52 protein-coding genes and 2 pseudogenes (2 of these 54 only partly in view) are annotated in these 55,356 nt (G+C 70.2%); 30 read left to right on the forward strand and 24 right to left on the reverse strand.

The window, feature by feature from the left end; translation table 11 throughout:
• The 3 genes from AB0M70_RS10770 to AB0M70_RS10780 form a co-directional block, all read left to right on the forward strand.
• On the forward strand, positions 1–1,104 hold the 3' end of the coding sequence (locus AB0M70_RS10770; protein WP_365818585.1) for a glycoside hydrolase family 3 C-terminal domain-containing protein. The gene continues 1,329 nt to the left of window position 1, outside the view; only the last 1,104 of its 2,433 coding nucleotides appear in the window; its start codon lies beyond the left edge, outside the window; the stop codon is at positions 1,102–1,104.
• 78 nt (positions 1,105–1,182) lie between these two features.
• Positions 1,183–2,223, forward strand: a complete 1,041-nt coding sequence (locus AB0M70_RS10775) for a LacI family DNA-binding transcriptional regulator (RefSeq protein WP_365818587.1) — start codon at positions 1,183–1,185, stop codon at positions 2,221–2,223.
• A gap of 89 nt (positions 2,224–2,312) precedes the next feature.
• A complete protein-coding gene (locus tag AB0M70_RS10780; RefSeq protein ID WP_363205793.1) occupies positions 2,313–2,501 on the forward strand; it encodes an antitoxin in 189 nt (62 codons plus the stop codon).
• A gap of 109 nt (positions 2,502–2,610) precedes the next feature.
• Here the strand turns inward: AB0M70_RS10780 and AB0M70_RS10785 are convergent, their stop codons facing one another.
• Positions 2,611–3,354 carry a metallophosphoesterase gene (locus AB0M70_RS10785; protein ID WP_365818589.1) on the reverse strand — a complete coding sequence of 248 codons (744 nt, stop codon included), beginning with the start codon at positions 3,352–3,354 and terminating at the stop codon, positions 2,611–2,613.
• Between the two features lie 90 nt (positions 3,355–3,444).
• Here AB0M70_RS10785 and AB0M70_RS10790 point away from each other — a divergent pair, with 90 nt between their 5' ends.
• A complete protein-coding gene (locus tag AB0M70_RS10790; RefSeq protein ID WP_365818591.1) occupies positions 3,445–4,086 on the forward strand; it encodes a CGNR zinc finger domain-containing protein in 642 nt (213 codons plus the stop codon).
• Here the strand turns inward: AB0M70_RS10790 and thpR are convergent.
• From thpR to AB0M70_RS10805, 3 genes are all read right to left on the reverse strand, one after another.
• Positions 4,038–4,646, reverse strand: coding sequence for an RNA 2',3'-cyclic phosphodiesterase (gene thpR, locus AB0M70_RS10795; protein WP_365818593.1), 609 nt, complete (start codon positions 4,644–4,646; stop codon positions 4,038–4,040). The genes AB0M70_RS10790 and thpR overlap by 49 nt on opposite strands.
• Before the next feature lie 55 nt (positions 4,647–4,701).
• Positions 4,702–6,855, reverse strand: coding sequence for a hypothetical protein (locus tag AB0M70_RS10800; protein ID WP_365818595.1), 2,154 nt, complete (start codon positions 6,853–6,855; stop codon positions 4,702–4,704).
• Positions 6,856–7,001: 146 nt separating this feature from the next.
• Positions 7,002–7,988 (reverse strand): hypothetical protein, encoded by a 987-nt coding sequence (locus AB0M70_RS10805; protein ID WP_365818597.1) that lies wholly within the window; start codon positions 7,986–7,988, stop codon positions 7,002–7,004.
• A gap of 340 nt (positions 7,989–8,328) precedes the next feature.
• Here AB0M70_RS10805 and AB0M70_RS10810 point away from each other — a divergent pair, with 340 nt between their 5' ends.
• Positions 8,329–9,885, forward strand: a complete 1,557-nt coding sequence (locus tag AB0M70_RS10810) for a hypothetical protein (protein WP_365818599.1) — start codon at positions 8,329–8,331, stop codon at positions 9,883–9,885.
• 19 nt (positions 9,886–9,904) lie between these two features.
• Here AB0M70_RS10810 and AB0M70_RS10815 read toward each other — a convergent pair whose 3' ends face one another.
• On the reverse strand, positions 9,905–11,074 hold the full coding sequence (locus AB0M70_RS10815; protein ID WP_365818601.1) for an acyltransferase: 1,170 nt from the start codon (positions 11,072–11,074) through the stop codon (positions 9,905–9,907).
• Between the two features lie 236 nt (positions 11,075–11,310).
• On the opposite strand from AB0M70_RS10815, the gene AB0M70_RS10820 reads away from it, so the two are divergent.
• Positions 11,311–12,576, forward strand: a complete 1,266-nt coding sequence (locus AB0M70_RS10820; RefSeq protein WP_365818803.1) for a glycosyltransferase family 4 protein — start codon at positions 11,311–11,313, stop codon at positions 12,574–12,576.
• Between the two features lie 10 nt (positions 12,577–12,586).
• On the opposite strand, the gene AB0M70_RS10825 is transcribed toward AB0M70_RS10820, so the two are convergent.
• The gene (locus AB0M70_RS10825) at positions 12,587–13,822 is read right to left on the reverse strand and encodes an MFS transporter (protein ID WP_365818603.1); all 1,236 of its coding nucleotides are present in this window, start codon (positions 13,820–13,822) and stop codon (positions 12,587–12,589) included.
• Between the two features lie 126 nt (positions 13,823–13,948).
• Between AB0M70_RS10825 and AB0M70_RS10830 the strand changes: the two genes are divergently transcribed.
• Entirely contained in the window at positions 13,949–14,401 is a 453-nt protein-coding gene (locus tag AB0M70_RS10830) for a helix-turn-helix domain-containing protein (protein WP_365818605.1), read from the forward strand.
• Between the two features lie 22 nt (positions 14,402–14,423).
• Here AB0M70_RS10830 and AB0M70_RS10835 read toward each other — a convergent pair whose 3' ends face one another.
• Complete coding sequence (locus AB0M70_RS10835) at positions 14,424–15,077, reverse strand: Type 1 glutamine amidotransferase-like domain-containing protein (protein ID WP_365818607.1); 654 nt, start codon at positions 15,075–15,077, stop codon at positions 14,424–14,426.
• Positions 15,078–15,202: 125 nt separating this feature from the next.
• Here AB0M70_RS10835 and AB0M70_RS10840 point away from each other — a divergent pair, with 125 nt between their 5' ends.
• Together AB0M70_RS10840 and AB0M70_RS10845 are read left to right on the forward strand one after the other, a co-directional pair.
• Positions 15,203–15,754, forward strand: coding sequence for a SigE family RNA polymerase sigma factor (locus AB0M70_RS10840; protein ID WP_365818609.1), 552 nt, complete (start codon positions 15,203–15,205; stop codon positions 15,752–15,754).
• Entirely contained in the window at positions 15,751–17,127 is a 1,377-nt protein-coding gene (locus AB0M70_RS10845) for a PQQ-binding-like beta-propeller repeat protein (protein ID WP_365818611.1), read from the forward strand. The genes AB0M70_RS10840 and AB0M70_RS10845 overlap by 4 nt, the downstream gene beginning before the upstream one ends.
• Positions 17,128–17,228: 101 nt before the next feature.
• Here the strand turns inward: AB0M70_RS10845 and AB0M70_RS10850 are convergent, their stop codons facing one another.
• The 3 genes and pseudogenes from AB0M70_RS10850 to AB0M70_RS10860 form a co-directional block, all read right to left on the reverse strand.
• Entirely contained in the window at positions 17,229–18,287 is a 1,059-nt protein-coding gene (locus AB0M70_RS10850; protein ID WP_365818613.1) for a vWA domain-containing protein, read from the reverse strand.
• Between the two features lie 160 nt (positions 18,288–18,447).
• A pseudogene (locus tag AB0M70_RS10855) lies at positions 18,448–18,957 on the reverse strand (GAF domain-containing protein); the annotation flags it as partial.
• A 48-nt stretch (positions 18,958–19,005) separates the two neighbouring features.
• A pseudogene (locus AB0M70_RS10860) lies at positions 19,006–19,392 on the reverse strand (STAS domain-containing protein); the annotation flags it as partial.
• A 221-nt stretch (positions 19,393–19,613) separates the two neighbouring features.
• Here AB0M70_RS10860 and AB0M70_RS10865 point away from each other — a divergent pair.
• On the forward strand, positions 19,614–20,147 hold the full coding sequence (locus AB0M70_RS10865) for a carboxymuconolactone decarboxylase family protein (protein WP_365818615.1): 534 nt from the start codon (positions 19,614–19,616) through the stop codon (positions 20,145–20,147).
• 20 nt (positions 20,148–20,167) lie between these two features.
• On the opposite strand, the gene proP is transcribed toward AB0M70_RS10865, so the two are convergent.
• Positions 20,168–21,709 carry a glycine betaine/L-proline transporter ProP gene (gene proP, locus AB0M70_RS10870; RefSeq protein ID WP_365818617.1) on the reverse strand — a complete coding sequence of 514 codons (1,542 nt, stop codon included), beginning with the start codon at positions 21,707–21,709 and terminating at the stop codon, positions 20,168–20,170.
• Between the two features lie 163 nt (positions 21,710–21,872).
• On the reverse strand, positions 21,873–23,702 hold the full coding sequence (locus AB0M70_RS10875; RefSeq protein WP_365818619.1) for an NAD(P)/FAD-dependent oxidoreductase: 1,830 nt from the start codon (positions 23,700–23,702) through the stop codon (positions 21,873–21,875).
• 177 nt (positions 23,703–23,879) lie between these two features.
• Between AB0M70_RS10875 and AB0M70_RS10880 the strand changes: the two genes are divergently transcribed.
• Positions 23,880–24,947 (forward strand): SDR family oxidoreductase, encoded by a 1,068-nt coding sequence (locus AB0M70_RS10880; protein ID WP_365818621.1) that lies wholly within the window; start codon positions 23,880–23,882, stop codon positions 24,945–24,947.
• Between the two features lie 92 nt (positions 24,948–25,039).
• On the forward strand, positions 25,040–26,095 hold the full coding sequence (locus tag AB0M70_RS10885) for an SMP-30/gluconolactonase/LRE family protein (RefSeq protein ID WP_365818623.1): 1,056 nt from the start codon (positions 25,040–25,042) through the stop codon (positions 26,093–26,095).
• A gap of 3 nt (positions 26,096–26,098) precedes the next feature.
• Here the strand turns inward: AB0M70_RS10885 and AB0M70_RS10890 are convergent, their stop codons facing one another.
• Positions 26,099–26,635 carry a helix-turn-helix domain-containing protein gene (locus tag AB0M70_RS10890; protein WP_365818805.1) on the reverse strand — a complete coding sequence of 179 codons (537 nt, stop codon included), beginning with the start codon at positions 26,633–26,635 and terminating at the stop codon, positions 26,099–26,101.
• Between the two features lie 173 nt (positions 26,636–26,808).
• On the reverse strand, positions 26,809–27,348 hold the full coding sequence (locus tag AB0M70_RS10895) for an ABATE domain-containing protein (protein ID WP_365818625.1): 540 nt from the start codon (positions 27,346–27,348) through the stop codon (positions 26,809–26,811).
• Between the two features lie 118 nt (positions 27,349–27,466).
• Here AB0M70_RS10895 and AB0M70_RS10900 point away from each other — a divergent pair, with 118 nt between their 5' ends.
• The 6 genes from AB0M70_RS10900 (at position 27,467) to AB0M70_RS10925 (ending at position 33,009) form a co-directional block, all read left to right on the forward strand.
• Complete coding sequence (locus tag AB0M70_RS10900; protein WP_365818627.1) at positions 27,467–28,162, forward strand: haloacid dehalogenase type II; 696 nt, start codon at positions 27,467–27,469, stop codon at positions 28,160–28,162.
• Between the two features lie 280 nt (positions 28,163–28,442).
• Positions 28,443–29,555 (forward strand): ABC transporter substrate-binding protein, encoded by a 1,113-nt coding sequence (locus AB0M70_RS10905; protein ID WP_365818629.1) that lies wholly within the window; start codon positions 28,443–28,445, stop codon positions 29,553–29,555.
• Between the two features lie 75 nt (positions 29,556–29,630).
• A complete protein-coding gene (locus AB0M70_RS10910) occupies positions 29,631–30,497 on the forward strand; it encodes a GNAT family N-acetyltransferase (protein ID WP_365818631.1) in 867 nt (288 codons plus the stop codon).
• A gap of 510 nt (positions 30,498–31,007) precedes the next feature.
• Positions 31,008–31,250, forward strand: coding sequence for a hypothetical protein (locus tag AB0M70_RS10915; protein WP_365818633.1), 243 nt, complete (start codon positions 31,008–31,010; stop codon positions 31,248–31,250).
• Complete coding sequence (locus tag AB0M70_RS10920; RefSeq protein ID WP_365818635.1) at positions 31,247–32,410, forward strand: histidine kinase; 1,164 nt, start codon at positions 31,247–31,249, stop codon at positions 32,408–32,410. The genes AB0M70_RS10915 and AB0M70_RS10920 overlap by 4 nt, the downstream gene beginning before the upstream one ends.
• On the forward strand, positions 32,407–33,009 hold the full coding sequence (locus AB0M70_RS10925) for a response regulator transcription factor (protein ID WP_365818637.1): 603 nt from the start codon (positions 32,407–32,409) through the stop codon (positions 33,007–33,009). Before AB0M70_RS10920 ends, AB0M70_RS10925 begins: the two co-directional genes overlap by 4 nt.
• 54 nt (positions 33,010–33,063) lie before the next feature.
• Here the strand turns inward: AB0M70_RS10925 and AB0M70_RS10930 are convergent, their stop codons facing one another.
• Entirely contained in the window at positions 33,064–34,752 is a 1,689-nt protein-coding gene (locus AB0M70_RS10930; RefSeq protein WP_365818639.1) for an ABC-F family ATP-binding cassette domain-containing protein, read from the reverse strand.
• Positions 34,753–35,066: 314 nt separating this feature from the next.
• Here AB0M70_RS10930 and AB0M70_RS10935 point away from each other — a divergent pair, with 314 nt between their 5' ends.
• From AB0M70_RS10935 to AB0M70_RS10945, 3 genes are all read left to right on the forward strand, one after another.
• A complete protein-coding gene (locus AB0M70_RS10935; protein ID WP_365818641.1) occupies positions 35,067–36,314 on the forward strand; it encodes a glycosyltransferase in 1,248 nt (415 codons plus the stop codon).
• Between the two features lie 77 nt (positions 36,315–36,391).
• Complete coding sequence (locus AB0M70_RS10940; protein WP_365818643.1) at positions 36,392–36,787, forward strand: hypothetical protein; 396 nt, start codon at positions 36,392–36,394, stop codon at positions 36,785–36,787.
• 30 nt (positions 36,788–36,817) lie between these two features.
• Positions 36,818–36,964 (forward strand): hypothetical protein, encoded by a 147-nt coding sequence (locus tag AB0M70_RS10945; protein ID WP_365818645.1) that lies wholly within the window; start codon positions 36,818–36,820, stop codon positions 36,962–36,964.
• On the opposite strand, the gene AB0M70_RS10950 is transcribed toward AB0M70_RS10945, so the two are convergent.
• On the reverse strand, positions 36,943–37,632 hold the full coding sequence (locus AB0M70_RS10950; RefSeq protein ID WP_365818647.1) for a DUF899 family protein: 690 nt from the start codon (positions 37,630–37,632) through the stop codon (positions 36,943–36,945). The genes AB0M70_RS10945 and AB0M70_RS10950 overlap by 22 nt on opposite strands.
• A 183-nt stretch (positions 37,633–37,815) precedes the next feature.
• On the opposite strand from AB0M70_RS10950, the gene AB0M70_RS10955 reads away from it, so the two are divergent.
• Genes AB0M70_RS10955 through AB0M70_RS10965 form a run of 3 tightly spaced genes read left to right on the forward strand, consistent with a single transcriptional unit; the run spans position 37,816 to position 40,867 of the window.
• Positions 37,816–39,069, forward strand: a complete 1,254-nt coding sequence (locus tag AB0M70_RS10955) for a sugar ABC transporter substrate-binding protein (protein WP_365818649.1) — start codon at positions 37,816–37,818, stop codon at positions 39,067–39,069.
• A 44-nt stretch (positions 39,070–39,113) separates the two neighbouring features.
• Complete coding sequence (locus AB0M70_RS10960; protein WP_365818807.1) at positions 39,114–40,019, forward strand: sugar ABC transporter permease; 906 nt, start codon at positions 39,114–39,116, stop codon at positions 40,017–40,019.
• Positions 40,016–40,867 carry a carbohydrate ABC transporter permease gene (locus AB0M70_RS10965; protein ID WP_365818651.1) on the forward strand — a complete coding sequence of 284 codons (852 nt, stop codon included), beginning with the start codon at positions 40,016–40,018 and terminating at the stop codon, positions 40,865–40,867. Before AB0M70_RS10960 ends, AB0M70_RS10965 begins: the two co-directional genes overlap by 4 nt.
• 68 nt (positions 40,868–40,935) lie before the next feature.
• Here AB0M70_RS10965 and AB0M70_RS10970 read toward each other — a convergent pair whose 3' ends face one another.
• The 3 genes from AB0M70_RS10970 to arsM form a co-directional block, all read right to left on the reverse strand.
• Positions 40,936–43,887 carry a family 16 glycoside hydrolase gene (locus AB0M70_RS10970; RefSeq protein ID WP_365818809.1) on the reverse strand — a complete coding sequence of 984 codons (2,952 nt, stop codon included), beginning with the start codon at positions 43,885–43,887 and terminating at the stop codon, positions 40,936–40,938.
• 216 nt (positions 43,888–44,103) lie between these two features.
• Positions 44,104–45,987 (reverse strand): ATP-binding cassette domain-containing protein, encoded by a 1,884-nt coding sequence (locus AB0M70_RS10975; RefSeq protein WP_365818811.1) that lies wholly within the window; start codon positions 45,985–45,987, stop codon positions 44,104–44,106.
• A 230-nt stretch (positions 45,988–46,217) separates the two neighbouring features.
• On the reverse strand, positions 46,218–47,030 hold the full coding sequence (arsM, locus tag AB0M70_RS10980; protein WP_365818653.1) for an arsenite methyltransferase: 813 nt from the start codon (positions 47,028–47,030) through the stop codon (positions 46,218–46,220).
• Positions 47,031–47,132: 102 nt separating this feature from the next.
• Between arsM and AB0M70_RS10985 the strand changes: the two genes are divergently transcribed.
• Positions 47,133–47,507 carry a metalloregulator ArsR/SmtB family transcription factor gene (locus tag AB0M70_RS10985; RefSeq protein ID WP_365818655.1) on the forward strand — a complete coding sequence of 125 codons (375 nt, stop codon included), beginning with the start codon at positions 47,133–47,135 and terminating at the stop codon, positions 47,505–47,507.
• Here the strand turns inward: AB0M70_RS10985 and AB0M70_RS10990 are convergent.
• Together AB0M70_RS10990 and AB0M70_RS10995 are read right to left on the reverse strand one after the other, a co-directional pair.
• Positions 47,498–47,695, reverse strand: coding sequence for a hypothetical protein (locus AB0M70_RS10990; protein WP_365818657.1), 198 nt, complete (start codon positions 47,693–47,695; stop codon positions 47,498–47,500). The genes AB0M70_RS10985 and AB0M70_RS10990 overlap by 10 nt on opposite strands.
• A gap of 39 nt (positions 47,696–47,734) precedes the next feature.
• Entirely contained in the window at positions 47,735–48,976 is a 1,242-nt protein-coding gene (locus AB0M70_RS10995; protein ID WP_365818659.1) for a cytochrome P450, read from the reverse strand.
• A gap of 443 nt (positions 48,977–49,419) precedes the next feature.
• Between AB0M70_RS10995 and AB0M70_RS11000 the strand changes: the two genes are divergently transcribed.
• The 3 genes from AB0M70_RS11000 to AB0M70_RS11010 all read left to right on the forward strand — a co-directional run bounded on the left by AB0M70_RS11000 (position 49,420) and on the right by AB0M70_RS11010 (position 50,635).
• Positions 49,420–49,647: a DUF5133 domain-containing protein gene (locus tag AB0M70_RS11000; protein ID WP_365818661.1), complete on the forward strand. Its 228-nt coding sequence runs from the start codon at positions 49,420–49,422 to the stop codon at positions 49,645–49,647.
• A 118-nt stretch (positions 49,648–49,765) separates the two neighbouring features.
• A complete protein-coding gene (locus tag AB0M70_RS11005) occupies positions 49,766–50,092 on the forward strand; it encodes a plasmid stabilization protein (RefSeq protein WP_365818663.1) in 327 nt (108 codons plus the stop codon).
• Positions 50,093–50,221: 129 nt separating this feature from the next.
• Positions 50,222–50,635, forward strand: a complete 414-nt coding sequence (locus AB0M70_RS11010) for an SsgA family sporulation/cell division regulator (protein WP_365818665.1) — start codon at positions 50,222–50,224, stop codon at positions 50,633–50,635.
• A gap of 24 nt (positions 50,636–50,659) precedes the next feature.
• On the opposite strand, the gene AB0M70_RS11015 is transcribed toward AB0M70_RS11010, so the two are convergent.
• The gene (locus AB0M70_RS11015) at positions 50,660–50,887 is read right to left on the reverse strand and encodes a DUF5133 domain-containing protein (RefSeq protein WP_365818667.1); all 228 of its coding nucleotides are present in this window, start codon (positions 50,885–50,887) and stop codon (positions 50,660–50,662) included.
• A gap of 505 nt (positions 50,888–51,392) precedes the next feature.
• On the opposite strand from AB0M70_RS11015, the gene AB0M70_RS11020 reads away from it, so the two are divergent.
• Positions 51,393–52,256, forward strand: coding sequence for an SDR family oxidoreductase (locus AB0M70_RS11020; protein WP_365818669.1), 864 nt, complete (start codon positions 51,393–51,395; stop codon positions 52,254–52,256).
• Between the two features lie 34 nt (positions 52,257–52,290).
• On the opposite strand, the gene AB0M70_RS11025 is transcribed toward AB0M70_RS11020, so the two are convergent.
• Positions 52,291–53,868 (reverse strand): NAD(P)/FAD-dependent oxidoreductase, encoded by a 1,578-nt coding sequence (locus AB0M70_RS11025; RefSeq protein ID WP_365818671.1) that lies wholly within the window; start codon positions 53,866–53,868, stop codon positions 52,291–52,293.
• Between the two features lie 96 nt (positions 53,869–53,964).
• Positions 53,965–54,420 (reverse strand): SRPBCC family protein, encoded by a 456-nt coding sequence (locus tag AB0M70_RS11030; protein WP_365818673.1) that lies wholly within the window; start codon positions 54,418–54,420, stop codon positions 53,965–53,967.
• Between the two features lie 151 nt (positions 54,421–54,571).
• Between AB0M70_RS11030 and AB0M70_RS11035 the strand changes: the two genes are divergently transcribed.
• Positions 54,572–55,356 carry the 5' portion of an APC family permease gene (locus AB0M70_RS11035; RefSeq protein ID WP_365818675.1) on the forward strand. The gene runs 541 nt beyond the window's last position, so the window shows 785 of its 1,326 coding nt (coding positions 1–785); its start codon is at positions 54,572–54,574; its stop codon lies beyond the right edge, outside the window.

The raw sequence follows: 55,356 nt of genomic DNA on the forward strand, positions 1-55,356 counted from the left end.
CGCACGGGCGAAGAAGGCAAGTGGACGTTCGGCGTGGGCGGCTACGGCCGGATGAGTCTGGTGGTGGACGGACAGGACCTGGTGGAAGGGGAGTTCACTCGGGACACCGAGGACCCCGCGGTCATTCATCTCGACCCGCCACGCCGGCACGCCTCGGTATGGCTCCCCGCGGGCCATCGCGCGCACGTCGTGGCCCGCAGGGAACTGGCTCCGGACACCGGTCGCGCCCTCGTCGTGACGGCCACGGAGCCCGAACCGGACCCCGAGCAGGCGCTGGCCGAGGCGGTGGAGGCCGCGCGGGCCGCGGACGTCGCCGTGGTCGTCGTCGGCACCACCGAGGGCAGCGAAGCAGAGGGGCACGACCGCACCTCGCTCACCCTTCCCGGACGTCAGGACGAACTGGTCGCGGCGGTCGCCGCCGCGAATCCACGCACCGTGGTCGTGGTCAACTCGGGCGGACCCGTGGAACTGCCCTGGCGGGAGCAGGCCGGGGCGGTGCTCCTGTCGTGGTTCCCCGGACAGGAAGCGGGGGCCGGGCTCGCCGACGTCCTCTTCGGGCGGGCCGAGCCGGGCGGACGCCTGCCCACCACATGGGGAGCCACGCTGGCGGACGCGCCGGTCCGCGAGACCCGGCCACGGGACGGCACGCTCGCCTACACGGAAGGCCTGCACATCGGCTACCGGGCCTGGCTGCGGTCGGGCCGCGCACCTGCCTACTGGTTCGGGCACGGCCTGGGCTACACGACGTGGAGCTACGAGCTCCTTCGGGCTGTGCGCAGGCAAGAGCGACAGGGCGCAGGAGCAGCCCTGGACGTCGAGGTGCGGGTGCGGAACACCGGCCCGCGCCCGGGACGCGAGGTGGTGCAGGTCTACCTCGCGCGGCCGGACTCCGCCGTGGAGCGCCCCGTGCGCTGGCTCGCGGGCTTCACGGCGGTTCGGGCGGAGCCGGGGGAGACGGTGACGGCGTCGGTGGAGGTACCGGCGAGGATGCTGCGCCATTGGGAAGCTGAAGAGCACCGGTGGCGGACCGAGGCGGGTGTCTGGCAGGTCCTCGCGGGCCGCAGCGCCGGAGATCTGCCCCTGACGGCGACGGTGCGCGGGTAGAGCTGCCGCCGTCTGCGGGCGTGCGCGGCGCGGGAGAGCGCTCTATGACGCCCGATCGCGGGGCGTTAGTGTTCCCGGATGGACAGACAGATGCCGACGCTGGAGGACGTGGCGCGCGAAGCGGGGGTCTCCCGCGCCACCGTCTCCCGGGTGGTCAACGGCGTGCGCAATGTCGCCCCCGCCATCCAGGACGTGGTCCGGGCGGCGATCGAGCGTACGGGCTACGCGCCCAACCGGGCCGCGCGCTCCCTGGTGACCCAGCGCGCGGGCACCATCGCCCTGGTCGTCTCGGGCGCCGGAGACCACACCGACACGGCGCAGAACGCGTTCGCCGCGCGCGTGTTCGCCGACCCCTTCTTCGGCCGCGCCGTCAGCGGGGTGGTGGGGTTCCTGCGGCCTCGTGCCATGCACCCGGTGCTGATGTTCGCGGAGACGGAGGACTCCCGGCAGCAGGTGCTGACCTATCTGCGCCACGGCAACGCGGACGGCGCCCTGGTCGTCTCGACGCATGCCCAGGACCCGCTGCCGGAGCTGCTCGCCGAGGCCGGGCTGCCCGCGGTGTTCTTCGCGCGCCCCTCGCTGCGGGCCCGCGTCACGTTCGTCGACTTCGCGCACCGGGACGGGGCGAGGCTGGCCGCCGAGCATCTGCTGGGTCGCGGCTGCCGACGGGTGGCGACGGTCTCGGGCCCGCTGGACATCCCCGCGGGCCGCGAACGGCTCGCCGGGTTCCAGGACGGCATGGAGCGGGGCGGGCAGCCCTACGTTCCCGTCGCCGAGGGCGGTTTCACCCTGGAGAGCGGGGCGGCGGCGATGCGTCGGCTGCTGGCCGAGCACCCGGACACCGACGGGGTGTTCGCGGCGAACGACCTGATGGCTCAGGGCGTGTGCCAGGTCCTGCGGGAGCAGGGCAGACGGGCACCCCAGGACGTGGCGGTGGTCGGCTTCGACGACTCCAGCGTGGCGGTCACCTGCACGCCCCCGCTGACCACCGTGCGCCAGCCGGTCGAGGAGATGGGCGCGGAGATGGCGCGGCTGCTGCAGGAACAGATCGAGGGCGTACGGACCGACCCCACCTCGGTGATCTTCGAGCCGGAGCTCGTGGTGCGGGAGTCCGCCTAGCGGGGGCGGGGCCCTGGGAGCCACCGGATGCGGATCATGCCGCGCGGTGTGAGCCTGGTTGTGGGGGCGACACAGAGAGGCGGCTGCCCATGTCAGTCATGGACAAGCTCAAGCAGATGCTCAAGGGGCACGAGGACCAGGCCGGGAAGGGCGTCGACAAGGCGGGTGATTTCGTCGACGACAAGACCCAGGGCAAGTACTCGAGCCAGGTCGACACGGCGCAGGAGAAGTTCAGGGACCAGCTCGGCAGGGACCAGGACCAGCCCCCGCAGTCATAGACGCCACGCGATTGTCAGTGCCCGCCGATAGCCTGGGCTCTTCCATCCGCGCTGTGGCTGCAGCGCTGCCGCCCCGCCCCCGTGATGCGGGGGGCGGGGCACTCGGCTGTCACGGCAGCACGCGGTAGTGGGTGGTCAGGCGGCGGTCGTCGTCGAGGATGTGAAAGGCCAGGCCAGGGGGCTGTTCGCGGTCCGCGGGCTTGTCGCCTTCCCAGGGCAGGCGCAGCGTCCAGGTGATGGCGGGCCCGACGATCAGCGGACGCGCGGCGAAGGTGCTCGCGGCGGCGGTGTGGGCGTGGCCGGTGAGGACGGCGGCCACGTGGGGGTGGGCTTCGAGCAGTGCGGCCAGTTGCCCGGGTTGGCGCAGGCAGTGGGCGTCGGGGAGGGGGTGGTGGAGCGTGACCGGCGGCTGGTGGAAGGCGAGCAGCGCCGGGGTGCCGTGGGGGAGTGCGGCGAGGGTGGCGTCGATCCAGGCGAGTGTCTCCGCGTCGAGGAGCCCCTCGTCGCGGCCGGGAATGGTGGAGTCGCACATCAGGACGGCTGTTCCGGCGATGTGGTGGACCTGGTTGATGGGGCCGTCGTCGGGCGCCAGGCCGAGCAGCGCCTTGCGGTAGGCGGGGCGCGCGTCGTGATTGCCGGGACAGGTGAGGACGGGGAAGGGGGCGGCCAGGATCTGGGCCGCTTCCTCGTACTCGGCCTCGTCGCCGTGGTCGGCGATGTCGCCGGTGACCAGGAGGGCGTCGACGGGGTGGGGCAGGGCGCGCAGGTAGTCCATGACGTGCGTGGCGCGCCGGGTGGCCCGTTCGCTGCCGTCCAGGTGCAGGTCGCTGATGTGGGCAAGCAACGCCGTCATCGCTCGGTCTCCTCCATGTCTAACGGAAAATTTAGATTAAGCGTTAGGGATAGTAGAGTGCTCTTGGCGATGCGATCAAGGGAGCGACCTGTGGAACGTTGGCTGGCGCTGGAGTTGGCGAGCACGATCCGCCATGACGGGGACGGCGGAGTCGCCGACGACTTGGCCACGGTCGGCGGCATCACTCGCTGGACGCATGCGCAGGAGGACCTCTTGCCCGCTCATGTGCGGGCCGGGGACCTGGCGGCGGACGAGGACCTCAGGCGGGCGGTCACCGAACTGCGGCGTGCCGTACGGGCGTTGTACGCGCGGGCGGTGAGCCCCGCGCCGCCCAGCCCGGCCGACGCCCGCCACCTGATGCCCGCAGACGAGGCGCTGGCCCACCTGAACGCGGTCGCCGCCGGACAGCTGGTCGCCCCCCAGCTGGAATGGCCGCACGAAGGAGCCCCCGCCGTAAGGCTGCTGACAGAGCGGCAGGACCCGCAGGCGGATCTTCTGGCGGCCCTGGCCCGCGCCGCCGTCGACTTTTTGAGCGGCCCGCAGCGCGAGCAGCTGCGGGCCTGTACGGCACCTCGGTGTGTGCGCTATTTCGTCAAGAGCCACGGCCGGCAGGAATACTGCAAGACATCCTGCGGAAACCGGGCCCGCGCCGCCCGGCACTACCAGCGCCATCGCGCCGCGGATCAGGCGCGCGGGCCCTCGTCGAAGCTCCAGGCGCCGACATCGCGGTAGTGGATGGGCCCCGGGCCGCGGCCGAAGTTGCTGGCGACCAGGTGCAGGCGTTCGGTCTGCCACGGGCTGCCGGTGAAATCGGCGAGCCCGGCAGCGGCTTCCGCCGCGCACGACGGCGTGTCCCGACGGGCACGGGCCAGGGTCAGATGAGGGCGGAAGGGCCGGCCCACATGAGCGGCACCGCAGTCGTCCGCGACGGCACGCACCTCCTCGGCGAGCAGGTGCAGCTCTTCGAGATCTCCGTCGATCCCGCTCCACAGCACCCGCTCGTCGAAGTGCCCGCCACCGCGCAGCGCCAGGTTCAGGGGCTTGCGGCTCGCGGCGAGGCGCGCGAGAGGCGTGCGCAGGAGCGGCACCACGGAGACGGGGACCTCGCCGAGGAACGCCAACGTGATGTGCCAGTCCTCGACGCGGTTCCACCGCATGCGCGGATGCGCCTGGTAGGCGGGGCCGAGGGCCTGTTCCAGTTCCTGCTTCGCGTCGTCGGGCGGGGCGAGAGCGATGAACACACGAAGGGTCGCGGGCGGGTTCTGTTCGGTCACAGAACCTTCGTACCGCATCCAGGCGATCGGGCGACCGGCGCCCCCCGCCCGCGACCCGTGTCTGCGCGGCTGGTCAGGCGCCGGGCTCCCCGCTGATGCTCCGCCGTGTCTCGTCCGCCTGGCGGCGCACCGTGTCGACGACGTGTGGCCTGAACTTCGATTCGGCGTAGCTGACCAGATGGTCGAGCACACCGTTCGCCTGCTCGGGGTTGCCCTCCTTGGCGTGGGCCCGGGCCAGGCGGCGCATCACCATGTTCAGGGTGATGTTGTCGACGCCGTTGCCGTGCAGGGACGCCTCGACGACGGGTGACAGAAGGCCGACGGCCTGCTCCGGGGCGGCGGGGCGCACCTTCAGGGCGCTCTTGTCCGGCGTCAGGTACTTGAAGTCCCTTTCTGCGTTGAGCCCTTCGACCATGCGGGCGTAGACGGCCAGCGGGTGCTTGTCGTAGTGCTGCACGACCTCCTGCAGGGCGTCGTTGCCGGCCTGGAGCGACGGCGCGTCGGATCCGCGCAGAGCGAGGAGCGTGCCCTGTTCCTCGCCCAGCATCAGCTCGCCGACCTGCTCGTCGGTCTCGTTGTAGGGGCTGCGGACCGTGGTGCGCAGCACCGGCGAGACGATGCGGGAACCGTCGGAGGCGACGTAGGCGGCACGCAGCAGGTAGGTGCCCGGCTGCTCGAAGTAGTGCCCGTCCTGGCCGTAGCCCACGTAGGCGCTCGCGTAGAGGGGCGCGCCGTCCACGGTGAGGTGGGCCGTGGCGTCCGCTTCGACGCACCGGCGCATCAGCGGCCGGTAGAGCAGCGTGCGGCCGGACGGCTGCCGGATCGCGATGTTGACCAAGTCGTAGTCCGGGTGCAGGAACTCATGTGTGTCCCGCCCGCGCAGGTCGGTGGTGTCCAGCTTGAGCTCCACGACGACCGGTTCACCGAACCCGAAGTGCTTCTTGCCGCGCAGTTCGAGCCGTAGCCCGGAGTCGTCCACCACGGGCTGGTCGAACAGGTCCGGGTCGATGTCGGCGGCGCCCCTGCCGAAGGCGTTGGCCCCCATGATCACGTCACGGTAGAAGCCGTGCCGCAGATGCGTGATCTCGTTGGCGGTGAACTGGAAGGGGAACGCCCGCCAGTACGCCTCCGTGCCGGTCGGAGCGCCGTTGCCGGGATTGAAGTTCTGGGGGTAGTTCATCCACGACAGGTCCCCGAAGCCGTTGTTGGGGCCGAGCGGCGCCGGGGGTGTGGCCAGGCCCTTCTGCCACGAGTGCAGCAGGTTGAAGGCATGACCGAGCTCGTGCACGTACGTACGCAACTGAGCGCGCACGGACTCGGGATCGGTGCCCTTGATGATGTCGTAGAAGACGGCGCAGCCCTGCCGCTGGAAGGTGTCGGCCGCGTCGAACATGATGCCGCGCACCCCCGCGTTGCCCTCGTAACGGCTGGCGACCAGCAGCCACACGCGCCACTGCGGAATGTTCCGCCACAGGCTGAAGTTGGTCTGCATCGCGGCGTGCAGCTCGGCGTTGTTCCAGCCGGCCGCGCTGTCGCCGAGGATGTTGGCCGCGCTGGAGACCAGCACGTCGATGCCCGCCTCGGCGTAGGCCCGCGGCACGGTCAGCTTCCGTGCCGGGCTGCCGGGCGGCCCCGGCAGGGAGCCGGTGTCGTAGGACACGAAGGGCACCTTGCCGGCGACGGAGTCCTGCTCCCACTGGACGGTACGGAAGTACGGCGACCTGAACGCGCAGGTGTAGGTCGCGCCCACCTGCCCGGACGTCCTGAGGAACTGCACGGTGGCGGGGGCCTGCTGCTGGCCGACCCGCCGGCGCGCGATGGTCACCCGTACGACCGGGAAACTGGTCGTCCCGGTGAAACGGCCCTGGCCGGTGATCACCACGCGGGTGGCCGTCCAGGTGACGGCCGGAGCGTGCACGACAAAGGAGCCCGCGTAACTGGTGGTGCTGCCACCGGAGGTGAAGAAGTCCCCGCTGACCTTGCGCAGCGTACGAGGGCCGTCGACGTCGACCCGCAACTCCAGGACGCGGGTGCCGACGCTGCGATAGCTGCCCCGGACGAGGAGGTACGCGGGTGTGGCGGCCTCGGGGGCGGCCTCGGGGGCGGCATCACCCGCGATGTCCTGCGACAGTTCGTCGACCGCCATGTCGGAGAGGTCGACGTCGTACAGTTCGGGCGTCACGGATTCCGTTGTCTCGGCTGTGGGATCGCCAAAGGGTGTGGACATGGCGCTCACTCCTCCGACCTCTCGGGTGAGCTTTTGACGGACGGTTGATGACGGCCCGGCCAATGCGGCCGGACCGTTCACGGGGGAGGACTTCAGCCCTCCGCAGACGCCCCGCTGCGTTCCCGCTGCATTCCCCGCGAGCAGGGTCAGCGAATGACGAGCGCATTGTGCGTCTGGAACAGACCGCACCATTCGTTGTAGGGGCGTCGGTCGCACGTGTACGGATTGGTGATCAGGCGACCGGAGTTGTCGGTGTTGCGGGCCGCGGTCCCGCCCGGCTTGTGGGCCCAGAGGCCGCCCGGGTGCAGGCGGTACCAGTGGTAGTCCCGGATGTTGCCGGGGAAGGTGCCGGTGACGAGCGCCACCACATAGCGCAGCGATCCCGGCGGCTGGCAGTTGCCCCAGAGCCGCAGGCCGTCGCGCTGCGCCCCGGTGGAGACCTCGCCGCAGCGCACCGTGCGCGGAATGGTGTAGCCGTGCGCCCGGCCGGGCTGGGCGAAGGTGTTGGTGCGCCGGTTGACCGCGAAGTTGTAGCAGTTGTTGTAGGGCTGGGTGTCGGGCCGGTTCCAGAAGGCCGGGTTGAAGGGGGTCACGTCGTACGCGCAGGCCAGCGCGGCCCGGTGCACGAGGGTCTGTAACTGCTTCTCGACCTCTGCGGCGTCCGCCTCGGAGATGCCGCCCGACTCGGTGGGCTCGATGGTGGTCGCACCGCCCGCACCTTCCCGCGCCGTGCGCCGGATCTCCGCGCGGACCGACTCGCGGAAGTCCTCGGGGTAGCTCTCCTCGAGCACCTCGGTGTCACCTTCGCCCTCGGCCGGAGTCCGCTCGGCGCTCTCGCCGACCGGCATGGTCTCCAGCAGACGCTCGGCGACATCGGCTCCGGTGTACGGATCGCGGTCCCCGCCCCCCGCGATCTTGAACACCGGGGGCAGGCCCCCGGTGTCCAGGTCGTCGGTGATCTCCACCCGGATTCCACGGAACCCGAGTCCGGAGAATCCGTCGGAGACGTCGGCCACCGCCTCTTGATGGTGAGCCATGAGCTGGATCAGCTCGAGCACCTGTTCCTGGTCCTGGATCTCCCACGACGGATTGGCGCGCCCCGAGAAAATGTCCACAGTGATGCGCAGACCCATGATGTCCCCCCTTCGTTCCGCGCTCGACCGCACGGAACGCCCAGCCGCCCCTGTCAGAGATGCGCCGGGACGGCCCGTGAAATAGCGGCCACGACGGGAGAAGGGCGCTGGGACATGGATGTCGTAGGGGACTTGTACTGCGGCCGTTTCGACCAGTCAATGGCGGGGGTCCGCGCTCCGCATGCCCGGCCGGGGATCTTGTGCCGGCCCGGTGTGACCTCGCACCGGGTTCCGCGTATTTCTCGTCAGGGGCGGTGCCGCCCGGGCCCGGCTCTGCTACGCAGGAAGAGGCCTCGCGCGGGGGCGCAGCCGGTGCGCCGCGGTGTGCCAAGGGGGAATCATGGCCGACTCCGTACGCCATCGGGAACCGCGGGTCCCCGTGTTCGACCCCAAGCTGGCGGTCGACGTCAGTGAGCAGTGGACGGGCACACCGCGGCACCGTCTGGTCGCCCTGGGGGATTCGCTGACGCAGGGTTTCCAGAGCGCGGCGGTCTTCAACACCTCCCTGTCGTATCCCGCGATCGTCGCCTACGAGATGGGTTGCTTCCCCGACTTCCGCTTCCCTCAGTACGGGGGCTTCGGTGGGCTGCCGTTCAACCTCGAGCTCTTCCTGCGTGACCTGGAGGCCCGCTTCGGACGGAACGTGGACTGGTGGGAGGCGCCGCTCGCGCTGTTCCGGGCGCGCAGCGTGATGGACCGGGTCGAGGACTACTGGGAGCGGGGGCCTGGCCGGACCGTGCCTTCCACCTCGGCGGTCATGCACAACCTCGCCGTGTTCGGGTGGGACCTGCGCGACGCCCTGTCCAAGTCGGCGGACGAGTGCCGCAAGCGCATCGGCACCCCGAAGGACGACCTCGTGAGCCAGATCGTGCAGAACGCCGGCGAGCGCGCCGCCCTGCGCGTGCTGCCCACCCAGCCCCGGACGGCGGGCGCCCTGACCCAGCTGCGTGCGGCGGCCGAACTGGGCAAGGACACCGACGGCACAGGGGCGAGGCACGGCATCGAGACCCTGGTGGTCTTCCTGGGCGCGAACAACGCCCTGCGGGCGGTGACCGACCTGCGGGTGAAGTGGAGCGAGGACGCCGGCTTCGACGACCTGGACGACAAGCGGCGCTTCACGGTCTGGCAGCCGAAACACTTCAGGTCGGAACTGCGCAAGGTGGCGGCGGAAGTCTTCGACATCAAGGCGCGTCATGTCATCTGGTGCACGGTTCCGCACGTCACGATCGCGCCGATGGCGCGCGGCGTGGCGGGCAAGACCCAGCCCGGCTCGCGCTACTTCCCCTACTACACCCGCCCGTGGATCAAGGACCGCGACTTCGACGCGGGCAAGGACCCCAGCATCACCGGGGACGAGGCGCATCAGGTCGACGACGCGATCGACGGCTACAACGACGCGATCACCGAGACGGTCCGGGCCGCCCGGAAGAAGGGCAGGGACTGGTATCTCCTGGAGACCTGTGGCCTGCTGGACCGTCTCGCGTCGCGCCGGTATGCCGAGGACCCGCAGGCCCGTCCGCCGTGGTGGCAGCCTTATCCGCTGCCGTCGGCCCTGCAGGCGCTGTCGCCGCCGCCGAACTCCCACTTCCTTGCCGTCGAGGGTGAACGGCGTACGGACGGCGGCCTGTTCTCGCTCGACGGCGTGCACCCGACGACGGTCGGGTACGGGATTCTCGCCCAGGAGGTGATCAATGTGATGCGGCTTGCGGGGGTCCCGTTCTACCGGCCCGTCGGGGGCGCGAGCCGCCCGGACCCGGTGCTCGTCGACTTCGACCGGCTGATCCGCCACGACACTCTGGTCAACTGCCCGCCGGCGAACCTGGGTTCGGCGCTGGGCGTCATGGGCTGGGCCGATGAGGCCCTGGATCTGTTCCGGCGGGTGTTCTCCCCGTTCTGATGTCCGGTCGCCGCGGGTGCTATCGGGGTGAGACGACGGCTGCCTTGGGTGCGGGGGAGGCGGCGGTGGGCTGGGGCGGGTCCTCGCTGAGGTAGGCGCGACGCCAGCGGAGGAAGGGCCGCTCGATGCCGTTGTAGGTGACCACGGCGGCGGCCAGGGTGAGGGGCAGGACCGCCGCCGTCGCGGTGAGGAACGCGTCCACTACGGGGCGTCCCGTCAGCTCGAACCACCAGCGCCGCGAGATGATCGCGGTGACGACCATGTAGTGGAGCAGGTAGACGGAGAAGCTCATCTCACCGACCTTGGCGATCCCCCGCGACACGGCCCCGGTCGAGGAGATGGTGGCCACATAGGTCAGCACCACCAGCGCCCACAGAACGCCTTCGACGTCGACCCAGAGCAGCCGTGTGGCGTGCCGTTCGTGGAAGGCGTGGCTCTGGTTGAATGCCCAGATGGCGCCTGTGACCAGCGCCGTCGCGATGCCGACCTTCACCATCCCCTGGAAGCGTTCCCGGTGGTGCACGAAGAACCAGGCGGCGACCATGCCGAGGAGGAACTGGTCGATCCTGCCGGCGAGGCTGTAGTAGAGCATCGAGTTCACGCTGATGCCGCCGGTGGCCGAGGCCCACACCAGGGCGCGGATCACGGCGACGGCGGCCAGGAGCTTGAGCAGAGCCGCGGGACCGCGCTTGGTGAGGAGTCTGCTGAACAGCGGGAACAGCAGATAGAACTGCAACTCGACCGCGATGGCCCACCACATGCTCGACACGGCTCCCAGGCTGAGGGAGCCGGGCAGATTGCCCAGACCGACCAGGGACTGGACCACGGCGAGCAGACTCGCACCCTGCTTGTGTGCACCGATGCCCAGCACGATCAGCGCGATGTAGAGCGGGAAGATGCGCAGCACCCGATTGCCCAGGAACCTGCCGTAGTGGACGTCCTTGCCGAGGGTGCCGATGGTGAAGATGAATCCGGAGAGAACCATGAAGAGGGCCACCCCGGAGTGGCCTTCGATGACCAGAGTCGCCAGAGGGTTCTGCGAATAGAGCCAGCCGTGCGCGTCCCCGTTCGGCGTCTCCCGGAGAAGCGGAGAGATCATGTGCGTGCCGTGGCAGAGGAGCACCAGCACGGCAGCATAGGCACGCAAGTGGTCCACGGACACGAGGTACTGCCGGTTGCTGCTGCGCATGAAAGGACGACATCAGCCCCCGAGCGGCCGATTCGGTACATGCGCACGAGTCCCTCCATATTGCCCGATAATTTCACTCATCCGAGGGGGTGAAGGCGCTCTGCGCGCCTTTTCGCGTCTCGCAACCTTCGCTCGGCCCTGTCGTTGGCATGACGAGTGGCCCCGTCTGTGCAATTTCCGTTGTGCCGGGGCCTTGGCGACTCCTCATGGAGTGCGGCTACGGGAGCCACGGCACCTTGCACATCTCATTCCTCATCCACAATTCCTTCGGTTTCGGCGGCACGATCCGCACCACCATCAATCTCGCCAACGCGCTCGTGGAACAGCATGACGTGGAGATCGTCTCGGTCTACCGGCACAGGGACGCACCCGTGTTCCCCGTCCACCCCCGCATTGCGCTCCGGCACCTGGTGGACCTGAGGAAGGGGACACCGGGGTATGAGGGCGACCTGCCCGAGGCCGGTGAATCCGCTGCCGTCTTTCCCCGCAGCGAGACGCAGTATCCGTACTACAGCGCACTGACCGATCAGCGGATCGCCCAGCACTTGGGCGCTCTGACGAGCGACGTCGTCGTGGGCACGCGGCCGGGCCTGAACGCGCACATCTGTCTGCAGGCCAAGCGGGGTCCGCTGCGGGTGGGCCAGGAGCACCTGACCTTCAGCAACCACCCGCGGGCACTGCGCATGACCTTGCGTCGGCTGTATCCACGCCTGGACATGCTGACGACCACCACGCTGGCGGACGCGGACATCTACCGGACGAGGATGACGCTGCCGGGCGTGCGCGTCGAAGCATTTCCCAATCCCGTCCCGGCGCCTACAGGAACCCCGCCGAGCAGCAGGGACAAAGCAGTTGTCGCTGCCGGAAGGCTCGTACCGCCCAAACGGTACGACCTCCTCATCCGGGCATTCGACAGGGTCCGCGCCGAACGCCCCGACTGGGTTCTGCGCATCTTCGGACCAGGAATCGCGGGAGGCCACGGAACACAACTCCAGCGCCTCATCGAGAAATTGGACCTGGAAAAGCACGCTTCGCTCATGGGCGCGGTCTCGCCCCTCGATCCCGAGTGGCTCAAGGCGGGTCTCGCCGCAAGCGCCTCGGACCACGAATCGTTCGGCATGACCATCGTCGAGGCCATGCGGTGCGGTGTGCCCGTCGTCTCGACCGACTGTCCCCTGGGGCCGAGAGAAATCATCTCCGATGGAATCGACGGACGTCTCGTGCCCGTGGGTGATGAGAAGGCGCTTGCGCGCAACCTCCTCGAACTCATCAATGACGATGACCTCCGGCAGCGTATGGCCGATGCGGCTCAAGCCTCTTCGGCGCGATACGAACCTGCGCTCATCGCCGACCGCTTCGCCGACACCTGCGCACGACTGACGGGGCGGGGCTCCACGAGCGGGGGGTTCAAGGCTGTCGCGCACCAGACCCGAGGCTCGGTGATCGGCGCGGCCTACGGTCTCAAGGACGCGGTGAAGCAGAGGCTGCAGAGGTCCCACTGAGCCACATCCGTCAGCCGTCCGCGGGCTCGTGTCGCGTCAACGCCCACAGCGCGAGCCCGAGGCAGCTGAACGCGGCACCCAGCGCGCATACGGCGCCCCAGCCGGCCACCGTGTAGAGAGAGGTCGCGGCGATGGCGCCGGTGGCGCTGCCGATCGAGTAGAAGACCATGTACCCGCCGATCAACCGGCTGCCCGCGTCGGGACGCAGCGCGTAGATCAGGGTCTGGTTGGTGACGTGCACCGCCTGCACGGCGAGGTCGAGCAGGATCACCCCGACGACCAGGGCCCAGAGCGAGTCGCGGGTGAACGCCAGGGGCACCCACGAGACGGCGAGCAGCGCCAGGGCGATGCCGGTGGTCCGCCGGGAGAGTCCGCGGTCGTTCAGGCGCCCGGCCGCGGTCGCGGCCAGGGCGCCGACGACGCCGATGAGGCCCAGTGCCCCGATCGCGCTGTGGGACAGGGAGTACGGGGCCTCGCTGAGGGGGAGCGCGACGCTGCTCCACAGCGTGCTGAAGGCGGCGAAGATCAGCAGGCCGAACAGGGCCCGGAGCCGCAGCAGTCGTTCCCGTGCGAACAGGGTGAGGGTCGAGCGCAGGAGCTGTCCGTAACGCAGGGTGGTGGTCGACGGTGCGTCGCCGTGGTGGGGAAGTGCGCGGTACAGGATCAGGGCGAGGAGTGCGGTGAGCGACGCCGATGCGAGGTAGACGGAGCGCCAGCCCGCGAGGTCGGCCATGAGTCCGGACGCGGTGCGGGCGAGCAGGATGCCGATGACGACGCCGCTGGTGACCAGTCCGACCACGCGTCCGCGCTCGGCGGGCGGGGCCAGTGATGCGGCGAAGGCGACCGACGTCTGGGTGACGACCGCGAGGAGGCCCGTCGCGGCCATGCCCGCGAGCAGGATCGCCGCTGTGTGGGCGGTGGACACCACGAGCAACGCCACGACGAGGAAGAGGAGTTGGGCCACGATGAGTCGCCGACGGTCGGCCATGTCGCCCAGCGGCACGAGGAAGAACAGCCCCAGGCCGTAGCCGACATGCGTGAGGGTGACGACGCTGCCGACGAGGGCCGGGCTCATGGCGAGATCGTCGCCCATGGTCACCAGGAGCGGCTGGGAGAAGTAGACGTTGGCCACCGAGGCCCCGCAGGCCACGGCGAAGAGGAGGACGACCCCTCGGGTCAGGACGAACGCGGAACCGCCTTCCCCGCTTCGGGACCTGGGCCTGGTGCTGGACCTGAGGCCGGACATGGGCGCCCCCTTCGCTTGCTGGTTGCATCTTGCTACCACTATTGGCGTCGGTGAAGGTAACGCTTTTTGGTAGCATGTTGCAACCGACGTCCGTGTCGGCGAGAGGCAGTGAGAGGCGAGGACGCCATGGTGACCAGGACGCGTTTCGACGACAGTGACTGCCCGGTCGCCCGGTCGGTGGACGCGATCGGCGACTGGTGGTCCCTGCTGATCGTGCGGGACGCCTTCGACGGAAGCCGTCGTTTCGGGGAGTTCCAGCGCAGCCTCGGGGTGGCCAAGAACATCCTCACCGCGCGGCTGCGGAGCCTGGTCGCGGGCGGGGTCCTGGAGTCCGTTCCCGCCTCGGACGGCAGCGCCTATCGCGAGTACGTGCTGACGCCGAAGGGCGAGGCACTCTTCCCCGTCATCGTGGCGCTGCGGCAGTGGGGCGAGCAGAACTTCTTCGACCCCGGCGAACCCCACTCACAGTTGGTCGACCGTCGGCAGGGGCGCGGCCTTCGCCCGCTGGAGGTCCTGTCCGCGGACGGGCGGCGGCTGAACCCCGAGGACACCGTCGTTCACAAGGTCTCCGACCAGTGAGTGACGGCTGCCGGGAAGCGCGTCAGACCAGGCGTACGTCTGCGCCGTCGATGACCAAGGCCTGGCCGTCGCGCAGCGTCCGATGAGCGACCCCGGCCGCCCGGTAGCTGGCCGCCACGACGCCACAGGCCTCTGTCTCGGGATGGCCCGGCGAGTCGACGTGGGGCACGACCGCGTGGTCAAGAACCCCGAGACCGTCCCAGACCGTCGGGTCGCCGTACGTCTCGGGCACCGCGTTCGGGTCGTCGCAGGCATCGAGTCCGCGCAGGCTGGGGGCGAGGACGCAGGCGCCGGCGCTGTAGCCGGCGTAGACCAAGGTGTCGCGTTGCAGGAGGGCGGTCACCGCGGCGTCCGCACCGCTGCGGGCCAGCGCGTAACGCAGCATGAACGAGTTGCCGCCGCGTACCCAGAGCGCTGGAAAGCGGCTCAGTGCGGCCTCGGCTTCGGCCGCGGGGCGGTCGAAGAAATCCCGCAGGTCCAGTTCGCTCGGCCGTAGTCCCCACGAGGCCAGCGCGGCGAACTCCCGCTCCACGCCGGCCTTGCGCGCGTCCTCGGGCTGCTCGTCCACGGCGTTCGCGATCACCGCGATCTCAGGTCGTGCCCCTGCTCCGCCCAGGAGTCCAAGGAGCTGCTCAGGGTGGTCGCCCAGGCGGAACGACGAAAGGTACATGCGCATGCCCGGACCCTAATCGGCGCCCACCCGGGCCGCACCAAGATTTATCGCCCACATAATCTCGTCCGCCGAGGGATAGCGGGGGGCGGGCCATCGCGTCGTGATGGTTGCGAAGAAGGGGAGGGTCGATGGAGGCCTCAAGTCACGACGAGTTCCGGGAGTTCGTAGCGATGCGCTCCACCGCGCTGCTGCGGCTCGCGGTGCTGCTCACCGGTGGGGACCGGCATGCGGCGGAGGATCTGCTGCAGATTGCGCTGATGAAGGCCTACGGACGCTGGGCGAACATCGAGCAGCCCGAGGCGTATGTCCGCCAAGTCCTGTACCGCCAGCAGGTCAGCCGCTGGCGGCTGCGCAGACATCGCGCCGAGACGACGGTGCCCGTACTGCCCGAGCCCAGCGGTGAGGCCGGCCCCGAGTCGGACACCGAGCTGCGGATCGCGCTGTGGGCGGCGCTGCGTCGGCTGACCAAGCGGCAGCGGGCCGTGGTCGTGCTGCGCTACTTCGAGGATCTGCCGGAGGGCGAGGTCGCGGCGCTCCTGAGGTGCCCGGTCGGCACGGTGCGCAGTACCGCGCACCGCTCACTCGCCAAACTCCGCGCGCTCGTCCCGGAGCTCGGGCCCGAAAGGCCCCTGGAACAGGCGCAGTCGCTCAGCTACACGCCGAAGGAGATGCAGGGATGACGACGGAGCGGGTGGAGGAGAAGGTCCGGGAGACGCTGCACGCGGTCGCCCTGGATCAGGTGCGCGCGCCCGGGGACCTGGTCGAGAGGGTGGAGCGGCGGCGCAGCCGGCGCCGCGTCTCGCAGGTCGCGGGGGCGGCGGTGGCGGTCGCCGCGATCACCATGGGGGCGTTGTTCGGCTTCGGCGGCGCGGGTGCGACCGACGACGACCGTCCCGCACGGCCCGCGGTGTCACCGGAGGGCTGGAAGCCGTGGCAGAAGGATGTGGCGGGTTCCGGCGAGCGGGGCTGCCTGGTGGACGGGTCGGCGCTGTACTGCGCCGGGTCCAAGTACGACGCCGCCAAGTTCGACGCGAACACCGGCGAGCGGCAGTGGGCGGTCAAGGTCAACCGCGAAGGCGACGGGATGGACCATCCGTTCGCCGTGCGCGACGGCGTGGTCTACGCCTACCGCAACCACACCACGAAGAACGAGCCGGGCGGCGACTACGCCGGTGGCACCGACCTGATGGCGGTGGACGCCGACGACGGCGACGTGCTGTGGACGGTCGAGATGCCGCAGGACGACCGCACCGATCAGGCCGCGATGCTCATCGACGGCGCGGTCCTCGTCAACACGCCGAACCTGCGTACGGTGTCGGCCCTTGATCCGCGGACCGGCAAGGAGAAGTGGCGCCACACCTGGGACAAGGGTGTCGCGTGCCAACGTGCGGTGCTGGGCGGCGTACCCCACCTGGCGTGCATGCCGGACGTCGAGAAGCCGGACAGCAGCGACATCCTGCGACTCGATCCCGCCACCGGAGACGCCAAGAAGATCGCCACGCTCCCCGGCGGGAAGCAACTCATCGGTACCTCGGGGGACCGCATGGTGCTGACCGAGGCGATCGACCGGACAAGCGGCTTGGACTTCCCCGCCCGCCGGGATCTGCGGCTGACCACCATCAGCGACTCCGGCGAGCAGACCTCGCACTCTTTTCGGGTCGACGGGCACCTGGCCGCCTTGGATGTCCTCGGCGACCGCCTGATCACCGTGAACTGGAAGGCCGAGGCCTCGGCCTATTCGCTGACCACGGGAAAGACTCTGTGGACGGGGCCGGTCGGCATCAAGCTGCCCGACAAGGACACCGTGCGTGAGGTCGCGCTTCCCGTGGTGTCGATGGCACAGGGGGTCGTGTACTTCCTCGGCGAGGGCGGGGGCCTGTCCGGCCTCGATCTGAGCACGGGCGAGCAGGTCTGGCGTGGAGACGTGGACTTCGGCGAGCCGAAGCAGGGCCCCGGCTACTGGAGGTCGCCGCAACTCCTGCTCTACAAGGACGTGTTGGTCGCGCGCATGGGAGGCGAGATCGTCTCGCTGCTGCCGGAGGTCGGTCACTGACCTCGCGGGGGGTCGGTCACTGACCTCGCAGGGGTCGGGCCGGGGTGGCTCTTCTTGCCCCGGCCCGGCCCTATTTGCTGTCAGACAGCGGATTTCAGGTGTCAGAGCATGATGAGCAGACGCGTCTTCGGCTTGAGTTTCCTGTTCACCGAGCGGCTCTGTACGTAGACCTCCAGCTTGGGATTGTTCCCCGCCTTCACCGAGACCGTCCCCTGAATGCCGGACCCGAAGAGAAGGCTGCGCGCCGCGTCTCCCGTATAGGCGCGATCGGTGTCCTTCTCGACCACGATGACTTCCTTGTTCGGCTGGACCTGAGCGCGGGCTCCCAACTGGTAGTAACAAGAACCGCGTTCGTAGGAGACGCCCGGATGCGAGTCGACGAAGGGGCGTATCTCGACTTCCTTGTCGACCTTCAGGAGCCGGTATTTGTCGGCCGGAATGGGTTCGAGATTCGCCCGTACTTCGTCGACCGATATGTCCTGGCCGACGGCGAACAGATTCTTCGTGCCGCGTACACCCTGCTCGCGGGCCCGGAGGAAGCTGGTGGCGGCGGCGCGCACGGTGCCGATGGCCTCCTCGACGCCCTCCTGGGAGTCCGCGTCCCAGATGGCTATGTTCCCGGCCGGGAAGCCGTAGTTCTGCGCTGTCCGCTTGGCCAGCGAGTTCGGCACGAGGATGGCGGACGTCCAGTGGCCCGGCAGTCCGCCCATCTTGGCCGCGATCCTGTCGAGCCAGGGGCCGAGTATCTTCATGTCGCCGTCGTGCCGCCTGTCGCCGCCGGAGGCGTTCTCCTCGCCGTCCGTCACCACGATCTGGAGGAAGCTGTGCTCGCCGTATTCCTCCCAGATGTGTCCCAGGTCGTCCAGGGACTTCAGTGAGGCCTCAATAAGTGCGGTGGCCCCGTTGTTGACTTGGTAGAGCCCCCGCATGGACGGGAGATGCTTCACATCCATGTCCCAGACGAGATTCTCGACCCTGTGGTCGAAGGAGTAGAGACTGATTCGGGTCTCGTGGCCGAGGCTGTCCGATTCGGCCTTCAAACCCGCCACGAACTCGTCCACCACACGAATGAGTTGACTCTCATGAGGACGCATGGAACCCGAACAGTCCACTACCAGCGCGACGTGATTCACCTTGTGCTGAATCCTGTTGGCGGACATGTTTCTGCTCCTTCTCCGAGGGCTGCTTCCCGAGTGATTCCACTCTATGGGGAGGCACTGACAACGCCCCTTGAGGAACCGTCAGCGGCCGTCGTCACCAAGGGAGAAGTGGCGTGGGGCGGACGCGAGTGCGGCCGCCCAGGTCTCGCGGTCGGCGCGCGCCGAGCGACGCGTGCTTGTGCGCGATCCGGCGCAGCATCAGGCCGGGCCGGTCGTCCGGGTGCTCGGCCAGGTTAGGAGCCGCTCAGCACAGGAGGTGGGCGGCGCGGGCGAGTCCGTCCAGGGCGCGGTGCTGTTCGTCCGACCACCGCCTCGCCTGCTCGTGGTGGGTGGAGACCACCCCGATCAGAGTGCCGTCCCCGGAAGTGATCGGAACTGAGACACAGGCGCCGACGGATGCCTCCTCCAGCACCTCCAGGGCCGGGGTGCCGATGAAGAACGGGCAGGCGGCCACCTCGTCGACGATGACCGGTCTGCGGTCCTGCGCGGCAAGGCCGCACGCGGTCTCCCGGTCCGCCACCGTCTCGAAGTAGGTCAAGAACGGGTGGTCGAAGCCCCGTTGGGCCACGATGCGCAGCAGTCCGCTCTCCGCCTCGTACAGCTGGGCGTTGCCCATCGGCGCGCCGGTGATCTCGAACGCCGCCGACAGCGCCGCCGACACCACGGACACCCGTAGGTTCCGCTCGCCCTCCGACAGGGGCGCCGTCGCCAGTTCTCGTACGATCCGCAGCCCTTCCGCGTCTCCGCTCAGCTGCAGCGGACGCAGCACCGCGCTGTGGGCGCGCTCCACCACCAGGCTGCCGCCCGCCGCGTTGGCCCGCAGCCGGGCGTCGAGGAGCATGGCCACTCCGTCCGTCCCGCAGAACGTCACCCGGCTCAGGTCCAGCAGCAACCGGCCGCCAGGTTGCTCCATGCGCCGCAGTTCGCGATCCAGAACCGGTACGGACGCCACGTCCAGCTCGCCGGCCACGCGGAGGGTGATCTGGCCCTCTGCCCTGGCGACGCCGACCCGCAGGGCCCGCGACGGCGGGGACCACTCCGTCCGCACCCCGTCCTCGAACCCGCTCTGTGTGCCCATGCCCGCGAAGCCGTTCCCCGTGCCCATGTCCGCCCACGTTAGGGCCGGATTCACCCACGCCGGGCGCACTTCACCAGGCCGATCTTCTATGGTGCCGATCCGGCCAGAAACGTGCAGTCTCGCCAATCCCGCACAGCACGGTTGTCACGTCAGGATGAAGCCGGATGCCTCGTCGGTCCCCTACGCTCCGGCATGCGCGCGAGCTCGACGCCAGATGCGGCGCGTCGCCCCTCTCGAACGGAGCCGACATGGAGTATCCGGACCTCTCCGCACTTCCCGACGAACTGCAGGAGGTCGTGACCTCGTACGGATCGCTCAACGTCTTCCGGATGCTGATGCACGCACAGTCCCTCGCACCTGGCGTGCTGACGCTCGGTGACGCGGTCCTGCAGCGCAACTCGCTGCCCGACACCTTGCGCGAACTCGCCATCGTGCGGGTCGGCCGGGTCTACGGAGCGGCCTACGAGGTGCACCACCACGAGAACATCTCTCGTCTGGTCGGCCTGGGCGAGGAGGCGATCACCGCCGCCGAGACCGGCTCACCCGGGAAGCTCTCCGGCCCCGAAGCCGCTGTCCTGACCGCCACGGACCGGCTGCTCGCCCACCACACCCTCGACGAAGCCACACGAGAGGAACTCCTTGCGTTCCTGACGGTCAACCAGCTCGCGGACCTCGTCATCACCGTGGGCTTCTACCAACTCATGTGCGGCTTCCTCAACACCTTCGAGGTGACGACCGAGGGCGAGCCCACCGCGCCCTACGGTGAGGCGCCCCCACGGTAGGAAGAGCGGAGAGCCCCAGGTCAGTCCCCGCGCTTGCGGCCCTTCGAGTCGTTCCGGCCCCCGCGGGGGTGCCACAGCCGCAGCCATACGTCCCGTGCGTGGCGCCCTGCCTCCGTGCGGCTGCGCGCGACCATCTCGCGGGCCTCGTCGTGTGTCTCGACCATGGGTCCTGAGCCACGCAGCGGCCGTCCCGCGGTCTCGTGCAGGAAGAACGTCGCGACCAGGCCGATCGCCCCGGCCACCATCAAGTAGAAGGCGGGTACGAGCGTGTTGCCCGTCTTCTCGACCAGGAAGGAGGCGAGCAGCGGGGTGGTGCCGCCGAAGAGGGAGACGGAGATGTTGTAGGCGATCGACAGGGCTCCGTACCGCAGGCGCGTGGGGAACAGGGCGGGCAGGGTCGCCGCTGCCGTGCCGGCGAAGCAGACCAGGAGCAGGCCGAGGATGGCGCAGCCGAACGCGGGCAGGAGGATGCCGCCCTCCCGGATCAACAGGAAGGCCGGAATGGCGAGCGCGATCAGGGCGATGCTGCCGCCCATGAACATCGGGCGTCTGCCCCACCGGTCGGAGCTGCGTCCCACGGTGGTGATGGCGAGAGCCACGAGCAGCATGGTCCCGAGCACCAGCAACTGGGCCGTCGTGTCGCTCTCGCCCAGCGTCACGGTCATGAACGTGGGCAGATACGACGTCACCATGTAGTTCGTGACGTTGTAGAGCAGCACAAGGCCCATGCAGATCAGCACCGCCTGCCAGTGGCGGGTGAAGATCTCCTTGAGGCGTCCCTTGCCGGACTGGCGTGCCTGCTCGACGGGGTCGTCCTCGCCCTGCTCGGCGCCTTTCTCGCGCTCGGCCGCGGCGCCGGCCGCCTCCTGCTGGAAGGCGGGCGTCTCCTCCAGCTTCAGCCGCATGTAGAGGCCGATGAGGCCGAGCGGCCCCGCGATGAAGAAGGGGATGCGCCAGCCCCAGCTCTCCAGACCGTCCGTCCCGAGGGTCAGCGTGAGGACGGTGACCAGACCCGAGCCCAGGGAGTAGCCCACGAAGGTGCCGAAGTCGAGCCAGCTGCCGAGGAAGCCGCGGCGCTGATCGGGCGCGTACTCGGCGATGTAGGTGGTGGCACCGGCGTACTCGCCGCCCGTGGAGAAGCCCTGCACCAGACGGCACAGGAGCAGCAGGAGCGGGGCGGCGAATCCGATCGAGGCGTACGAGGGCAGCAGGCCGACCGCGAAGGTGCTCGCCGCCATCATGATCATGGTTGCCGCGAGCACCTTCTGCCGGCCGATACGGTCGCCCAGCGGCCCGAAGACAAGACCGCCCAACGGGCGAACGAGAAAAGCCGCGGCGAAGGTGGCGAACGTGGCGACCACTTGCGCCCCGGGAGAGCTGGAAGGAAAGAAGACTTTGCCGATCGTGCCCGCCAAATAGGCGTAGACGCCGAAGTCGAACCACTCCATGGTGTTGCCCAGCGCGGCCGCCGTCACCGCGCGCCGCACCTTCGGGCGATCCGAGACCATCACGTCATCGGCGCTGAGCGTCTTCTTCCTGCGGCGCAGCAGCGTGCGCGCCATGCGGTCGGTCTCCGACCGTGAGCTACGCGTCGATTCCGTGTCCGGTCCCCGGGGCCGCCGGGGCTTTCGGTGCGGCAGGCCTTTCGCCATGAAGCTTTTCTCCTCTTGCCTGAGAAAAAGCCGTGTCGCCGCAAAATTAGGCTGATCAAGAGGGACCGGCAAATTATCGGACCGAGACGGACTCCCTGGCCCACTCCTTGGCCCGGAGAGCCTCGCCCATGTTCTCCTCGCGCCAGCGGCGCAGCAGATCGTGGAAGGCGACGGCACCGTGCGGGTAGGCCGTGGGGCCGTTCGGGCGTCCGCGGCCCTCGCCGTTGTAGTAGCCGGGGGTGCACTCGGCGTGGAACCACGCGTGGTCCGGGGCGCCCTGCGCGCAGACGTCGACCCAGGCGTCCTCGACCTCGGGGGCGGGCTCGATGACCGCGCCCTTCTCCTGCGCGGCGGCCACCAGGGCGGCGGCGTGCAGGGCCTGCTCGTCCAGGATGTGCGTGTAGTTCACGCTGCTCGCGTTCTGCAGCGAGCCCATCCGGATCAAGTTCGGGAAGCCGTTGCTGGTGAAACCGTGCAACGTGCGCGGACCCCGCTGCTTCCACGTGTCCATGAGCCGTACGCCGTCGCGGCCGGTCACCGGCAGCTTTCCCGAGGTGATGCCGGAGACGCCCACGGAGAACCCGGTGGCGAACACCAGGCACTCGACCTCGTACTCCACGCCGCCCACCATCACCCCACGCTCGGTCATGCGCTCGATGCCGTGGGAGTCGGCCGTGTCCACCAGGGTGACGTTGGCGCGGTTGAACGCGGGCAGGTACGTGTCGGAGAACGTGGGGCGCTTGCACGCGTAGCGGTACCAGGGCGTGAGGGCCGCGGCGGTGGCGGCGTCGGTGACCTCGGCGGCCACGCGTGCCCGGATCTGGTTCATCGTGGCGTGGTCGGCGGCCTCGTAGGCGGCTTCGAAGTCCGGCTCACCGTGGCGGCGGAAGCTGGGCAGGAGCTTTTCGAGCAGGCCGGCGGACGCCGTCCAGCGGTCGGCGACCAGGTCCTGTGCGGCCTCCTCGCCGGAGCAGATCCGCAGGAAGTTCTCACGGCGCTCGCCGGCCCAGCCGGGCCGGTCCGCGCCGACCTCCCGCGGCGTCATGCGCTGCTGGCCGCGTACGTCGACGGCGGAGGGGGTGCGCTGGAAGACGTACAGGTGTCCGGCGTCCTCGGCCAGCATCGGGATGACCTGGACGCCCGTGGCGCCGGTGCCGACGACGCCGACCCTCTTGCCCGTAAGGCCGTCCATGCCGCCTTCGGGGCTGCCGCCGGTGTAGCCGTAGTCCCAGCGTGAGGTGTGGAAGGTGTGGCCCCGGTAGTCCTCGATGCCGGGGATGCCCGGCAGTTTGGGCTCCGAGAGCGTGCCGGTGGAGGTGATGACGTAGGTGGCCCGGAAAGCGTCGCCCCGGTCGGTGCCGACCACCCACTGCTCGGCCGCCTGATCCCACGTCAGGTCGGTGGCGGCGGTGGAGAACAGGGCGTGCTCGTACAGGTCGAACTGCTCGGCGACACGCACCGCGTGACGGCGGATCTCCTCGCCCGGTGCGTACTTCCACTCGGGCACGTATCCGGTCTCGTCAAGGAGCGGCAGGTACACGTGGGACTCGATGTCGCAGTGGATGCCGGGGTAGCGGTTCCAGTACCAGGTGCCGCCGAAGTCGCCGCCCTTCTCGATGACACGCACCGTCGCCACGCCCTGACGGCGCAGACGTGCGCCCGCCAGGATGCCGCCGAACCCGCCACCGACGATCGCGACGTCCACCGTGTCGTGCAGCGGCTCGCGCTCCGTGACCTCGTCGGTGTACGGGTCGGCGGCGAAGTAGCCGAACTCCGCCTCCGTGGAACGGTATTGGGCCGTTCCTTCCGGGCGTACGCGACGCTCCCGCTCGACGCGGTAGCGCTCGCGCAGGGCGACGATCTCCTGCTGGGTGGGCTGCTGGGGGGCGTGAGGCAGGGGCATTCTGCGGGTTCCTCTCGTGGGGGGGAGGTGCGCGGGCGCCGTGCGGGCGTGATCTGTGCCCTCGCCGGGGCGCCCCGAGCGGTCACAGGTACCGTAACCCAGGAACCGGACAGTGTTGTCCGGTTGGGGTCGATCCCGCCACGGCCGGCCCGTGCGCCACGACATGAAAGGCCTGCGATGCCCAAGCCCACCCCCGCCTCACCGCTCCGCGACTGGCTGGCGGAACCCACCGCCGGACAGATCCTGCGTGGGTTCCTGGCCTCCCAGGGGCAGAGCGAAGAAGCCCTCGCGCCCGCTCTCGCCCTGCCGTTGGAGCAGCTCGTGCGGATGTCCGCGGGGAAGTTCCCCGCGGAGCTCGTGGACACGCTGGTCACCGCCGCCGAGACCGGACAAATTCCCGACGGCGTGCCGACCGCGCCGGCGGCCGACGCCCCCGCGGTCGCGGTCGCGGAGCCTGCCACCGGCGTCGAGATCGGCGCCCCCGAGCCGTGGACCGAGCAGGTCACGCCCGGACGCTTCGCAGGCCAGCACGTCGTCGTCACCGGAGCCGCCTCCGGCATCGGCCGTGCCGTCGCCTCCCGCATCGTGCGCGAGGGCGGCCGCGTGGTCGCCGTCGACATCTCCGCCGACGGCCTCGCGGCCCTGGCCGCCGACCTGGGCGAGGCGCTCGTGCCCGTCACCGCGGACATCACCGGACCCGCGTCCGCCGAGACGGTCCTGGCCGCCGCGGCCGGCCGCGTGCACGCCCTGGCGAACGTCGCGGGCGTGATGGACGACGACGCCGCCGTGCACGAAGTCGACGACACCACCTGGGAACGCGTGATGCGCATCAACGTCGAGGGCCCGATGCGCCTGATGCGCGCCGTCGTGCCCGGCATGCTCGCCGCGGGCGGCGGCCGGATCGTCAACGTCGTCTCCGAGGCGGCTTTGCGCGGCTCGGCGGCCGGCGCCGCGTACACGACCTCGAAGCACGCGCTGGTCGGCCTGACGGTGTCGTCGGCCTACCAGTACGCGGGAACGGGCGTGCAGGTCAACGCCGTTGCCCCCGGCGCGGTGGCCACCGGCATCACGATGCCTGCCGTCGCCCCGTTCGGCTCGGCCCGTACGGCGAAGATGCGCGTCGCCATCCCGCGCCTGGCCATGGCCGACGAGCTGGCTGCCTCGATCACGTTCCTGCTCAGCAGGGACGCGGTGAACATCAACGGCGCCATCCTGCCCTCCGACGGCGGCTGGTCGGCCGCCTGACCACCGACCGCACAGCGCCCGCCGCTCGAGCCGCCTCCTGCACATCACCACGTCCGGCCCACCCGGACGACGAGAGGGAGCACCCCCACCGCATGACCACCCACCCCACACTCCACTCCACACCCCACCGCCACCCTCGCGCCGCCTTGGCCGCTCTGGCCGCCGGCGGCCTGCTGGTCCTGGCCGGATGCGGCACCCAGACCTCCGGCGCCCCGGCCTCGCGCCCCGCCTCGTCCGGCGAGGGCAAAACCATCCGCGCCACCCAGGTCGCGCACGTGACCGACCCTCACGAGGCCACCGGCAGAACCCTCCTGGAGGGGCCGCTCCTGCGGGAGAACGGCGACCTGTACGTCGTGGACGTCACCGCGCCCGCCGGTAAACCGAAGGTCATCTCCGTCGACCTGGCCACCGGAAAGCACAAGGGCGTCTACACCGACAAGACGGGCGCCTACACCTCCGCGCAGATCAGCCCGTACGACGGCCGCCTCTATCTCACCGACTACACCGGGTCCGTGGTCAGCACCGAGCCGGACGGCTCGGACCCGCGCACGTTCTTCTCCGGTGAGGTCGACGGATCGGCCATGAACCTCGACGACATCGCCTTCGACGACGAGGGCAACCTGTACATCAGCGACCTGCACGGCATGAAGCCCGGCAAGGCCGATGGCCGCATCGTGCGCATCGACCGCGACGGCGAGCAGGCCACCGTGCTGGCCGACGGGCTCGCCCACCCCAACGGGGTGACGTTCGACCCCGAGCTGCGTGGCCTGTGGATCAGTGAACTCGCCGAGAACACCGTCTCCTACCTGCTGCTCGACGCCGACAAGACCACCGTGACCTCCCAGCACGAGGCCGTGCACGTCGATGCCGGTGTGGCCCAGACCGACTCCATAGCCGTGGACGCCGACGGCAACCTCTACCAGGCGCTGCACGGGCGGCCGGCCATGGCCGTCTTCAGCCCGAACGGCGAACGGCTGGCCACCGTCGAAGTCCCGGCCAAGGCCGCCGAGGGGCTGGAGTCGGCGACCAACGTCGCCATCACGCCGGGCGGCAGGAAGGCCTACATGACCGTGAGCGGACCCGACGGCGGCTACGTCTACCGGTTCACCGCGCTCGGCGACGGCATCCGCCAGTCCAACGGCGGCTGACGCTCACATCGGCGCGTCGGTCTCGACGGGCCGCAACGGCCCCACCTCGACGCCGAGCAGACGCCAGGCCGCGAGAGCGCGGCGCTCCCGCTCGGCAGGGGTGGGGCCGGTGACGGCCCCGGAGACCATCGCGACGGCCAGCATGGCGTCGTCGGCGGACAGCCGGTGCCCGGCGGGCAGGCACCGGGACAGGACGCTGTGGACGCGCCCCGCCAGCGCCCGTGCCTGCTCGCCGTCGCCCCGGGCGCCGCGTATGCGCAACAGGTCCACGAACGCCGTCGAGTGGGTCAGGTGCCAGGTGACCACCCCCAGGACGCTCGCCGGGCCCGCGTCGGGCTCGTCCGCGGCCTGTTCGATCTGCCGGACGTTCTCGTCGAGGACCGCCGAGGCCAGCGCGACCCGGTCGGCGAAATGCCGGTAGAGGCTGCCCTGCCCCACCCCGGCGCGGCGCGCGACGGCCGACAGCGGTGCGTCGAGACCTTGCTCGGCGAACACCTCGCGGGCGGCAGCGATCAGGGCGGCGCGATTGCGTGCCGCCACCCGCCGCCCCTGGTTGGCCGGGCGGGTCGCGCCGGCCGCGCTGTCACGGACGGGCGGCCGGGCGCCATGGGGTGCGGAGGGGTTCGTCACGCTGGAAGGGTAGTACGACCCCTCTGTCCGGCTTCGCAGCCCAGCCGCCTGCGGGGGAGCGTCGGACCCGAGGCGGTCCTGCTTCAACGAGTGGTGTGTTTGCGGGCTCGGTAGGCGGCGGCCTTGACGCGATTGCCGCAGGCCTGCATGCCGCACCACGTACGGCGGGTGCCGCGGGAGCGGTCGAGGTACAGGCGGGTGCAGCTCGGGCGGCCGCACTCCTTGAGACAGGTGTGGGGGTCGGCGAGCAGGGTGATGGCGCGCCGGGCGATGTGGGCGAGCGCGGAGGTGACATCTCCCGTCCGGCGTATACCCGCGTCGCCGAGATGAAGAGCCGGGGGCGGTCCGGCGGCGGCGTTGTTGAGGATGTCCAGACCGGCCGGCTCGTAACGGCGGCCGTGCATGCGGTCGACGGCGAGCCGATGAATGGCCTCGCGGAGCTCTACGGCGCCGGTGAGGGCCGTGGCGTCGGCGCTGACCTGATCCGGGAGCTCGTCGCAGGCCAGCACCCACTGTTCGAGGTCCTCGGGCGTGGTCAGGAGGTCGCGGGGCTGGTCGCGGCGCGATTCCACGGTGGCGACCAGGTCCAGGGCGGGGTTGCCGCTCACGAAGGCGAAGTGCACGTCACCATCTTGACCGGTGACGCGGCTCCGGGCAAGACTCGTCACCTGTTCAGCCGGTGACGCGCGGCGGGGTCCGCAGGGTTCTCGGCACGCCCAACTGCTGTGAAGAGGAGCGCGGATGCCGGGTACGGACGATGTCGAGGTGGTCGTCTTCGACGTGCTGGGGACGATGGTGGACGAGTCCGGAGGGCTGCGGGCGGCCCTGCATGAGGCACTGCCCGCCTCCGTCGATGGGGCGAGCGTGGAACGCATGCTCACGGTCTGGCAGGAGCACGTCGAGCGTGAGCAGCGGCGCATCGGGGAGGGAGTGCGCGCATATGCGAACAGTGAGGTCATCGACCGGGAGGCGGCCGAGCGCGTGGCCGAGTGCGCCGGGCTGAGCGATCCGGCGGCCATCGGTCAGCTGGCGCGGGCATCGCAGCGCCTGAAGCCGTGGCCGGATTCCGTCGCCGGGCTCGCGCGGCTCGCGGGACGGTTTCCGGTGCTGGGTCTGTCGCATGCCGCCCCGGGGGCGTTGTTGCGGTTGAACGCGTACGCCGGGTTGCGCTGGCATCAGGCGTTGTCCGGCGAGGAGGTGCGGGCGTACAAGCCCGCGCCGGAGGTCTACCGGCTCGCGATCGAGGCGGCGGGGTGCCCGGCTGAGCGGGTGTTGATGGTCGCCGCGCACGCGTGGGACCTGCGAGGGGCTCAGGCGGCGGGGATGCGGACGGCGTACGTGCGGCGACCGGTGGGAGACCCACCGCGAAGCACCGACACGTTCGACCGAGAGGTGCAGAGCCTGGAGGAACTGGCGGCCGCACTGAAGGTGGCGTAGTGGGGCAGCAAAAAACCCCGGACCTCGTGCTGAAGTCCGGGGTTTCGCCTTGAGCGCTGGGCAGGCCTTGCACCTGCATTTCCCCGCAGGAAGCGGGGCGTCTTTCCTTGGACGACCAACGCCGGGCCCGCTGCCGGGAGTTCTCCGGCCGCAGGCTCAAGATCAACTATACCGTACGAAGGGGAGGGGCGAAAATCGGTTGCCCGTCGACGGCGGCGGATGCACTGTCAGGCGTGATCATCGAGCCTCGGTCGAATCGCCCTACGGGAGGCGCCCGCGCATGAGTACGTCACCATTGCCGGTCGGAGTGGGGCGGGCTGACGGCCCGTCCGTTCGGATCGGCGCTCTCGTCCCGCTGACCCGGCCCGGCTGGGTCGAGGCGGGCCGGCAGCTGCTCGCAGGACTCGAGCTGGCCGTTCATGAGGTCAATGACGCCGACGGGATCGCCGGTAAGCCGCTCGAACTGGTGGTCAGGGACACCGCTGCCGATCCGCTCAAAGCCGCGGCGGCCGTGGACGAACTGGCCGCTCTGGGCGTGGCCGCCGTGGTGGGGGAGTACCACAGCGTCGTGGCACGTGCCGCTGCCGGGCGGGCCGACGCACTCGGCCTGCCGTACCTCTGCTCGTCGGCGGTCCTCGACGCGCTCACCGATCAACCGACGCGATGGGTCGCGCGCCTGTCTCCGCCCCAGTCCCGAGGGTGGCGGGTCTATGCGGACTTTCTGCTCGGCGCGGGCCACAGCCGCATCGCGGTGGCGACCCAGCCGAGTGTCTACTGGGCAGCCGGGACGCGCATTCTGCAGGATCACCTCGCGCCACGCGGCGGCCGTGTCATCGAACTCGACATGAGCGCGCTCACCCCCGCGGCCGTGTGCGACGCACTCGTCGACCAGGAAGCGACCGCGCTCCTTCTGCTGGTCGGTCACCCGGAGCCGGCCGTCCCGATCGTCAAGGCCGTCCGCCGCGACCCCCGTCTCGCGGAGGTGCAGATGGGTGCTCCGGCCGGGCAGCCGGAGTTCGCCGAGTGGGCGGCGCTGCTGGGCGACGACGGCGCGGCGATCCCCTTCCTTCGCTACCTGCCCGAGCGCCTGAGCCCACTCGGTGCGCGAGTCGAGACGGCCCTTCGTGAGCGGCTGGGTGACGCGCCCTCCTTCGTCGCCTTTGAGGGGTACGACACGGTCGCCGTCCTGGCCGAAGTCCTGCGCTCCCAGGGCGCGGACCGGACGCGCATCGCCGAATCCTGGCCGCGCGTCACCGTCGAGGGCACCCGCGGGCAGATCCAGTTCTCACGTACGCCGGACATCAATGTCTGGCAGTGGACCCGGACGCCGATCCAGGTGGTCGACCGAGACCCGGCGGAACCTGGCCGCTTCCGAGTCCTGCACGCCGACTGAGCGGGAGACGGTCATCACGCCCGTCGGTCGAAAACCAGGTGCGGGCAGTTGGTCCGGTGATGTGTGATCGGCGCCATGGCGATTGTGTTGCGTGTGCCGGGAGTTGACGGGCTCAGCGAGGCTGTGGGCGCGCTGCGGGAGTGGCAGGGCGAAGGGGCGCCGATGCAATTGCATCCGGGGGACCTGGGGTGGTTCTGGCGGTCAGGTGCGGAAGCGACGGCCGCGGCGGTCCGGACGTGGAGCCGGGGCGGGCGGATTCTCGCGATCGGACTGCTCGACGGCCCAGACCTGTTGCGGCTGACGATCGCGCCGGACGCCCGCCGGGACGAGGAGCTCGCGCGGCAGTTGGTGCGGGACGTGACCGAACCGGAGCGCGGCGTGCTCCCGGCCGGGAAGGCGAACATCGAGGCGCCGATGGACGCGCTGGTCCAGGACCTGCTTGCCGAGGCAGGCTGGCCCACCGACGATCCGTGGACGCCGCTGCGCCGCGACCTCACCGAGCCGGTGAAGGGCCCCGAGCTGCGGATCGAGACGATCGGTCCTGAGCGGGCCCACGTGTTCGCCGCCGTACTCCGGGCGGCGTTCGAAGGGGCGAAGTTCACGGGCGAGCACTGGCAGGCACTGGCGGCCGGATCGCCGTACGCCACCGCTCGCTCTCTGATCGCCCACGACGACCAGGGCGAGGCGGTGGCGGCGGTGGCCGTGTGGTCGGCCGGTCCGGGCAGGCCGGGGCTCCTCGAGCCGATGGGCGTCCACGCGGCACACCGCGGTCACGGCTACGGCACGGCGATGTGCGTCGCCGCGGCCGCCGCACTCCAGGAGATGGGCTCCTCCAGTGCGCTGGTCTGCACGCCGAGCTCGAACGTCGGAGCCGTCGCCACGTACCGGGCGGCTGGTTTTCAGCAACTGGCCGAAGTACGGGACCGGTTGCGCGAGGCGTGACCGCCTCAGTGACCCCGCGGTCCGGTCACCGGCGCGGCTCCCAGCGGAAGAGGCGAGGCCAGGGCGGCGGAGACGATGACCCAGCTGAGGGCGGGCAGCAGCAGCGGCAGAGACTCGGCCACGGGGACGCCGCCGTTCCAGGCGTTGAGGACGAGTGCGGGCGAGTGCGAATGAGTGCTGTGGCCGAGCCGCCGGGGAGCAGCCGCTTGAGCAGGGTCAGCTCCTCGGTCCCGGTGATGGCCACCCCAGTTTGGCGACGGCGATGGCCCCCAGGCTGATGGGCAGCGTCGTCACCTGGGCATGCCCGGGGGAGTTGGTCACGCCCGCGGACTGGTGTCGAGGTCATGCGTCCCTCCCAGCCCGCCGTACGCGGACCTGGCAGGGGCGTGGTGTCACCGCCGAGCCGTGACATTTCTCGGGGCACACCCATGACGCGGTGTCACTGGTGCCGCCCGCGAAGTGCGACGAATACTGCGGCAGACGCTGCCGTACGACCCCGGAGACCCACGCATGGAAACCAGGCCCCCGCACCCTGCCCTGACGGCCCCCACGGCCGTCTTCCCCCTGGTCAGCGCGGCGCTCGCCCTCTCCTACCGCGGCGCGGGCGCCTATCCTGACGCCATGCAGCCGTGGTCCCGGAACAGTCAGTGGCCGAGGCGGACGGCCGCGACCGACGCGTCGCTCGCCGTGGCGAGCGTTCAGGTGGAGCGCGGGCACAGCCTGCTCTCCTTGCGCGCGGGCAACGGCCGGTGAGGCCACCTCTCCGGACGGCACAGGCGTCGCCCGAGCACGCCCGGACCACGCAGGGGCGGCTGCGCAACGTCAACCTGACGATGTTCATCCCGCCGCTCGCTGTCGTCGGCGCGGTTCTCGTGGTGATCGACGCCCGGTCCTGGGGCGAGGCCGTCGTGCTGACCCTGGGGGTGGTGGCGGGCCTGGTGGTCGTCGAGCGGTGGACGGCGGGCGGCACCTCCCGCGTCGTGCTCCCCTGCCTGGCCGTCGCCGCTGCCGTGTGGGTGCTCGGGGTACTGGTGACCGACAGTCGCACGGCTTGCTACGGCATCACGATCGTGGGGCCCTACTTCATCTCCCAGCTGCCCCGTCACCGAGGCGCGGCGACCCTGGCTCTTGCTGCGTTCATCGCCGGGGTGGGCGCGACGAGGCTGCTCGAAGGGCCGGACGACGTCTCCCGCGTACTGATCCTCTTCGTCCTCCTGCCCACGGGCATCACCGTGGCGGCGACCGGCCTCATGTTCGTCAACCAACGCTTCTACCGCGTCGTCGAGCAGTCCCGGGAACGCGACGCGGAGCTGGCCGTCATCCGCGAACGCGTCCGCTTCGCCAGTGATCTGCACGACATCCAGGGTCATACCCTGCACGTGGTGAAACTGAAGATCACGCTGGCCGAGAAGCTGCTGCACAGCGACATCGCGCGTGTGCAGGAGGAACTACGCGAGGTGCACGCCCTGGTCAGCGACACCCTCACCCAGACCAAGGAACTCGCCTACGCGCAGCGGCGGCTCAACTTGTCCGTGGAGCTGGAGAACGCGAAGAACCTCTTCGAGGCCGCGGGCATCCGCGTGCGGGTCAACCGCGAGGCCGACGTGGACGAGAGGGTCAACGGGCTGCTCGGCCAGGTGCTCCGTGAGACGACGACCAACATCCTGCGTCACGCGGACGCCACCCGGGTGCGGATCACGCTCTCCGCATCGGGCATCACCATCGTCAACGACGGCGCGCCCGAAGGCCCCCTCCCGAAACTCGGCGGCCTGGCCACCCTCAAGGAACGCGTGGGTGACGACGGAGGCGAGCTGACGGTGGAGCAGAAGGACGGGCGCTTCGTCACCGCTGCCGCGTTCCCCCGGCCCGGATCAGCGACACCGCCCTTCCTGGCGCGGGAGGACGAGCGATGACCACCGTGGTGCTCGCCGACGACGAGGTCCTGCTCCGCAAGGCACTCGCCGCACTGCTGCCGCTCGAAGGCGACATCACCGTGCTCGCCGAAGCGCAGGACGGCACATCGGCGATCGAGGCCACCCTGCGCCACCGGCCCGACGTGCTCGTCATCGACCTGGAGATGCCGGGTGTGGACGGCCTCGGCGCCGTCGCGGAGATCCGCCGCACGCAGCCGGACCAGGTGATCCTCATGCTGACCCGGCACGCCAGGCCCGGGGTGCTGCGCAAGGCGCTGAAACTGGGCGTCCAGGGCTTCGTCAGCAAGTCGGCGGAGCCCGCGCACATCACGTCGGTCATCGCCACCCTGCACGCGGGCAAGCGCTGGATCGACCCGGACGTCTCGGCGCTCGCCGTCGTCGACGACTGCCCCCTCACCGACCGCGAGATCGACGTGCTGCGGGTGACCGGTGAGGGGTATTCCGTCGCTGACATCGCCGTCCGCCTCAGCCTTGCGCAAGGCACCGTACGCAATTACCTCTCGAACGCCATGCAGAAGACCCAGACACGAAGCCGGCACGAAGCGGCGCGTTACGCGCGGGAACACGACTGGCTCTAGTGGCGCACGGAGGGTGCGGGACGGTGGCGCACCGAGGGTGCGGGCGTGGCCGCGTCAGACTTCGGTGCCCGCGGGTCTTCCCACCTCCAGACGCGGCCAGTGCGCGAGGTCCCGCAGCAGCTGCCGGTCGTGCGTCGCGACGACCACAGTGGCACTCGTGGCGCGCAGCGCGTCGGTCAACTCGTCGACCAGCGTCGCCGACAGGTGATTGGTCGGCTCGTCCAGCAGGATCAGGCCGGGCCGCCCGGCCAGCGCGAGGGCCAGGTCGAGACGCCGCTGCTGGCCCTGCGACATGCGCCCGACCGGCGTGCGCAGCGCGTCGGCGTCCAGCAGCCCGAGCGCCCCGAGCGCAACGGCGTCGGCGTCACGGAGAAGCCCACCGGCCACCAGCCGTCCCACGTGACGGGCGTGCACCTCGTGAGCGGTGAGCTCGGGGTCCTGCTGGGCTGTCTCCTGGGTGACCTGGACGATCCGGGCGCCCTGCGCCGTCCACAGGTGACCGTGCGTGGGCGCGAGGGAACCGGAAAGCACCGCGAGCAGCGTGGACTTCCCGGCGCCGTTGGGCCCGGTGACCAGGAGTCGGTCACCGCCGTCAAGTGTCAGGTCGACCGGCTCGCCAAGGCGTCCCTCGACCGCGACGCCGTGCGCCCGTAGCTGCGGGGCGCCCGGCCGGACACCCAGGTCCGGCCAGCGCAACATCGGCGGGGGCTGCGGCACGTCGATCCGGTGCGCCTCCAGGGCGTCCTGCTGCCGCTTCAGGGCCTGTACGACGCCGGGGGCGCGGGACTGGCGCTGATGCTTGCCGGTCCCCTTGTCGGGCCGCCAGCCCGTGGAGAGCCGGTCGCGGGCCGCCGAGACGGCGTCGTGCAGCCGCCGGTGATCGGCCTGCTGCTCCTCATGGTCCTGCTCCCAGCGCTCCCGGTCGCGGCGCCTGGCGTGCTGCCAGGCCTCATAGCCGCCGGCATAGAGGCGGGGCTTGCCGTCACGGGACGGGTCCAGGTCCAGGAAGCGGTTCGCGACATCGCGCAGCAGCGCCCGGTCGTGGCTGACGACGGCGAGGCCGCCCTCGTGCTCGCGCAGCCTGCGGGTCAGGAAGTCCAGGCCGCCCGCGTCGAGGTGGTTGGTGGGTTCGTCGAGCAGCAGGATGTCGTGCCGCGCGCCGAGCAGGCACGCGAGACGGACCCGGTAGCGCTGCCCGACCGACAGCGTCGACAGGAGACGGTCGCGATCGGTGCAGGCACGCAGTGCCTCCAGGGCGACGTCGACGCGGCGTTCGGCGTCCCACGCGTCGAGGCGCGTGGCGGCCTCGAGCGCGACGGCATAGCGGTCGTCGGCGGCCGCGTCCCCCTCGGCCATGGCGAGAGTCGCCTCGTCCAGTGCGGCGAGGGCCGCGAGCGAGGCGGCAAGGGCCTGGGAGGTCAGCGTGCCGACGGTCTCCCCGTCGCCCACGGACAGCTCCTGGCGGGCCAGGCCGATCGTCCCGGCCCGGTGCACGGTGCCCTCATCGGGCGCGATCAGTCCGGCAAGGACGTGCAGCAGCGTCGTCTTGCCCCGGCCGTTCTCGCCCACGACGGCGACACGCGAGCGCGCGGACAGCGTGACCGAGACGTCGTCCAGGACACGCCGGGACCCGCGGGTGACGGTGAGGCCCTGGGCGCGGACGTGCGCGCTGCCGCCGGCTTCGACGGGCTGGGACACGGCTTCGGGGAAGGGGGAAGAACGGGGGAAAGAGGAGAGGTTCAACAGATGCTCCGCAGCTCGCAGTGGAGCCGGGCAGCAAGAAGCGGCCGCCCGGCGAGAACCGGAACGGCGGCGAATTCAACAGGGAGAAGGCGCCGCCGTCAGCGGGCGGAGCGAACCTTCTGCGACCAGATACCTCGTGCCATAACGATCAGATTAGCAGGGCCGCCGTTTCGGCCGCCGGGCGTGCGGCCGCGGCCACCCTGGCGAAGACAGCGGCACCGCCCCGTACGGGAGGCGCCCGAGGCGGGTGTGGAGAGCCCGCTCGCCCGTCTGTCGCGCCCGGTGCGGTGCCCCCGTTCTGACATCCTGACGCGGTGCGCGTACTGATCGTGACCGCGGGAAGCTGGGGCGATGTCGCCCCCTACACCGGACTTGGCGTGCGTCTGCGCACGGCGGGCCACGAGGTGGTCCTGGCCACCCATGAGCGCTTCGAAGAGGCGGTGACCGCCCACGGACTCGGCTATCGGCCCCTGCCCGTCGACCCACGCCAGGAACTGGCCTCGCAGGTCGGCCAGGGGCTGGCCAAAGCGGTCAGCCCACCCGTGGCCATGGCGCGGCTGATGCGCATGGCACGGGCGTTCATGCCCCGGTTGACGGCCGGTGTCGCGGACGCCGTGCGCGAGGGCGCCGACGTGGTGCTCAGTTCCACGGTCACCGACCCCGTGTGCGCGGCGCTCGGTGAGGCACTGCGCCTGCCGAGCATGGGGGTCTACCTGCAGCCGGTCCACCCCACGGTCGCTTTCCCGCCGCTCATCACCGGAGCCCGTTCCTTCGGGCCGCGCGCCAATCGTCTGGCTTCCCAGGCCCTGTGGCTCGGCAGTGACCCGATCTTCGCGCCCGCGGTCAGTGCCCTGCGCCGCGAACTGGGCCTGCCGCGCCGGAGGTTCAGTGGCCCGCTGAGTCTGCCCCGCGGACGTACCGTCCTGCACGGCTTCAGCCCACGGATCGTCCCGCGCCCCACGGACTGGCCGTCGGGACACGAGGTGGGCGGCTACTGGTGGCCGCAGACCCCGCCCGGCTGGGAGCCGGAGGCGCGCCTGGTGGACTTCCTCGACGCGGGCCCACCGCCGGTGTTCGCGGGCTTCGGCAGCTTCGTCACCGCTGACTCCGAGCGGCTGAGCTCCTTGCTGGCGGACGCCCTGCGGCGGGCGAAGGTACGCGGCGTCATCCAGGCCGGCTGGAGCGGTCTGCACGCGGAGAACGACGACTTGATCACCGTGCGGGACGTTCCCCACGCGTGGCTGTTTCCGAGGACGGCCGCGGTCGTCCACCACGCCGGTGCGGGCACCACCGCGGCCGGGCTGCGCGCCGGGGTCCCCGCCGTCCCCGTCCCCGTGCAGTTGGATCAGCACTTCTGGGCCACCCGCCTGCACACACTGGGCCTCTCACCGCGTCCGCTGCGCTTCCAGCGGCTGACCGCACAACGTCTCACGCAGGCGATCAGGGAAGCCGTCCACAGCCCCGCCCTGCGCGCCCGCGCCCGCGAAACTGCGGCAGCCATCGCCCGTGAGGACGGCACCCGCCAGGTCTTGGAGGCCATCGAGCGCGTCTCTCGGCGATAGGGCGATAAGGCGCTGAAGCCGCCGCCTATACGGAATCGGCTACTCCCGTGCGGTGGGGGCAACCGAGGTCCATGACTATGGCGCGATCTCTTCCCGACAGCTCGACCGAGTGGTGGATCTTCCTCGGCGCATTGGCCCTTTATTTCCTGGGGCGGTGGTTCTTCGCGTGGCGTCAGGCCCAGTTGGAGGGGCGAAGACGTCCCGGGCGCGCCGCGCTGGACGAGCTGGGCGAGGACGATGACGACGAGATGACCCCCGTGAGGGCCGGGTTCGGGGGCTTCTCCACCTGGCGACAGTTCATCGGGTTCATCGTCGGCGGGGTGGTGATCGCCATGATCGCCGGTCTGACGGAAGGCGCCCTGCGTGTCGCGCTGCTCTGGTTCGTCTCCCCGCTGCTGGTGATCGGCCTTGCCTACATGGACTTCCGAGAAGCCCGCAAGGCACGCGCGAAGAGGACCCGGTCCCGTGCCTGACACCGTAGGGCTCGGGGGTACGCTCATCGCATGATCTACCCGTTCGTTGTCGGCATCACCGTCCTCGCCACCGTCGGCGCCGTGGGCGTCTGGGTGTGCCTGGAGTTCTGCAAGGCGTGCCGTGAGCGTCGGCGCGTGCCGGCCGGGGCGGCGCGCTACGACGCTCCCGTGCCGTAGCGCGCGGCGATGTCCTCGGACCCGGCCCACCGGCTGTAGGTGGGGGACTGGGGCCAGCCATCGGGTGAGTCCTGCCATTCCTCCTGCCGCCCGTACGGCAGCAGGTCGATCAGGGCGAAGGTGTGGCTGAGCTGCTCCGTTCCCCGGCCGCTGGTGTGCCAGGTGCGGTGGACGGTGTCGCCGTCCCGCAGGAAGACGTTGACCGCGAAGCCCCCGCCGGGTGGTGCGCCCACATCGGTGCCGAACGGGCTGTTCGCGGTGGAGTACCAGGTCATCGCGTTCCCGACCCGCTGCTTGTAGGCGAGAGCCTCGTCGATCGGGCCCTGCGTGACGACGACGAACCGTGCGTCGTGTTGCTCCAGGAACTCCAGCCGGGTGAACTGCGAGGTGAATCCCGTGCAGCCCGGGCACTGCCACTTCTCGCCGGGGAACCACATGTGGTGGTAGACGATCAGCTGCGTCTTGCCGTCGAAGAGGTCGGCCAGTCGGACCGGCCCCTCCTCGCCGTCGAGGGTGTAGTCGGGCAGTTCGACCATCGGCATCCGGCGACGCTGTGCGGCGATCGCGTCCAGCTCCCGGGTCGCGGCCTTCTCTCGTACGCGCAGGTCGTCGAGGTGCCGCTGCCAGGTCTCGGCATCGACGACGGGCGGCAGTGCTGTGCGGGTCATGAGTGCCTCCGGAACGCGAACGCGGTTTGCATGTACTGACCGCGCGCGGGCACGGAACTCATCGCTTCCGGCGATGCTGTCCGGTCATCCGGTCCCGGCGGGGAGGCCCCCTGTCGTAATCCGCCCGCATGGTTGATCGTTGGGCCGTCGGAATCAGCCGCACGCCGGACAGGGGGACTTTTCATGACCATCAGCCGCAGGGGACTGCTCGGGGCAGGCGCGGCGGTCGGGCTGCTGAGCGCATGTGGCTCCAACACCGGCCGCGACGACGGTGGTTCGGGTGGCGGGCCGAAGCTGTCGCAGTGGTATCACCAGTACGGCGAACAGGGCACCGAGCAGGCCGTCAAGAAGTACGCCACTGCCTACAAGAAGGCGAACGTCACCGTCCAGTGGCGGCCCGGCAACTACGACGAACAGACCGCGGCCGCACTCCTCACGGATTCCGGGCCCGACGTCTTCGAGGTCAACGGGCCCACCCTCGACCAGATCCAGGGCAAGCAGGTCGCCGATCTCACCGAGCTGTTCGACGGCGTCAAGGACGACTTCAATCCGGCCGTTCTCGCCCCGAAGACGTACGACGGCAAGATCTGGGGCATCCCGCAGGTCATCGACATGCAGATGCTCTACTACCGCAAGAGCCTGCTCGCCGACGCCGGTGTCCGCCCGCCGAAGACCCTCGACGAACTCGTGGACGCCGCGAAGAAGCTCACCTCGAAGAAGACGAAGGGGCTCTTCCTGGGCAATGACGGCGGCGCCGGTGTCCTGGGCGGCACGCCCCTGTACGCGGCGGGCCTCGAGCTCGTCACCGCCGACGGCGAGGTCGGCTTCGACGATCCGGCCGCCGCCCGCACCCTCGGCAAGATCCACCGGCTGTACGCCGACAAGTCGCTGCTCCTGGGCGCGCCCGCCGACTGGTCCGACCCCTCGGCGTTCGTCCAGGGACTGACCGCCATGCAGTGGTCGGGCCTGTGGGCGCTGCCCGGAGTGCAGAAGGAACTCGGCGACGACTTCGGCGTCCTGCCGTTCCCGAAGGACGGAGCCGGGGGCAGGCCCGCGGTGCCGGTCGGCGCGTACGCCGCAGCGGTCAGCACCCGCAGCAAGCACCAGAAGGCCGGCAAGGAATTCCTCAAGTGGCTGTGGATCGACAGCACCGACCGCCAGGAGGACTTCGCCCTCTCCTACGGATTCCACATCCCGGCCCGCATGTCCCTGGCGAAGAAGGCCGAGAAGCTCCGCAAGGGCGCGGCGGCCGACGCCGTCCGCTACACCACGGATCACGGCCATGCCGAACCCCTCCTGTGGACCCCGGCCGCCAGAAGCGCCTACCAGGACGCCCTCAGCCGCATCATCAAGGACGGCGCGAACCCGGAGAGCGAGCTCAAGAAGGTCGTACGGAAGGTGTCCGCCGAGCTCGACCGGGTGAAGAAGAAGTCGTGACCACCACAGCCCCGCGCGAGCAACAGGCAACAGGGCGGCGGAAGATGTGGGGTCACCAGAACCGCACCCTCTGGTTCTGGGTGTTCGTCGGGCCCTTCCTGCTCGGCCTCGGCGTCTTCACGTACATCCCGCTCGGCTGGAGCGTCTACCTCAGCTTCTTCGACGCCCACAACACCGTCACCCCGAGCGACTTCGTCGGCCTCGGCAACTACACGGAGATGCTGCAGAACGAGGCGTTCACCGACAGCCTGTGGACCTTCCTCGTCTTCTCGCTGTTCATCGTGCCCGCGACGTACGCGCTGTCCCTCGCCCTTGCTCTCATGGTCCACCGCCAGCGCCGGGCCCAGGCGTTCTTCCGCTCGGTCTTCTTCCTGCCGGCGGCCTGCTCCTACGTCGTGGCCGCGCTCATCTGGAAGATGTCGATCTTCAACGGGGTCCGGTTCGGGCTGGCCAACACCGTCCTCGGCTGGTTCGGCGTCGACCAGATCGCCTGGCTCTCGACCACCGACCCGCCCTGGTACTGGGCCGTCATCGTCACCGTGCGGCTCTGGCTCCAGGCGGGCTTCTACATGGTGCTCTTCCTCGCGGGCCTGCAACGGATCAGCCCCACCCTCTACGAGGCGGCCGCCGTGGACGGGGCGCGGCCCGGCTGGCAGGTCTTCCGGCACATCACGTTCCCGCAGCTGCGGGCCACGTCCGTGGCGGTCGTGCTGCTGCTCGTCATCAACGCCTTCCAGGCGTTCGACGAGTTCTACAACCTGCTCTCGGACTCCCGCGGCTATCCGCCCTATGCCAGACCCCCGCTCGTCTACCTCTACTACACGGCCCTCGGGCAGGGGCAGAACCTCGGCCTCGGCAGCGCGGGCGCCGTCCTGCTCGCCCTGATCATCGCCGTGGTGACGGTGGGGCAGGCGAAGTGGTTCGGGCTCGGCAGGAAGGAGGCGGAATGAGAGACCACCTGAGGGACGACGCGAGGGTCAGGGCGGGCCGCGCGCTGCGGCTCTCGCTGCTGATCGCCCTCGCGCTGCTCTTTCTGATCCCCTTCTACCTCCTCGTACGCAACGGTCTCTCGTCCGAGAGCGACATCACCTCGCCCGAGTGGCCCTTCTTTCCCTCGACGCTGCGCTGGGGGAACGTGAAGGAGCTCTTCGACGACACCTCGGTGCCGTTCGCGCGCTCCTTGCTCAACTCCTTGCTCATCGCCGTCGCGACGACCGTCGGCACGCTGCTGCTGGCCTCCCTTGCCGGCTACGGCCTGGCCCGCATTCCGTACCGCCACGCGAACAAGGTGTTCTACGCGATCCTCGGCACCCTCATGGTCCCGGCGTCCGTGACCTTCGTGCCGAGCTTCGTCCTTGTCTCCTCGCTCGGCTGGGTCTCGACGCTGCGCGGTCTGATCATCCCGACGCTGTTCTCGGCGTTCGCCTGTTTCATCTTCCGGCAGTACTTCCTCGGATTCCCGAGGGAGTTGGAGGATGCGGCGCGTGTCGACGGGCTCGGCTACTGGCGCACCTACTGGAGGGTGGTCGTGCCCAACTCGCGGCCGGTCTTCGCCGCCGTGGGCACGATCGTCTTCATCGGCGCCTGGAACTCCTTCCTGTGGCCACTGGTCATCGGCCAGGACCGCAACGCCTGGACGGTGCAGGTGGCCCTGTCGTCGTTCACCACGTCACAGGTGATCCGGCTGCACGAGCTGTTCGTCGCGGCGGCCGTGTCGATCGTGCCGCTGCTCGTGGTCTTCCTGTTCTTCCAGCGGTGGATCGTGGCGGGAGTGGAGCGGTCGGGAATCGACGACTGAGTGAGCCCTGCCGGCGGCTGTGGGGCCGCCGGCAGGGCTCGGTCAGGACAGAGGGTCAAGGCAGTCGGTCAGGACAGGGGCTCCACCCATACGTCGCGGAAGCGGACCTTGTTGCCGTGGTCCTGGAGGCGGATCGCACCCGCCGCCGCCGACTCCGGGTCACCCGCGCCCGTCGGACCGTCGATCGCCACGTCGTCGTGGACCTTCTTGCCGTTCCACACCACCGTGACCCGGGCGTCCGACGTCTTCTTGCCGTCCGCGTCGAAACGGGCGGCGCGGAAGGTGATGTCGTACGTCTGCCAGGTCTCCGGTGCCTTCGAGGCATTCAGGTCGGCGGCCTTCTTCTGGTAGATCGCCGCCGCCTCGTTGTTCGCGAGCTTCTCCACGCCGTACGAGTCCAGGATCTGCACCTCGTACCGCTCCTGGAGGTAGACCCCGCTGTTGCCGCGGTCCTGCCCGGTGACGTCGTCCGGCAGCTTCGGCACACGGAACTCGACGTGCAGCTTGAAGTCGCCGAAGTGCTGCTTGGTGCGCAGATCCCCGCAGCAGACCTCCATGGACTTCTCGGCGGTGTGCGGCCACTCGGCGCTGCGCCCGTCGGTGTGCTGCCAGGCCGACGAGATGCTGCCGCCCGAGAAGAGGTCGATCCGGGCCCCGGGACGGCGCACGTCGAGGGCGTCGAGATTGACGTGCCCGGTGTCCCCGGCTCCGACCGCGTACGTGATGGTGTTGCGGCCCTTGCGGAGTTCGAGCTTCTCCGTCTTGGTGGACCAGCGGTTCCACTGGCCCGTCGACGGCAGGCTCGTCTGCTTGGCCGCGCCGTCGTTCACACCGACACTGATCGTCTTGGTGCCGGTGAAGGGGTGCGGGCCGTTGGCGTACCGCAGCCCGACGTCGTAGCTGCCCTTCTTGTCCACGTGTACGTCGAAGCTCGCCTTGGCGCCCTGCTCGCCGAAACCGTCGACGAATCCCGCGCCGGTGAAGCCGTTGTGCTCGGTGTCAGTGCCCGCTCCGCCGGACAGGCGTGCCGATTCGGCGTCGTAGGTGGTGACCGGTTCGGTCGGGCCCGGCTTGGCGTTGAGGGTGTACCAGGCCTCGGTGGACCAGAGCTGCTCGCCCGAGGACGAGGAGAAGGGGCGCGGGGAGCGCACGTGGACGACACGGTCGGCCTTGAGCCCCGGGATGGTGAGCGTGACCTTGCGCCGGTCGTCGGAGAGCTGCGCCGAGGTGACCGGCAGCGACTCCTCGTCGACCTTCGGGCCGCCGTAGGCCGGGGTCGGGGCGTAACGCCACTGCTCGACGGAGTAGGCGCCCTTGGTCAGCTTGGTCGCGGTCTCCTCCGACAGGGGCTTGGTGTAGGTGAGTTCGAAGCCGTCGGGCGTGGCGCGCATGGTCTTCATGTCGAAGGCCGTCTTGCCGTTCGGTGTCAGCTTCTGCAGGCCGAAGCGGAGCTTGCCCGCCTGGCCCCAGTTCCCGTCGGCGCCCAGGCCGCCGGTGTAGAGGGCACCGTCGGGCCCTTCGCTGATCCGGGTGATGCCCGATTCGAGGCCCTGGGTGTGCCGGAACACGGCGCCCTGGTACTCGCCCTTGACCTTCTCCAGGTCGGCGCGCTGCAGTCCGCCGTAGGTCACGTCACCGAAGACCATCTGTCCGGCGAAGGGGCCCTTCTTCAACTGCATGGGCGTGCTGGGGGAGTTGGCGATCTCGTTCTGCGGCAGCCACAGGGCCGGCTTGGTGACCGGCTGGTCGTCGAAGGGGCCTTCGGGGTTCATGTAGTGGTTGAAGAAGCGGTCCTGCTTGATGTGCACCAGCTTCGACGCCGGGAGCCAGCCGCCCTGGTTGTCGGCGACGAAGAGGTCTCCGGAGGGGCCGCGCCCGATGCCGTTGGGGGTGCGCAGGCCTCCGGCGATGTAACTGACCTTGCCCGTCTTCTTGTTGACCTTGATGGTCGTGCCGCGGTTCTTGGCGGGCTGCGGGTCGGTGGTCGCGCCGCCGTAGTTGATGGCGACGGAGAGGTTCAGATAGAAGTCGCCCTTGTCGTAGAGCAGGCCGAAGGCGAACTCGTGGAAGTTCCCGCCGTAGGGCCACTCGGCGATCTTCTTCTTGTCGTCGGCGACGTCGTCGCCGTTGGTGTCGTTCAACTCGGTCAGCTGGTGTTTCTCCGACACGTACAGCTTGCCGTCGACGTACTTGATGCCCATCGGCTCCTTGAGCCCGTCGGCGATCTTCTTGTACGTGACCTTGTCGGGCCCGGTGTCCCCGGTGACGTTGTCGAGCAGGTACACCTCGCCCTTCGTCTCGGTGCTGCCGCCCCACGTGGAGATGGCGAGCCGCCCGTCGGGCAGCCAGTCCATCGCGGACACCTGCGGCTCGAAGCCCTTGGGGCGCAGGTCCGTCAGCTTGTATCCGGGGTTGACCTCGGTGAGCGGAAGGCCGTCGCCGGGGGTGTCGAGGGCTCCCTCGCACTCCTTGCGGCCGGGCGCGGTGACGCGCACGACGTCGGCGTCCGTGCTGAGCACGGAGTTCGGTACGACCTTGAACTCGTCGGCGCCCGGCGGCTTCCACTGCAGGGTGACCTGCTGTTCGCCGTCCGCGTCGAAGTGGTCGATGCGCAGTGGCTGGTGGCCGGCGTTCAGCGTGATCTCGCCGTCCTTGGGCTCGGCGCCGTGCTTTCCGTCGTGGTCGATGACCTGCTGGTCGCCGACGAAGAGGCGTGAGCCGTCGTCACTGATCAACCGGAAGCTGTAGGCGCCCGCCTCGGGCACGTTCAGATTGCCGATGATCTGCGAGACGAAGTTGTTGCTGAACCCGAAGCCCTCGGTGGACGTCCAGTCGGCGGTCGGGATCAGCTTGTCGACGTTCGGTGTCTGGGCGGGCTTGAGGTCGCACAGTTTGCTGAGCGGGGACTGGATGTCGAACACCCGCAGGGTGACGCCGGGTTCCTGCGGCGGCAGGTCGGCGAACGGCCGCGGATCGTCCTCGGCGCCTGCGGCGGGCGCCACAAGACCGCCGCAGAGCATCGCCGTGAGCAGCAGACCGGTGGATCTTCGAGCCCTGCGGCGGGTGGTGCCGGATATCGGCTGGGGGCGTGGCTTCACTCTTCCTCCTGCGTGGTTCCTACGGGGGTTACGCAGATCTATGCGGCAAAGCGACGCTCAGCGTAGGGACGGCGCCGGAGCGCGTCCATACTTTGTCCACAGAAAGGAAAAACTGAGGGTGGGAAGGCGGCTCCCCTGTCAGCGGTCCTTGGCCAGTGCGACGAGATCCGCGAACAGGCCACCGCCGCCCGCGAGTTCGTCGTACGTGCCCTGCTCGATCACGCGGCCCTTGTCCAGCACGAGGACGCGGTCGGCGAGCCGGGTGTTCTCGAGCTGGTGGGTGACCACGATCGTCATGCGCTCGGCCGCGATCTGCTTGATCTGCGTGAAGACCGCGTGCTCGCCCCGCGCGTCCATCTGTGAGGTGGGCTCGTCCAGGATCAGGAGCGGTGTCCGCCGGTAGAGCGCACGGCCGCACACGAGCCGTTGCCACTGGCCGCCGGAGAGTTCGGCACCGCCCCACAACTCCTTGGCGAGCAAGGTGTCGAGCTGCCGCGGCAGTGCCTCGATCGCCTCGCGCATCCCCACGGCGTCGACGACCTCCCACACCGGCCCGTCGTCGTACGTCCTCGGCTGGCCGAGGGTGATGTTCTCGCGGGCACGCAGCGGCCAGCAGGCGAAGTTCTGCGGGACGAGCGCGGTGCGCTGCCACACGGAGTCGGGGTCGGCCCGGGCGAGATCGACGCCGTCCCACAGGACACGGCCCTTGTCGGCGAGGAGGATGCCGGTGAAGAGCTTGGCCAGGGTCGACTTGCCCGAGCCGTTCTCCCCGACGACGGCCAGGATCTCGCCGCGCCGCAGGGTGAGCGACACGCCCGCGACGGCCGGTTCCTCCTTGCCCGGGTAGCGGTACACGACCTCGTCGAGGCGGATCTCGTCCACACGCTCGGGGAGGGTCAACTCCCCGCGCTTGGGGGCCCGTTCACCCGCCAGGTCGAGGAAGGCCCGCATGTCCGCCAGATAGAGCGACGTATGGAACAGCGCGGCGCCATGGATGACGGACTGGGAGAGCGCGGCGAGTGTGGTCTGGACGGCCACCACCGCCGTCGCCGCCACGGGAAGGGCGACCCGGCCGGTGGTGGCCAGCCAGGCGAGGGTGGCCCATGTGCCCAGCAGGAAGAGCCCGCCGAGGGCGCTGGTGACCAGGACGATGCGCAGCATCCGCGGGGCCGCGGTCAGGGTGCGCCGGTCGATCCGGTCGGACAGGGCGCGGTACCAGTAGATGAGGTAGCCGGTCATGCCGTTGGCCCGGACCTCGTCGCCGTGGCGGGAGTACGTCGCCCACCAGCGCATCATCGAGCGGACGTTGCGGTCGCCGACGTTGAGGTAGTGGGTCTCGTAGGTGACGCGCGCCGAGAGCACGGCCCCGGCGCCGGCCGGGAGCACGGCCAGCAGGAGCAGGGGCAGCATCAGCGGATGCAGCGCCGTGATCACTCCGCTCGCGGCGATCATCCGGATCAGGGCCGACATGAACCGCTGGGCGTCCTGCACCATCATCCGGGTCCGGGTGACCCCGACCTCGGCGGCTTCCTGCCGGTCGGCGAATCCGTCCTCGCCGTACGCGGACGACTCCACGCGGCACACGGCGGCGACGAGGGCGACGTCCGCCTCCGTCATCAGCAGCGGCGTGATCCGCCCGTCCGCATACGAGGACACGGCGCTGCTGACGCGGACGAGTGCGGCGCCCGCCGTGACGATGACCAGGGCGGGCAGCGCCGCGTGCAGGCGTTCGGACACGCTGCCCGTGCTGAGGAGGTGGGTCATGGCCTGTGCGGTGAAGGCGAGGACGACGGCGGCTGCCGCGCCGGTCAGAAGCTGACAGGCGAGCAGCAGCACGACACCGACCCTGTCGACGGCCCATGCCATCCGTGCGGTGTGCCGGAGCACGGCGGGAAGGCGCCTGCACATGGCGGCGAATGTGGCTTCGGCCAGCGGGTTCTTGCCGTGCTCTCCTGCGAAGGTGAGCGTGGCCGGTGGGGGAGGGGGAGGCGTCTTGGCGTATTCGGTCGAGGTGTCGTTCACAGTCACCCGCGTCCCTCCATGGGGTGCGTGCCGCACCTGGATGGTTCGGCGGTGCTGGGACTAACGACAGGGCGACGGAATCGAACGCGCTCGATTCAGGACGGGTTGGAGGCCGTCGGCCACAAGGGGTGGCACGCGTGGAGGGCGCGCTGGTGCGGTCGTGGGACGGGGCCGGTTGGCCGAATCGCCGATGCTCGGCGGTCGGGCGCTCAAGTCCGGCCGTGCGCCGGTCAGTTGCGGCAGCAGCCCCCGGCCTGGGCGCCGTGGCCGGGAGCGTGGCCGACTGCACGCTCGGTGGCGGGCTTGGTGGCGCGGACGACGGCGGAGTGCATGCCGTCGGCGACCGCGTGGGTGGGGGTGATCTCGATGGCGGTGAATCCGGCGGCCTCGATCCCCTGGCGGTACTCGGTGAAGGAGAGCGCGCCGGCGATGCAGCCGACGTGATCACCGCGTTCGGCGCGCTGGGCGGGGGTGAGGGTGTCGTCGGCGACGACGTCGGAGATGCCGATGCGGCCGCCGGGGGCCAGGACGCGGAAGGTCTCGGCGAAGACGGCGGGCTTGTCGGTGGACAGATTGACCACGCAGTTGGAGATCACGACGTCGATGGTGTGCGCGGGCAGCGGGATGGCCTCGATGGTGCCCTTGAGGAACTCGACGTTGGTGGCCCCTGCCTTCTTCTGGTTCTCGAGCGCCAGGGCGAGCATCTCCTCGGTCATGTCCAGGCCGTAGGCCCTTCCGGTGGGGCCGACGCGCCGGGCGGAGAGCAGGACGTCGATGCCGCCGCCCGACCCGAGGTCAAGGACGCGCTCGCCCGCCTGGAGATCGGCGACGGCCGTGGGGTTTCCGCAGCCGAGCGAGGCGGCGACGGCCTCGGCGGGCAGTCCGTCGCGCTCGCCCTCGGCGTAGAGGGCGGAGCCGAAATTGTCGTCGATCTCGATCGCGGACGGGCCGCAACAGGCCGTTCCGCCTTCAGTGACCTGCACGGCGGCCGCGGCATAACGACGGCGGACGGTCTCGCGCAGGTCGTTGGCGTTCTCGCTCATGGTGGCTCCTCGACCAGGGGTCCGGCATGACCCGGAGCGGGCTGCATTGACGTTTCTCAATGCAACATTGCGCCTTGGATCGAAGGCTGTCAACATAGAAGGATGTCGAAACAAGAGCTTGGGGTGATCGGTCAGGATGCGGCCGACGGGGCCGGGTGCTGTCCGACGCTGCTGACCGCACCGATGGCCGCGGACCGGGCCGCCGAGCTGGCGAGGTCCTTCAAGGCTCTGGGCGACCCGGTCCGTCTGCGCCTGCTGTCGATGATCGCCTCGCGGGACGGCGGCGAGATCTGCGTATGCGACCTGACCCCCGCCTTCGACCTGTCCCAGCCGACGATCTCGCACCACCTCAAGCTCCTGAGGCAAGCCGGTCTCATCGCCTCCGAGCGCCGCGGAACATGGGTGTACCACCGGCTGCTGCCCGCGGCGACGGACCGACTCGCCCAAGCACTGACACGTCCGCCCTCCTACCTCTGAACGTCATCCTGCGCGGAGGGATTGGGGGTGAGCGCGTCCGCGGCCTCGCCGTCCTTCTCGCGGTCCCGTTCCCCGCCGGGGACACGGGTCTCCGCGTCCTCGGCCTCGTCGAGAACTTCCTCGGCGGCCGTCTCCGCGTGCTTCGGCTTGTGGTCCTTCTCGTGCTCGTCGCCGTGCTTGTGGTTCATGCCGGGCCTCCGTCCAGCTGGTGCGGGGCAGCGCGCAGGTCAGCGCGCCGCGGTGATGACGAAGCCGCTGCGGGGCCTCGTCGGCATCCGTTTCAACGGGATGCGCAGGTCCTGCTCGGGGACCTCGTACTCGAGTCGCGCGAGACGGGGGAGCAGGGTGCTCAGGACCGCCAAGGTGATGTCCTCGCCCGGACAGCGGTGGCCCTGCGCGGCGTCCCCGCCGCCCTGCGGGACCAGCTCGTCGCGACCGGGTTCGCGGCCCACGAAGCGCTCGGGATCGAACATGTAGGGGTCGTGCCACAGCTCCGGGTCGTGGTTCTGTCCGTAGAGGTCGAGGAGGACGAGGGAGCCCTCCGCGATCGGTTCGCCGTGCCACTCCAGGTCGTGGGGGGCCAGCCCCGCGACGAACGGCGCGAACGGGTAGAAGCGCCGGAGCTCGTGGGCGAACGCCCGGGCATACCCGTCACGGTCCTGGGCCAGCCGCTGTCGCAGCGCCGGATTCCGGTGCAGCGCGTGGGCACCGAACACGGTGTACCAGGTGACGGCGACGGTAGGACGGATGACGTTGAGGATCTCGACGGCGGCGGTCCGCGGATCGAGCAGCTCGCCGTCCGCCTCGCGGTGCGCGGCCACCGCCCGCACCACGGACTGGGGCTGCGCGGCATCCGCCGCCGGGCCGCCCTCGTCCGCCCGCATCTCCTCGACCAGCTCGGCCAGCCGCTTCTCCTGACGGCTCCGTGCGCGCCGGGCCCGCCAGTGCCGGGGGCCGGCGGTCGCGAAGCCGTCGACCATGGCCACCAGATCCTGTGCGGTGCGGCGCGCCTCGTCGTCCGGATACTCGGCCAGAGGCACTCCGGCCCACCGGCACACGGCCCGCGTGATCAGCAGACTCACCTCGTCGAACAGCGTCACCCGCGGCCGGTGCGTCCACTGCTTGCTCGCCCGCTCCCACTCCTCGGCCACCTGTTCCGCCAGCCGGGCCACCCCCGAGGCGTCCTGGAGGAGCGAGACGAAAAAATCCTTGCGCGCGCGGTGCTCCGTCCCGTCGAGGGTGTGCACCGCGCCCTTGCCGAACAGGGTGCTCAGAACCGGTTCGGGCAAGGCGGTGCGCCGCCGCACGTGGTTCTCGTCGTAGAAGAACGTGACGGCGGCCGGCCCCCGCAGCGCGATGGCGGGTTTGCCCATCAGGCGGGTGCGGACGGGCCCCGGGCCCTTGCGGCGGCTCAGATCGGGAAGCCATGCGTACCCCTGCGAGAGGAGTGGCAGGGTGCTGTCCGGCATCAGATTCCTCCTGGATGACATTCCGCTCGGCGTGCCCCGGCTCCAGCCAGCCTCTGCCGGTCGGGGCGCGAACACCACCGGAGCGGCGCCGAACGCTTCGCGATCACCGAGGCGGGTGCCCTGGCGGGTCACGTTCATGCGTTCCACACGTCACTCCCGTACGGGTCCTTGGTCCTGATAGATGAGCGGATTTCGGGGCACAGGAGTAGAGCTCGGCCAGGGAGGCCGTACCGACCGGAGGGGGTCAACTCATGCGAACGATCAGGCGGATGAGACGCGTGCTGTACGGGGCCGTGTGCCTGCCCGGGGGGCTGGGGCGGAGTTCCGAAACTCTGTGAATACCGGCCGTTTGCGCGGGCACCATGTGTCGGCCGACGGCACATGCGTCGCACTCACCGAAAAGCGCATCCATCGAGAATCGCCATCATCGAAAGGAGCACCCCGTGCTCAGGCCTCACCCCACGTTCCTGCAGTCCCTGCTCGAAACGCATGCCTCGCTGCAGCATCTGCAGGCCCGGGAGGACTCGGCCGAGGTCCGTCGGCAGCTGGATGACGTCTCGTACACCTTGTGCGTCTCCACCGGAACGCGGACCCCCGAGAGGGCCGTCGCCGCGGCACGCGCCCAACTCGCGGGAGTGCGTTCGCAGGACGACGCCCGCCTGTCCGCCTGAGGCGCCCCATGATTGACCGGGCGCAGCGTGGATACCGGTGTGAGACTGGGAAATGCCCGAAAGGCGGCCACAGCGAGCACGCGCCGTGACCGGGGCCCTCAAGAAAGGCGAGGTCAGCATGCCGGCTGGATCCAGCAAGAAGCGCGAACGCCAGTACGAACACATCAAGGAGAGCGCCGAGGACCGCGGCGCCTCCAAGGGCAGGGCCAAGGAGATCGCGGCCCGCACGGTCAACAAGGAGCGGGCCCGCTCCGGCGAGTCGAAGACCGCCAGCAAGACGTCGACGAAGGACCCGAAGTCGGCGTCACAGCGCGGCGGGGAGCGTTCGCACAGCGGATCGCAGGGCCCCACCAAGGACCAGCTCTACGAAGAGGCGAAGAAGAAGAACGTCGACGGCCGTTCGTCGATGAACAAGCAGCAGCTGAAGAAGGCGCTCGGACGCTGAGCGACCCTGCTCCCACGGCGGTGTCCACCGCCGTGGGCGCCGTCCGTCCGCCGTCAGCTTTGGACGAATGTGTCACCCGGACAGCTGTCACCGTGCATGCATGAGCGAGTGCCGGGAACCCCGTGTTGCATGGAATCCAGCCTCACCTGCCCCATCCGGTCCCATCTGTGCGTCGACGCCCTCGATTTCGTGCTCGAAGCCGAGTTGGTCCTCACGTACTCCACGAAGGACCCGCTGGCCGTCACCCTCGCCTTCCCGCCGCCCGCGGCCGAGCAGGCCCCGACGACCTGGGTGTTCTCCAGGAACCTGCTGGCATCGGGGCTGCACGCGCCGGCGGGTGAGGGCGACGTCGTCATCCGTCCGACGGGGCGCCACCGGGTGCTCGTGACCCTGACGTCCCCGAGCGGACGTGTCCGTGGCGAACTGGAGCGGGCACCGGTCGAGGCGTTCATCCGTGAGTCGTACGCCCTGCTGCCCGCCCCCGAGGAGAGCGCCGCACTGGACCTGGACGAGCTGGTCACCGCTCTTCTGGCGGCACCCTGAACGAGCTTGCTGCCCCGCCGGCCCTCACACGGGCTGCGGGGCGTCCGGTTCGCCCTTGGCCATGGCCATCTGCGAACGGGCGGCCGCGAGCGCCGACGCCACTTCACGGGTGCCGGTGGACACGCAGAGGGTGTACGCGATGTCCTCAAGCCTCCTGCGGGCCTCGCTGGCCCCGTCGCGCGCATGCAGCGCGCTCAGTGCTTCGTACTGCTCCACCAGGTCGCGCAGCACTCTCGGGTCGGCCATCAGCACGGCAGGTCTCCTTCGCTCTCAACGGTCTTGATGCCCTTGACGGGCAGTGACGCGGGGGTACTCGACCGCCTTTTGCACACGCGTGCGCGCACCACGGCAGGCGGAGAGTGGGCGAGGCGGCCACCGGCGCATCCCTGTCCACAACCACGGTGCGCGAGCCGGGACAGGCCGACGGACGCCGGATTCCTGCCCGGGCTCGATTTCATCGCCGAGGTCGACGAAATCCCCGCCGAGGCGGGGTTCGTGTGGATGGCGGCTGAGGAAGAACAAAACCTGCTCCGCGGAAACAGGGCTTCTGGGCGCGGCTGCTTCCTGACCTCAAGGTCAGTGTGCCCACGAGAAAGCGCCGGACGCCACCTGGAGCTGTGACGTGGGCCGCACGCGCCCGGTGTTTGGGCCCGCCGACGCCTGGTATGCGGCCCCCGGCGCCGCCTGCCACCATGGCCGTGTGCGTCCTGGCGGGTGGAGCACCCGTCCGTTGCCGTCCCCACCCGGAGGAGTTCTCGTGACCGACCGGAAGCACGTCCTGCGCGGTCGCACAGCTGTCGTGACCGGCGCCGCCCGCGGTGTGGGAGAGGCCGTGGCCCGGGAGCTGGCCGCCAGGGGAGCCACGGTGGCACTGCTCGGCCTGGAGGAGGAGTCACTCGCCCGAGTGGCCCAGGAACTTCCCACGCCCTCGCGGCACTGGTACGTGGATGTCACCGACGCCGCGGCGATGGCGCGCGTGGCCAACGAGGTGCGCGAGCGTCAAGGTCCCGCGTCGGTCGTCGTCGCCAATGCGGGTGTCGCCGAGGGCGGGCCGTTCGTGGACTCCGACCCCGCCAGTTGGCGACGCGTCATCGACGTCAACCTCGTGGGCAGCGCGAACACCGCACGGGCGTTCCTGCCCCAACTGCTCGACAGCCGCGGCTACTTCCTGCAGATCGCCTCACTGGCCTCCATCGGCGCCTCGCCGTTGATGAGCGCCTACTGCGCCTCCAAGGCGGGCGTGGAGTCCCTCAGCCAGTCGCTGCGCGCGGAACTCGCCCCGCGGGGCGTGGGCGTGGGGGCCGCCTATCTCAACTGGACCGACACGGACATGATCCGTGACGCCGACCAGCACGCCGTACTGCGGGAACTGCGTGCGCACATGCCGCCGCCGGCCCGCAAGATCTACGCCCCGGGGCATGTCGCCCGGTGTCTGGCGGACGCCGTCGAACGCCGGTCGGCCACCGTGTACGTGCCGGGCTGGCTCCGGGCGTTGCAGGCGGTGCGGGCAGGTCTGCCGCCGCTCGTCACCCGGTACTCGCGCCAGGAGTTGATGCGCTCGGAGTTCTCCTCCACGGGCCTGCTCGGGCCCGGCGGGCGCGCGGCGGAGAGCACCGACTGAGCTCGGCCCCCGGCGGCCGACACGGGAGCCTGGGTCAGCTCCGTCGAAAGCGGCGGTCGATGCGGCCCCGCAGCGCGGCGCGGGCGGCGTTGGCGCCGGGGGCTCCGTGGACGCCGCCGCCGGGGTGGGCGGCGGCCGACGCGAGGTACAGGCCCTTGACCGGCGTCTCCGGGCGGCCGGCGCCCGGCGTGGGGCGGAACACGAGCTGCTGGTGGGCCGATGCCGTACCGCCGTTGATCGCGCCCCCGTGCAGATTGGCGTCCATGGCCTGCAGGGTGGTCGGGGCGAGCAGACGCCGGGACCTGATCCGGGAGCGGAAGCCCGGCGCCCAGCGTTCCACCTCGTTCTCCATGCGGTCCGCCATCGCCTCCTGTTCCTTCTGGTCCCAGGATCCTGTCAGGCCGTCCGAACCCGCGTCGCCCTTGATGTGCTGCGGGACATGGGTGTAGGCCCAGGCCGACTCGGTGCCGGCCGGTGAGCGCGTGGCATCGGCGGTGGTCATCTGGCCGAAGAGGATGAAGGGACGGTCGGGCACCTGCCCCATGGCGATCTGCGCCGCGAACTGGGTGAGCCCGTCCACGCCGTCGGCCAGGTGCACCGTCCCCGCCGTGGCCGCCTCCGGAGCCGTCCAGGGCACCGGGCCGTTCAACGCCCAGTCGACCTTGAAGGTCGCGAAGTCCCACTGGAAGCGGCGCAGGTCTGCCAGCAGCCGCCCTGGCAGGTGGCGTTCGTCGACCAGTTCGCCGTAGAGCGCCGGAGCGGACACGTCGGCGAGAACCGCGCGGGAGGCCGGCACGTTCTCGCCTCCGGCAGTGCGTACGCCGACGGCGCGGCCGCCCCGCACGACGACCTCACGCACGCGCTCCCCGCACCGGACCACGCCTCCGAGCCGCTCGAGGCGCCGCACCAGGGCCCCGGTGAGCGCGCCCGCCCCGCCGACCGGAACGGGGAAGCCGTAGGTCTGGCCGAGCATGGACATCAGCCAACCGAAGCCTCCGCTGCCGGCTGCTTCCGGGCCCAGGTCCGCGTGCAGGGCGTTGCCCGCGAGCAGCAGCCGGCCGCCCTCGCCGCGGAACTCCTCCTCGCCCAGGCGCCGTACGGGCAGCACCATCGTCCGGGCCATCCGCAGCCCTCCGGCGGCCCGCAGCCTGGCGGCGAGCCGGACCCCGTGCCGTACGGGCGGAAACGGGGTGAACAGGGCCCCGAGGACGTCGGGGCCCACGCGGTTCCAGGTGGCGCAGAGGTTGAGCCAGGAGTCCCCGTCGCCCGCCGCGAACGTGTCGAGGCCCGCCGCTGTCTCCGCGGCCCCGCGCGCGAGGACCGCGCACCGGCCGTCGGGCAGGGGGTGCGCCAGGACGCGGGGGGCGTGGCTCCAGCTGAGGCCCTCCTGCTGGAGCTGCAGGTCGGCGAGGATCGGGGAGGCCGCGGCCAGCGGATAGAAGGCGCTGAAGAGGTCGTTCACGTAGTCGGGATGGACACCGCGGTCGCTGCGGACGGCGCCGCCCGGCTCATCCTGTTCCTCCAGGACCTCCACGCTCCATCCGGCGTCGGCGAGCAGATTCGCCGCGACGAGACCGTTGGGCCCCGCGCCGATGATCACCGCGTCCGGCATGCCTGACTCCTGACGTCCGCCCGGGCCTTTGATGCCCTGCGGGTCGATCGATCCTGTGGGGGGCGTGCCCCCTCGGCCAACCTGCTCGACCGGCTCTCAGGCCGATTCGTAGGCGCGCTGCGGGGATTTCTCCACGACGTCCGCCAGTCGGGCGAGCATGGCGCGGTGCCGCAGCTGGATCAGCGCGTCCACGGCCGCGTTGTGGAGCTTCCCGCCGGGTCCGGTCAGCGGGTGCTCGTCGACGATGACCAGGGTGTGCTCACCCCAGGGGCGTACGTCCACGGCGATGCGCGCGGCGCCGAGCCACCCACTGTCGGCCTCGAGTTCCAGGATGCGGGGCTCTTCGCAGCGCCGGACGGTCGTGGTTCCCGACAGCGTCCGCGGGCCCACCTTCACGGTGTACGTGATGCTGGAGCCCACCTTGGGCCAGTGGCCCTCCTTGGGCTCCGACCGGGCCGTGCCCACCACCCACTCGCCGTAGAGCGACCCGTCCGCGAGCACCGCCCAGACGTCTGCCACGGACCGTTTGATCAATCGGTGTCGTACGGCCATTTGGCTCTCCAGCCCTCGTCGGATGCGGCAGCCCGCGTCGGTTGCGGCGGCTTCCCGGTACCCGTCCCGTCCGTTGTCATTCCTTTTCACCCTCGCAGGCGTTCGAGGGGTTCGCCGCCTGCCGGACGCCGAACCGGGTACATGTGTGCGCGTGAAATCTCCCCGCACCATTCCGGCGGCGTCCGACACGACGACTCCGCTCAAGAAAGCACTGACCACCCCCCTGCTCTACTTCTTCATCCTTGGAGACGTCCTCGGCGCGGGCGTCTACGTCCTGGTGGGTCAGGTCGCGGCCGACACGGGCGGCGCCGTGTGGGTGCCCCTCGTCGTGGCGCTGTGCCTGGCGCTCCTGACGGCCGCCTCGTACGCCGAACTCGCCACGAAATACCCCCGGGCAGGCGGCGCCTCGCATTACGCGACCCTGGCCTATGGGCCCTTCGCCGGATTTCTCGCCGGTTTCTGCATGCTGGCCGCCGGGATCGTGTCGGTCGGTGCGCTGGCCCGCGGTTTCGCCGGTGATTATCTGGCGGAGTTCGTCACCCTTCCGGTGGCGCTGGTCGCGGTCGTGTTCCTGGGCGCGCTGGCCCTGCTGAACGCGCGAGGGATCAGCGAGTCGACGCGCGCCAACGTCGTGGCCACCGTCATCGAGGTGGGCGGGCTCCTGATCGTGATCGGACTCGGGGTGTGGATCGTGCTGCGCGGTGACGGTGACGTGGGGCGCCTCACCGACCTGGGGACGCCGGAACACGGGCCGGTGGCAGCGGTCCTGAGCGGGGCGGTGCTCGCCTACTACTCCTTCGTCGGGTTCGAGACCTCCGTCAACGTGGCGGAGGAGACCCGCGATCCGCGCCGCTCCTATCCGCGGGCCCTCTTCGGCGCGCTGATCACCGCGGGCGCGGTCTACGCCCTGGTCGGTGCCGCCGCGGCGGCCGCCGT

The sequence above is a fragment of the Streptomyces sp. NPDC051214 genome (assembly GCF_040682375.1).
Classification (GTDB): domain Bacteria; phylum Actinomycetota; class Actinomycetes; order Streptomycetales; family Streptomycetaceae; genus Streptomyces.

Excerpts from the sequence above, each read along its gene's own strand:
- AB0M70_RS10800 (WP_365818595.1), bottom strand. The coding sequence starts at position 6,855 with ATGTCCACACCCTTTGGCGATCCCACAGCCGAGACAACGGAATCCGTG.
- AB0M70_RS11005 (WP_365818663.1), top strand. The coding sequence starts at position 49,766 with ATGCCGGCTGGATCCAGCAAGAAGCGCGAACGCCAGTACGAACACATC.
- AB0M70_RS11010 (WP_365818665.1), top strand. The coding sequence starts at position 50,222 with ATGGAATCCAGCCTCACCTGCCCCATCCGGTCCCATCTGTGCGTCGAC.
- AB0M70_RS10850 (WP_365818613.1), bottom strand. The coding sequence starts at position 18,287 with ATGTCCGCCAACAGGATTCAGCACAAGGTGAATCACGTCGCGCTGGTA.
- thpR (WP_365818593.1), bottom strand. The coding sequence starts at position 4,646 with ATGCGGTACGAAGGTTCTGTGACCGAACAGAACCCGCCCGCGACCCTT.
- AB0M70_RS10805 (WP_365818597.1), bottom strand. The coding sequence starts at position 7,988 with ATGGGTCTGCGCATCACTGTGGACATTTTCTCGGGGCGCGCCAATCCG.
- AB0M70_RS10845 (WP_365818611.1), top strand. The coding sequence starts at position 15,751 with ATGACGACGGAGCGGGTGGAGGAGAAGGTCCGGGAGACGCTGCACGCG.
- AB0M70_RS10910 (WP_365818631.1), top strand. The coding sequence starts at position 29,631 with ATGGCGATTGTGTTGCGTGTGCCGGGAGTTGACGGGCTCAGCGAGGCT.
- AB0M70_RS10885 (WP_365818623.1), top strand. The coding sequence starts at position 25,040 with ATGACCACCCACCCCACACTCCACTCCACACCCCACCGCCACCCTCGC.
- AB0M70_RS10815 (WP_365818601.1), bottom strand. The coding sequence starts at position 11,074 with ATGCGCAGCAGCAACCGGCAGTACCTCGTGTCCGTGGACCACTTGCGT.
- arsM (WP_365818653.1), bottom strand. The coding sequence starts at position 47,030 with ATGAGCGAGAACGCCAACGACCTGCGCGAGACCGTCCGCCGTCGTTAT.
- AB0M70_RS10830 (WP_365818605.1), top strand. The coding sequence starts at position 13,949 with ATGGTGACCAGGACGCGTTTCGACGACAGTGACTGCCCGGTCGCCCGG.
- AB0M70_RS10880 (WP_365818621.1), top strand. The coding sequence starts at position 23,880 with ATGCCCAAGCCCACCCCCGCCTCACCGCTCCGCGACTGGCTGGCGGAA.
- AB0M70_RS10995 (WP_365818659.1), bottom strand. The coding sequence starts at position 48,976 with ATGCCGGACAGCACCCTGCCACTCCTCTCGCAGGGGTACGCATGGCTT.
- AB0M70_RS10875 (WP_365818619.1), bottom strand. The coding sequence starts at position 23,702 with ATGCCCCTGCCTCACGCCCCCCAGCAGCCCACCCAGCAGGAGATCGTC.
- AB0M70_RS10970 (WP_365818809.1), bottom strand. The coding sequence starts at position 43,887 with ATGCTCTGCGGCGGTCTTGTGGCGCCCGCCGCAGGCGCCGAGGACGAT.
- AB0M70_RS10960 (WP_365818807.1), top strand. The coding sequence starts at position 39,114 with ATGTGGGGTCACCAGAACCGCACCCTCTGGTTCTGGGTGTTCGTCGGG.
- AB0M70_RS10905 (WP_365818629.1), top strand. The coding sequence starts at position 28,443 with ATGAGTACGTCACCATTGCCGGTCGGAGTGGGGCGGGCTGACGGCCCG.
- AB0M70_RS10940 (WP_365818643.1), top strand. The coding sequence starts at position 36,392 with ATGGCGCGATCTCTTCCCGACAGCTCGACCGAGTGGTGGATCTTCCTC.
- AB0M70_RS10945 (WP_365818645.1), top strand. The coding sequence starts at position 36,818 with ATGATCTACCCGTTCGTTGTCGGCATCACCGTCCTCGCCACCGTCGGC.
- proP (WP_365818617.1), bottom strand. The coding sequence starts at position 21,709 with ATGGCGCGCACGCTGCTGCGCCGCAGGAAGAAGACGCTCAGCGCCGAT.
- AB0M70_RS10965 (WP_365818651.1), top strand. The coding sequence starts at position 40,016 with ATGAGAGACCACCTGAGGGACGACGCGAGGGTCAGGGCGGGCCGCGCG.
- AB0M70_RS10775 (WP_365818587.1), top strand. The coding sequence starts at position 1,183 with ATGGACAGACAGATGCCGACGCTGGAGGACGTGGCGCGCGAAGCGGGG.
- AB0M70_RS11030 (WP_365818673.1), bottom strand. The coding sequence starts at position 54,420 with ATGGCCGTACGACACCGATTGATCAAACGGTCCGTGGCAGACGTCTGG.
- AB0M70_RS10990 (WP_365818657.1), bottom strand. The coding sequence starts at position 47,695 with ATGAACCACAAGCACGGCGACGAGCACGAGAAGGACCACAAGCCGAAG.
- AB0M70_RS10785 (WP_365818589.1), bottom strand. The coding sequence starts at position 3,354 with ATGACGGCGTTGCTTGCCCACATCAGCGACCTGCACCTGGACGGCAGC.
- AB0M70_RS10950 (WP_365818647.1), bottom strand. The coding sequence starts at position 37,632 with ATGACCCGCACAGCACTGCCGCCCGTCGTCGATGCCGAGACCTGGCAG.
- AB0M70_RS10925 (WP_365818637.1), top strand. The coding sequence starts at position 32,407 with ATGACCACCGTGGTGCTCGCCGACGACGAGGTCCTGCTCCGCAAGGCA.
- AB0M70_RS10810 (WP_365818599.1), top strand. The coding sequence starts at position 8,329 with ATGGCCGACTCCGTACGCCATCGGGAACCGCGGGTCCCCGTGTTCGAC.
- AB0M70_RS10955 (WP_365818649.1), top strand. The coding sequence starts at position 37,816 with ATGACCATCAGCCGCAGGGGACTGCTCGGGGCAGGCGCGGCGGTCGGG.
- AB0M70_RS10825 (WP_365818603.1), bottom strand. The coding sequence starts at position 13,822 with ATGTCCGGCCTCAGGTCCAGCACCAGGCCCAGGTCCCGAAGCGGGGAA.
- AB0M70_RS10865 (WP_365818615.1), top strand. The coding sequence starts at position 19,614 with ATGGAGTATCCGGACCTCTCCGCACTTCCCGACGAACTGCAGGAGGTC.
- AB0M70_RS10985 (WP_365818655.1), top strand. The coding sequence starts at position 47,133 with ATGTCGAAACAAGAGCTTGGGGTGATCGGTCAGGATGCGGCCGACGGG.
- AB0M70_RS10835 (WP_365818607.1), bottom strand. The coding sequence starts at position 15,077 with ATGCGCATGTACCTTTCGTCGTTCCGCCTGGGCGACCACCCTGAGCAG.
- AB0M70_RS11025 (WP_365818671.1), bottom strand. The coding sequence starts at position 53,868 with ATGCCGGACGCGGTGATCATCGGCGCGGGGCCCAACGGTCTCGTCGCG.
- AB0M70_RS10840 (WP_365818609.1), top strand. The coding sequence starts at position 15,203 with ATGGAGGCCTCAAGTCACGACGAGTTCCGGGAGTTCGTAGCGATGCGC.
- AB0M70_RS10780 (WP_363205793.1), top strand. The coding sequence starts at position 2,313 with ATGTCAGTCATGGACAAGCTCAAGCAGATGCTCAAGGGGCACGAGGAC.
- AB0M70_RS10915 (WP_365818633.1), top strand. The coding sequence starts at position 31,008 with ATGGAAACCAGGCCCCCGCACCCTGCCCTGACGGCCCCCACGGCCGTC.
- AB0M70_RS10900 (WP_365818627.1), top strand. The coding sequence starts at position 27,467 with ATGCCGGGTACGGACGATGTCGAGGTGGTCGTCTTCGACGTGCTGGGG.